58 protein-coding genes (2 of these 58 only partly in view) are annotated in these 55,494 nt (G+C 70.4%); 23 read left to right on the top strand and 35 right to left on the bottom strand.

The window, feature by feature from the left end; all coding sequences use genetic code 11:
• Together BLS25_RS09910 and BLS25_RS09905 are read left to right on the top strand one after the other, a co-directional pair.
• Positions 1–425: the 3' end of an MMPL family transporter gene (locus BLS25_RS09910; protein ID WP_074695400.1), read on the top strand. The gene continues 2,464 nt to the left of window position 1, outside the view; 425 of the gene's 2,889 nt are visible here — the last part of the coding sequence; the start codon falls outside the window, past its left edge; its stop codon occupies positions 423–425.
• Positions 422–2,464: a YhgE/Pip domain-containing protein gene (locus BLS25_RS09905; RefSeq protein ID WP_074695398.1), complete on the top strand. Its 2,043-nt coding sequence runs from the start codon at positions 422–424 to the stop codon at positions 2,462–2,464. Before BLS25_RS09910 ends, BLS25_RS09905 begins: the two co-directional genes overlap by 4 nt.
• Before the next feature lie 497 nt (positions 2,465–2,961).
• Here BLS25_RS09905 and ccsB read toward each other — a convergent pair whose 3' ends face one another.
• The 7 genes from ccsB to BLS25_RS09870 form a co-directional block, all read right to left on the bottom strand.
• Positions 2,962–3,972: a c-type cytochrome biogenesis protein CcsB gene (gene ccsB / locus BLS25_RS09900; protein WP_056223981.1), complete on the bottom strand. Its 1,011-nt coding sequence runs from the start codon at positions 3,970–3,972 to the stop codon at positions 2,962–2,964.
• A 4-nt stretch (positions 3,973–3,976) separates the two neighbouring features.
• Entirely contained in the window at positions 3,977–5,692 is a 1,716-nt protein-coding gene (gene resB / locus BLS25_RS09895; RefSeq protein WP_056223983.1) for a cytochrome c biogenesis protein ResB, read from the bottom strand.
• A complete protein-coding gene (locus BLS25_RS09890; protein WP_056223985.1) occupies positions 5,673–6,422 on the bottom strand; it encodes a cytochrome c biogenesis CcdA family protein in 750 nt (249 codons plus the stop codon). The genes resB and BLS25_RS09890 overlap by 20 nt, the downstream gene beginning before the upstream one ends.
• Positions 6,419–7,024, bottom strand: a complete 606-nt coding sequence (locus BLS25_RS09885; protein WP_056223987.1) for a TlpA family protein disulfide reductase — start codon at positions 7,022–7,024, stop codon at positions 6,419–6,421. The genes BLS25_RS09890 and BLS25_RS09885 overlap by 4 nt, the downstream gene beginning before the upstream one ends.
• Positions 7,024–7,668 (bottom strand): histidine phosphatase family protein, encoded by a 645-nt coding sequence (locus tag BLS25_RS09880; protein ID WP_056223989.1) that lies wholly within the window; start codon positions 7,666–7,668, stop codon positions 7,024–7,026. Before BLS25_RS09880 ends, BLS25_RS09885 begins: the two co-directional genes overlap by 1 nt.
• 85 nt (positions 7,669–7,753) lie before the next feature.
• On the bottom strand, positions 7,754–8,479 hold the full coding sequence (locus BLS25_RS09875; protein WP_056223991.1) for a DedA family protein: 726 nt from the start codon (positions 8,477–8,479) through the stop codon (positions 7,754–7,756).
• A gap of 100 nt (positions 8,480–8,579) precedes the next feature.
• A complete protein-coding gene (locus BLS25_RS09870) occupies positions 8,580–8,969 on the bottom strand; it encodes a DUF6264 family protein (RefSeq protein ID WP_056223993.1) in 390 nt (129 codons plus the stop codon).
• Between the two features lie 59 nt (positions 8,970–9,028).
• On the opposite strand from BLS25_RS09870, the gene aspS reads away from it, so the two are divergent.
• Positions 9,029–10,366 carry an aspartate--tRNA(Asn) ligase gene (gene aspS / locus BLS25_RS09865; protein ID WP_056224215.1) on the top strand — a complete coding sequence of 446 codons (1,338 nt, stop codon included), beginning with the start codon at positions 9,029–9,031 and terminating at the stop codon, positions 10,364–10,366.
• A gap of 75 nt (positions 10,367–10,441) precedes the next feature.
• Complete coding sequence (locus BLS25_RS09860; protein ID WP_074695396.1) at positions 10,442–11,506, top strand: ABC transporter ATP-binding protein; 1,065 nt, start codon at positions 10,442–10,444, stop codon at positions 11,504–11,506.
• A 39-nt stretch (positions 11,507–11,545) separates the two neighbouring features.
• On the opposite strand, the gene BLS25_RS09855 is transcribed toward BLS25_RS09860, so the two are convergent.
• The 8 genes from BLS25_RS09855 to BLS25_RS09820 form a co-directional block, all read right to left on the bottom strand.
• A complete protein-coding gene (locus BLS25_RS09855; protein ID WP_074695394.1) occupies positions 11,546–13,540 on the bottom strand; it encodes a hypothetical protein in 1,995 nt (664 codons plus the stop codon).
• Positions 13,537–15,309: a S53 family peptidase gene (locus tag BLS25_RS09850; protein ID WP_074695392.1), complete on the bottom strand. Its 1,773-nt coding sequence runs from the start codon at positions 15,307–15,309 to the stop codon at positions 13,537–13,539. Before BLS25_RS09850 ends, BLS25_RS09855 begins: the two co-directional genes overlap by 4 nt.
• Before the next feature lie 109 nt (positions 15,310–15,418).
• The gene (locus BLS25_RS09845; RefSeq protein ID WP_074695390.1) at positions 15,419–15,721 is read right to left on the bottom strand and encodes a Dabb family protein; all 303 of its coding nucleotides are present in this window, start codon (positions 15,719–15,721) and stop codon (positions 15,419–15,421) included.
• Entirely contained in the window at positions 15,718–15,996 is a 279-nt protein-coding gene (locus BLS25_RS09840; RefSeq protein ID WP_081349772.1) for a glutaredoxin family protein, read from the bottom strand. The genes BLS25_RS09845 and BLS25_RS09840 overlap by 4 nt, the downstream gene beginning before the upstream one ends.
• Positions 15,997–16,062: 66 nt before the next feature.
• Entirely contained in the window at positions 16,063–16,356 is a 294-nt protein-coding gene (locus BLS25_RS09835) for a rhodanese-like domain-containing protein (RefSeq protein ID WP_056224001.1), read from the bottom strand.
• A gap of 108 nt (positions 16,357–16,464) precedes the next feature.
• Entirely contained in the window at positions 16,465–16,563 is a 99-nt protein-coding gene (locus BLS25_RS09830; RefSeq protein ID WP_003792170.1) for a 30S ribosomal protein bS22, read from the bottom strand.
• A gap of 82 nt (positions 16,564–16,645) precedes the next feature.
• A complete protein-coding gene (locus BLS25_RS09825) occupies positions 16,646–16,837 on the bottom strand; it encodes a helix-turn-helix domain-containing protein (RefSeq protein WP_056224003.1) in 192 nt (63 codons plus the stop codon).
• 140 nt (positions 16,838–16,977) lie between these two features.
• A complete protein-coding gene (locus tag BLS25_RS09820) occupies positions 16,978–17,373 on the bottom strand; it encodes an ArsR/SmtB family transcription factor (protein WP_056224005.1) in 396 nt (131 codons plus the stop codon).
• Positions 17,374–17,441: 68 nt separating this feature from the next.
• Between BLS25_RS09820 and BLS25_RS09815 the strand changes: the two genes are divergently transcribed.
• Both BLS25_RS09815 and BLS25_RS09810 read left to right on the top strand, forming a co-directional pair.
• Positions 17,442–18,884: a TrkH family potassium uptake protein gene (locus BLS25_RS09815; protein ID WP_056224007.1), complete on the top strand. Its 1,443-nt coding sequence runs from the start codon at positions 17,442–17,444 to the stop codon at positions 18,882–18,884.
• Positions 18,877–19,548 carry a potassium channel family protein gene (locus tag BLS25_RS09810; protein ID WP_056224009.1) on the top strand — a complete coding sequence of 224 codons (672 nt, stop codon included), beginning with the start codon at positions 18,877–18,879 and terminating at the stop codon, positions 19,546–19,548. Before BLS25_RS09815 ends, BLS25_RS09810 begins: the two co-directional genes overlap by 8 nt.
• Positions 19,549–19,558: 10 nt before the next feature.
• Here BLS25_RS09810 and BLS25_RS09805 read toward each other — a convergent pair whose 3' ends face one another.
• A complete protein-coding gene (locus BLS25_RS09805; protein WP_074695388.1) occupies positions 19,559–19,846 on the bottom strand; it encodes a DUF1905 domain-containing protein in 288 nt (95 codons plus the stop codon).
• Between the two features lie 2 nt (positions 19,847–19,848).
• Positions 19,849–20,694, bottom strand: coding sequence for a pyrroline-5-carboxylate reductase (gene proC / locus BLS25_RS09800; protein WP_056224013.1), 846 nt, complete (start codon positions 20,692–20,694; stop codon positions 19,849–19,851).
• 123 nt (positions 20,695–20,817) lie between these two features.
• Here proC and BLS25_RS09795 point away from each other — a divergent pair, with 123 nt between their 5' ends.
• Together BLS25_RS09795 and BLS25_RS09790 are read left to right on the top strand one after the other, a co-directional pair.
• Positions 20,818–21,930 (top strand): alpha/beta hydrolase, encoded by a 1,113-nt coding sequence (locus tag BLS25_RS09795; protein ID WP_074695386.1) that lies wholly within the window; start codon positions 20,818–20,820, stop codon positions 21,928–21,930.
• 29 nt (positions 21,931–21,959) lie between these two features.
• On the top strand, positions 21,960–22,889 hold the full coding sequence (locus tag BLS25_RS09790) for an LLM class F420-dependent oxidoreductase (RefSeq protein WP_074695384.1): 930 nt from the start codon (positions 21,960–21,962) through the stop codon (positions 22,887–22,889).
• A gap of 4 nt (positions 22,890–22,893) precedes the next feature.
• On the opposite strand, the gene tadA is transcribed toward BLS25_RS09790, so the two are convergent.
• A complete protein-coding gene (tadA, locus tag BLS25_RS09785; protein ID WP_056224217.1) occupies positions 22,894–23,325 on the bottom strand; it encodes a tRNA adenosine(34) deaminase TadA in 432 nt (143 codons plus the stop codon).
• 88 nt (positions 23,326–23,413) lie between these two features.
• Here tadA and upp point away from each other — a divergent pair, with 88 nt between their 5' ends.
• Entirely contained in the window at positions 23,414–24,046 is a 633-nt protein-coding gene (upp, locus tag BLS25_RS09780) for a uracil phosphoribosyltransferase (protein WP_056224019.1), read from the top strand.
• On the opposite strand, the gene BLS25_RS09775 is transcribed toward upp, so the two are convergent.
• Complete coding sequence (locus BLS25_RS09775) at positions 24,031–27,579, bottom strand: TM0106 family RecB-like putative nuclease (RefSeq protein ID WP_074695382.1); 3,549 nt, start codon at positions 27,577–27,579, stop codon at positions 24,031–24,033. The two genes, upp and BLS25_RS09775, sit on opposite strands and share 16 nt — an antisense overlap.
• 109 nt (positions 27,580–27,688) lie before the next feature.
• Between BLS25_RS09775 and BLS25_RS09770 the strand changes: the two genes are divergently transcribed.
• Positions 27,689–29,749, top strand: coding sequence for an NAD(+) synthase (locus BLS25_RS09770; RefSeq protein WP_056224024.1), 2,061 nt, complete (start codon positions 27,689–27,691; stop codon positions 29,747–29,749).
• Positions 29,750–29,787: 38 nt separating this feature from the next.
• Here the strand turns inward: BLS25_RS09770 and BLS25_RS09765 are convergent, their stop codons facing one another.
• On the bottom strand, positions 29,788–30,285 hold the full coding sequence (locus BLS25_RS09765; RefSeq protein ID WP_074695380.1) for a DUF427 domain-containing protein: 498 nt from the start codon (positions 30,283–30,285) through the stop codon (positions 29,788–29,790).
• 100 nt (positions 30,286–30,385) lie between these two features.
• On the opposite strand from BLS25_RS09765, the gene BLS25_RS09760 reads away from it, so the two are divergent.
• From BLS25_RS09760 to BLS25_RS09750, 4 genes are all read left to right on the top strand, one after another.
• The gene (locus BLS25_RS09760; protein WP_074695378.1) at positions 30,386–30,583 is read left to right on the top strand and encodes a hypothetical protein; all 198 of its coding nucleotides are present in this window, start codon (positions 30,386–30,388) and stop codon (positions 30,581–30,583) included.
• Complete coding sequence (locus BLS25_RS16930; protein WP_156371548.1) at positions 30,580–30,723, top strand: hypothetical protein; 144 nt, start codon at positions 30,580–30,582, stop codon at positions 30,721–30,723. The genes BLS25_RS09760 and BLS25_RS16930 overlap by 4 nt, the downstream gene beginning before the upstream one ends.
• Positions 30,724–30,798: 75 nt before the next feature.
• The gene (locus BLS25_RS09755; protein WP_056224220.1) at positions 30,799–31,743 is read left to right on the top strand and encodes an aldo/keto reductase; all 945 of its coding nucleotides are present in this window, start codon (positions 30,799–30,801) and stop codon (positions 31,741–31,743) included.
• Between the two features lie 146 nt (positions 31,744–31,889).
• Positions 31,890–32,447, top strand: coding sequence for a phosphorylase family protein (locus BLS25_RS09750; RefSeq protein WP_056224028.1), 558 nt, complete (start codon positions 31,890–31,892; stop codon positions 32,445–32,447).
• Between the two features lie 24 nt (positions 32,448–32,471).
• Here BLS25_RS09750 and BLS25_RS09745 read toward each other — a convergent pair whose 3' ends face one another.
• From BLS25_RS09745 to BLS25_RS09715, 7 genes are all read right to left on the bottom strand, one after another.
• A complete protein-coding gene (locus BLS25_RS09745) occupies positions 32,472–33,971 on the bottom strand; it encodes an MFS transporter (protein WP_256335567.1) in 1,500 nt (499 codons plus the stop codon).
• Between the two features lie 81 nt (positions 33,972–34,052).
• Entirely contained in the window at positions 34,053–34,235 is a 183-nt protein-coding gene (locus tag BLS25_RS09740; RefSeq protein WP_056224029.1) for a hypothetical protein, read from the bottom strand.
• A gap of 43 nt (positions 34,236–34,278) precedes the next feature.
• Positions 34,279–37,329 carry an AAA family ATPase gene (locus BLS25_RS09735; protein ID WP_074695376.1) on the bottom strand — a complete coding sequence of 1,017 codons (3,051 nt, stop codon included), beginning with the start codon at positions 37,327–37,329 and terminating at the stop codon, positions 34,279–34,281.
• Positions 37,326–38,480 (bottom strand): exonuclease SbcCD subunit D, encoded by a 1,155-nt coding sequence (locus tag BLS25_RS09730; protein WP_074695795.1) that lies wholly within the window; start codon positions 38,478–38,480, stop codon positions 37,326–37,328. The genes BLS25_RS09735 and BLS25_RS09730 overlap by 4 nt, the downstream gene beginning before the upstream one ends.
• A gap of 118 nt (positions 38,481–38,598) precedes the next feature.
• Positions 38,599–38,916 (bottom strand): hypothetical protein, encoded by a 318-nt coding sequence (locus BLS25_RS09725; RefSeq protein WP_074695374.1) that lies wholly within the window; start codon positions 38,914–38,916, stop codon positions 38,599–38,601.
• A gap of 1 nt (position 38,917) precedes the next feature.
• Positions 38,918–39,127, bottom strand: coding sequence for a hypothetical protein (locus BLS25_RS09720; protein WP_056224037.1), 210 nt, complete (start codon positions 39,125–39,127; stop codon positions 38,918–38,920).
• Positions 39,128–39,218: 91 nt separating this feature from the next.
• Positions 39,219–39,518 (bottom strand): GNAT family N-acetyltransferase, encoded by a 300-nt coding sequence (locus tag BLS25_RS09715; RefSeq protein WP_056224039.1) that lies wholly within the window; start codon positions 39,516–39,518, stop codon positions 39,219–39,221.
• A gap of 435 nt (positions 39,519–39,953) precedes the next feature.
• Here BLS25_RS09715 and BLS25_RS09710 point away from each other — a divergent pair, with 435 nt between their 5' ends.
• The 3 genes from BLS25_RS09710 to BLS25_RS09700 all read left to right on the top strand — a co-directional run bounded on the left by BLS25_RS09710 (position 39,954) and on the right by BLS25_RS09700 (position 41,967).
• Entirely contained in the window at positions 39,954–40,676 is a 723-nt protein-coding gene (locus BLS25_RS09710) for a winged helix-turn-helix domain-containing protein (protein ID WP_056224041.1), read from the top strand.
• 63 nt (positions 40,677–40,739) lie between these two features.
• The gene (locus BLS25_RS09705; protein ID WP_235556879.1) at positions 40,740–41,729 is read left to right on the top strand and encodes a DNA-3-methyladenine glycosylase family protein; all 990 of its coding nucleotides are present in this window, start codon (positions 40,740–40,742) and stop codon (positions 41,727–41,729) included.
• 16 nt (positions 41,730–41,745) lie between these two features.
• A complete protein-coding gene (locus tag BLS25_RS09700; RefSeq protein WP_074695372.1) occupies positions 41,746–41,967 on the top strand; it encodes a hypothetical protein in 222 nt (73 codons plus the stop codon).
• Position 41,968: 1 nt separating this feature from the next.
• Here BLS25_RS09700 and BLS25_RS09695 read toward each other — a convergent pair whose 3' ends face one another.
• Positions 41,969–42,430 (bottom strand): GNAT family N-acetyltransferase, encoded by a 462-nt coding sequence (locus tag BLS25_RS09695; RefSeq protein WP_074695370.1) that lies wholly within the window; start codon positions 42,428–42,430, stop codon positions 41,969–41,971.
• Between the two features lie 81 nt (positions 42,431–42,511).
• Here BLS25_RS09695 and BLS25_RS09690 point away from each other — a divergent pair, with 81 nt between their 5' ends.
• Positions 42,512–42,802 carry a DUF4287 domain-containing protein gene (locus BLS25_RS09690; protein WP_074695368.1) on the top strand — a complete coding sequence of 97 codons (291 nt, stop codon included), beginning with the start codon at positions 42,512–42,514 and terminating at the stop codon, positions 42,800–42,802.
• Here BLS25_RS09690 and BLS25_RS09685 read toward each other — a convergent pair.
• Positions 42,799–43,410, bottom strand: a complete 612-nt coding sequence (locus tag BLS25_RS09685) for a MerR family transcriptional regulator (protein ID WP_056224049.1) — start codon at positions 43,408–43,410, stop codon at positions 42,799–42,801. The two genes, BLS25_RS09690 and BLS25_RS09685, sit on opposite strands and share 4 nt — an antisense overlap.
• A gap of 70 nt (positions 43,411–43,480) precedes the next feature.
• Between BLS25_RS09685 and BLS25_RS09680 the strand changes: the two genes are divergently transcribed.
• Together BLS25_RS09680 and BLS25_RS09675 are read left to right on the top strand one after the other, a co-directional pair.
• Positions 43,481–43,993: a DUF4188 domain-containing protein gene (locus BLS25_RS09680; RefSeq protein WP_074695366.1), complete on the top strand. Its 513-nt coding sequence runs from the start codon at positions 43,481–43,483 to the stop codon at positions 43,991–43,993.
• Positions 43,994–43,997: 4 nt separating this feature from the next.
• On the top strand, positions 43,998–44,858 hold the full coding sequence (locus BLS25_RS09675; RefSeq protein ID WP_074695364.1) for a sulfurtransferase: 861 nt from the start codon (positions 43,998–44,000) through the stop codon (positions 44,856–44,858).
• 40 nt (positions 44,859–44,898) lie between these two features.
• Here BLS25_RS09675 and BLS25_RS09670 read toward each other — a convergent pair whose 3' ends face one another.
• Both BLS25_RS09670 and BLS25_RS09665 read right to left on the bottom strand, forming a co-directional pair.
• Complete coding sequence (locus BLS25_RS09670) at positions 44,899–46,221, bottom strand: flavin monoamine oxidase family protein (protein WP_074695362.1); 1,323 nt, start codon at positions 46,219–46,221, stop codon at positions 44,899–44,901.
• 117 nt (positions 46,222–46,338) lie between these two features.
• Positions 46,339–47,793 carry an amino acid permease gene (locus BLS25_RS09665; RefSeq protein ID WP_056224057.1) on the bottom strand — a complete coding sequence of 485 codons (1,455 nt, stop codon included), beginning with the start codon at positions 47,791–47,793 and terminating at the stop codon, positions 46,339–46,341.
• A 127-nt stretch (positions 47,794–47,920) separates the two neighbouring features.
• Between BLS25_RS09665 and BLS25_RS09660 the strand changes: the two genes are divergently transcribed.
• Positions 47,921–49,123 carry a trans-sulfuration enzyme family protein gene (locus BLS25_RS09660; RefSeq protein WP_074695360.1) on the top strand — a complete coding sequence of 401 codons (1,203 nt, stop codon included), beginning with the start codon at positions 47,921–47,923 and terminating at the stop codon, positions 49,121–49,123.
• Positions 49,124–49,130: 7 nt separating this feature from the next.
• Here the strand turns inward: BLS25_RS09660 and BLS25_RS09655 are convergent, their stop codons facing one another.
• Positions 49,131–49,940 carry a Cof-type HAD-IIB family hydrolase gene (locus tag BLS25_RS09655; protein WP_256335566.1) on the bottom strand — a complete coding sequence of 270 codons (810 nt, stop codon included), beginning with the start codon at positions 49,938–49,940 and terminating at the stop codon, positions 49,131–49,133.
• An 82-nt stretch (positions 49,941–50,022) separates the two neighbouring features.
• Here BLS25_RS09655 and BLS25_RS09650 point away from each other — a divergent pair, with 82 nt between their 5' ends.
• Positions 50,023–50,508, top strand: coding sequence for a GNAT family N-acetyltransferase (locus BLS25_RS09650; protein WP_074695357.1), 486 nt, complete (start codon positions 50,023–50,025; stop codon positions 50,506–50,508).
• A gap of 30 nt (positions 50,509–50,538) precedes the next feature.
• Here the strand turns inward: BLS25_RS09650 and BLS25_RS09645 are convergent, their stop codons facing one another.
• Positions 50,539–51,927, bottom strand: coding sequence for an HNH endonuclease signature motif containing protein (locus tag BLS25_RS09645; RefSeq protein WP_074695355.1), 1,389 nt, complete (start codon positions 51,925–51,927; stop codon positions 50,539–50,541).
• Positions 51,928–52,244: 317 nt separating this feature from the next.
• Between BLS25_RS09645 and BLS25_RS09640 the strand changes: the two genes are divergently transcribed.
• Positions 52,245–52,865, top strand: coding sequence for a histidine phosphatase family protein (locus BLS25_RS09640; protein WP_081349770.1), 621 nt, complete (start codon positions 52,245–52,247; stop codon positions 52,863–52,865).
• Between the two features lie 43 nt (positions 52,866–52,908).
• Here the strand turns inward: BLS25_RS09640 and BLS25_RS09635 are convergent, their stop codons facing one another.
• Positions 52,909–53,538 (bottom strand): helix-turn-helix domain-containing protein, encoded by a 630-nt coding sequence (locus tag BLS25_RS09635; protein WP_143017900.1) that lies wholly within the window; start codon positions 53,536–53,538, stop codon positions 52,909–52,911.
• A 453-nt stretch (positions 53,539–53,991) separates the two neighbouring features.
• Positions 53,992–55,494, bottom strand: partial view of a metallophosphoesterase gene (locus BLS25_RS09630; protein WP_074695353.1) — the final stretch only. Its footprint extends 2,946 nt past the window's final position; only the last 1,503 of its 4,449 coding nucleotides appear in the window; the start codon falls outside the window, past its right edge; its stop codon occupies positions 53,992–53,994.

Below are 55,494 nucleotides of genomic sequence, written 5' to 3'. Positions count from 1 at the left end.
GCCTGTCGCAGATCGAGGGGCGCCTGCGCGTGGACGGGCTGCTCGTCCCCGAGCGCGCCGGAGCGGTGCGCGCCCGTGTCGGCGTCGCGCTCCTCGACGACCCTGCCGAGGCCGCCGCCGACGTCGCCCGCGCCGCATCGCGCGGCACCCGGGTCGTGTTCGTGTCGGACATCGACCGCCTCGACGACGACACCAGCGACGACGTGGCCCAGGTGCTCCGCCGGGCCGCCACCGAGGCGCGCGAGCGCAGCGACGATGACTCGTCGCCGTTCACCCTGATCGTGTCCGCCCGCGACGAACGCCGCGCGCTGGCCCTTCTGGCCGACGCTCAACGTCCGGACGTGTCGTCCCTCTCGCTGCCGACCCCGCGCCGGCATCGTCCCGAACCCGAAACCTTCGCCGATCTCTCCGAGGTGTTCGCATGACTCTCCCCGTCGAGCGCTCCCGCTCGCGCCGCCCCGTCACCTGGCTCACGCTCGTCGGCGTCCTCCTGCTCCCGGCGGTGATCGGCGGCATCCTGGTCGGTGCGCTCTACAAGCCCACCGATCGACTCGAGAACATCACCGCCGCGATCGTGAACGACGACAAGGCCGTGGAGCTCAACGGCCAGCTCGTCCCCCTCGGGCGACAGCTCACCGGCGGCCTCGTGAAAGGCGCCGACGACCAGCCGAGCAACATCGACTGGGTCATCTCCAACGACGAGGACGCCGCCGCCGGTCTCAAGGACGGCACCTACACCGCGGTCGTGACGATCCCCGAGAACTTCACCGCAGCCTCGCTCTCGACCCGACCGGGCGAGACTCCCGAGAAGGCGACGATCGGTGTGCAGACGGCGCCCAACGCCCGCGTCGTCGACGGCGCGATCACCGGGGCACTGGCATCCACCGCCTCCCAGGTCTACGGCAGCACCCTGTCGTCGCAGTACCTGAAGAACGTCTTCCTCGGTTTCACGACCCTGAGCGACCAGCTCGGCAGCGCCGCGAGCGGGGCTCACCAGCTCGCCGACGGGGCATCGCAGGCGTCCACCGGAGCGGCCGGGCTGCGCGACGGCCTCGGGCAGCTCTCGTCCGGAGCCACGGCCCTGGCCGACGGCGCGTCGAAGCTCGCCGCCGGCGCCGGTCCGCTCGCCAGCGGCGCCGACCAGCTTTCGAGTGGCGCGGGAGCACTCGCCGGCGGAACCCGCTCGGCGGCGGCCGGCGTCACCAAGCTCGCCGACGGCAACGCCGAACTGGCGAAGCAGATCAACGCCCTCGCCGCGCAGATCCCGCCGAACTTCGCCCAGGACGCACAACAGCTGTCCGACGCGGCACCGCAGATCAACACCGCACTGACCGACGCTGCAGCCGCCCTGCAGAAAGCGGCCGACGAGTGCACGGGCACGCCCGAGCAGTGCGCCGCTCTGCGCACGGCATCCGACAACGCCGACGCGGCCCTGCCGAAGGCGAAAGAGACCGTGACGCAGATCGGCGGCCTCTCGGCCGAGGCCACCAAGCTTCCCGCGGGGGTCAGTGCCATCGCCGAGGCGAACCAGAAGCTCGCCGACGGCGGGTACGACGCGGCGAAGGGCATCACCACCATCGCCGGCGGCATGGACGGCATCGCCGGCGGAGCCACGAAGCTCGCCGACGGCGCGCGGCAGTTCGGCACGGGCGCCTCGGCTCTCGCCTCGGGCGCCGAGCAGGTGGCATCCGGAGCTTCCGGCGCCGAGACCGGAGCCGGCCAGCTCGCGGACGGCGTCAGCCAGGTCGCGACCGGCACCACCTCCCTCGCCGATGGCCTGGACACCGCGGTGTCGAAGCTCCCCACCTACACCGATGCCCAGGCCACGAACCTCGCCGACGTCGTCGCAGACCCCGTCTCGGCGACGGGCGGCACCGACTCGCTCTTCGGCGGCGCCGCGGTCCCGCTGCTGGCCATGGCGGTGCTGTGGTTCGGCGCCCTCGCCTCGTTCGTCGTGTTCCAGGCCGTGTCGGCCCGCTCGCTGACCAGCCGCCGTCCCTCGGGCCTCGTCGCCCTGCGCGGCTTCGCGCCGGCGGCGATCGTCGGCGCCGTGCAGGGACTGCTGGTCGCGAGCGTGGTGCAGGTGGCATCCGACTACGCCTGGGGCGACTGGGCCGTGTTCGCGATGATCTGCCTTCTCGCCGGGGTCGCCTTCGCCGCCGTGAACCAGGCGCTCGTCGCGCTCCTTGGGGGCGCCGGACGATGGGTCTCCGCGATCATCGGGGCCCTCGCGCTCGCGACGAGCATCGTCTCGACGGTGCCGCCGGTCCTCGCGGCCTTCGCGTCGCTGCTTCCGACCTCGCCCGCCTATTCGGCGATGCTCGGCGCTCTGTCCGCGGCCGGCGGAGTGGGTGCGGGAGCCGCGGGCCTCGTGGTGTGGGCGGTGCTGTCGATCCTCGTGACGACGCTGGTCGTGGTGCGTCGCCGGACCGTCTCGGCCCGCGCCGCGGCGATCGCCGCCTGACTCCCGCGCCCGGGCGCGGAGCCGCGCGGCGGCCTTCGCGCCCGGGCGCTCTCGCCCGCCCGAGCCCGGTCGCGAACGTCCACGTCCCGTGTCAGGGAACGGAGGCGCGCCGGTCCGTGACGTCTCCTCGGGCCCCGAGCACGCGGCATCCCGTCGCCCTCCTCCCACCCGCGCACAACGGCGGGCGCTTTTGGCGACACGCCACGAGCACGACCGCAGCACCCGGCGTTTCGCGAAGCGCCCCGCCGTAGCGCACGTCCCACCCCGCAACGACCCCGCGCGCATGACGTATCCGCCCGCGCCCCGCGGCGTCCGCTCGCCACCGAGCACCGAAGCCCGCGCCCGACGGCGCCTCCTCGACATCGAGCACCGAAGCCCACGCCCCGCGGCGACCCCACGACGCCGGTCACCCGCCGCCCACGCCCCGGCATCCCGACCCCCCAACAGGAAAGGGCCCGCCCGGCTCACGCCGAACGGACCCTCCTCTGCGGCCTCTGTCAGGTGGTCAAGCCGCTGTAGGCGTGCAGCCCCTTGAAGAAGACGTTGACGATCGTGAAGTTGAACAGCACCGCGGTGAAGCCGATGATCGACAACCATGCCGAGCGGGTGCCGCGCCAGCCGCGGGTCGCGCGGGCGTGGATGTATCCGGCGTAGAGCACCCAGATGACGAAGGTCCAGACTTCCTTGGTGTCGAAGCCCCAGAAGCGGCCCCACGCGTCGTTCGCCCAGATGGAACCGGCGATGAGGGTGAAGGTCCAGAAGATGAACCCGACGATCGCGAAGCGGTAGGCGAGCGACTCGAGCGCGTCGGCGTTCGGCACCGTACGGAGGAAGCTCCGCGTGGTCGCGGCGTCCGCGGGAGCCTCGGCGAGCTTGCGCTCGCGGCGCGTCTGGATGAGCTGAACGACCGACAACCCGAAGGCCAGAGCGAACAAGGCCGTCGCCAGGCTCGCGACGAACACGTGCACGACCAGCCACACCGACTTCAGCGGGTCGGCGAGCGGCACGACCTCGACGTGGAAGGCGAGCGTGGCCCCGCCGAGCAGCAGCACGGCCAGGCCGGTCATCAGAGAGCCGAGGAAGCGCAGATCGAAACGCGTCAGCACGACGAGGTAGACCGCGATGATCAGCAGCAGACCGGTCAGCGCGAACTCGTACATGTTCGACCAGGGCACGCGCCCCGCGGCGACGCCGCGCAGGACCGTGGCGACCAGGTGGAACACGAAGCCCAGCGCGGTGAGCACCGTGCCGAGGCGGGCCCAGAGGTAACGCGGCTGGGCGGAAGCGGTTCCGGATGCCGACGACCCTGCGGATCCGCCGATCACTCCCCCGCCGCCCGCGGTGACGAGCTCGCGCGCGACGACCTCGTCTTTCGCCTTCAGGGCGAGGTCGGAGCGTCGCGCGAGGTCGATGGCGTAGGCGAAGAACGCCAGCACGTAGATGGCGACCGCCGTCCACACCAGGAGGAGGGAGATCTCGTCGAGGAGAAGCGGGTCGGTTCCGGGCATGGTGTCAGTCTACTTTTCCGGTGTCGGGGTGGCTCTGGGTGGGAAGGGTCGCGCTGTGCTTGTCGACGAGCTGGTCGACGGCCGCCGCGAGGGTCGGATCCTCGCCTCGGGCGAGGCCTGCGTACTCGATCTCGACGGCGCCGGTCCGCGGCGTCGCCTTGACCCACATGCGGCGACGGGGGACGAAGAGCGCGGCGAGCAGACCGAACAGGGCGAGGAGGGCGAAGCCCAGCACCCAGGGGCCGGCGAGGTCGCGGTGGATCGACAGCGAGGCGAAACGCTTGACGGACTGCTCGTAGCCGACGGCACCGGCCGGGGCCTCGTTCTCGAAGGTGATCGTCCCCAGCCCGTTCGGCAGGTTCTCGGTCTGACCGGGCATCAACTGCAGAGCCGGGGTGCCGCTGTCGCCGCCGGCGATCTGGGTCATCCCCGAGGGATCGAGCGTGTACACCGAGCGCGGGGTTCCGTCATCGATGCCGAGGTCTCCCTCGTACACGCGAAGGGTGAGCGTGGGGTACTCGAGAGCGCCGTAGGTGGAGGTGAGGGCGCCCGAGTCGAGCACGTCCATCGTCGGGTAGAAGAAGCCGAGGAGCCCGAGCTGCTGCGGCAGCCCGTCGGCGACCTTGATGACGCCGAGCGAGGTCATGTTGGCATCCTGCGGCAGGAAGGCGACCGAGTCGTGGAACACCTCGTTGCCCTGGGCATCGCGGATCGTCACGGTCGGGGCGTATCCGTTGCCGAGAAGGTAGACGCGGTCGCCCTGGACGTCGAGGGGGTGGTTCACCCGCACCTCGCCGTCCTGCGGGTCGGCGCCCGGGGCCTGGGTGGTCACGTGCGCGACGAAGTTGCCGGCCTGCCCCGAGCCGGGTTGTCCCGGCGGCACGTACGTGACGTCGAAGGTGTCGAGGGTCATCGAGTACGGCGTGAGGGTGTCGCCGCCCACGAAGCGGCCGGGGTTGAACGACGAGTAGTCGAGCAGGCTGTTGCTGAAGGCCTGTCCTTCGACGAGGACCCGCTGGCCGGTGTAGGTGAAGCCGCCACCGACGCCGACGGCGATCAGAACGCCGACGAGCGCCCCGTGGAAGAGCAGGTTGCCGGTCTCGCGGAGGTAGCCGCGCTCCGCCGAGACCGAGAAGGCGCCGCGCGAGTCGTAGCGCGCGACGCGGTAACCGCTCTTGCGCAGTTGGGCGGCGGCGCTCTCGACGGCCGCGGCGGCCACGGCATCCGCATCGCCGTCCACCTCGATGGTGCGGGTGCGGTGGTCGTCCAGCCGCGACAGTCGGGCGGGCGTGCGCGGGGGCTGCGAGCGCAGGGCCTTCCAGTGGTGCTTGGTCCGCGGGAGGACGCACCCGATGAGCGAGATGAACAGCAGGAGGTAGATGGCCGAGAACCACGGCGAGCTGTAGACGTCGAACAGGCTGAGCTTGTCGAGGACCGGCGCGAGGTCGGGGTTGTCGGTGAAGTACTGCGTGACGCCGTTGGGGTCGGCGGTGCGCTGGGGCACGAGCGAGCCGGGGACGGCGGCGATCGCGAGGAGCAGCAGGAGCACCAGCGCGGTGCGCATGCTGGTCAGCTGCCGCCAGCCCCATCGCAACCAGCCGACCACCCCGAGGCGCGGCTGCGTGATGTCGTCCGCCGTGGAGTCGGCGTGGTCGGAGGGGCGCAGCGGGTCGGTCACGGTGTTACCTCGGTCGGAACGATCAGAGCGGGAGCTGGACATTGCCGATCACCCCCTGCAGGGTCGACATCCACTGGCCCCAGAACCCGGTCACCATCAGCAGGCCGAGCACGATCAGAAGCGCTCCGCCGATGAGGTTCACGACGCGGATGTGCGTGCGCACGAACGCGACGGACTTGGTCGCCCACCCGAAGCCGAGGGCGAGGAGCAGGAACGGGATGCCGAGACCCAGCGAGTACGCCAGGCCCAGGAGCGCGGCCCGGCCCGGGTCGCCCAGGTTGTAGGACACCGAGATGATCGCGGTCAGCGTGGGGCCGATGCACGGCGTCCACCCGATGCCGAGGGCGATGCCCAGCAGCGGGGCCCCGATGAGGCCGAGGTTGCCCCGCGACTGCATCCGCACCGAACGCTGAGCGAGACCGAAGAGACCGATGAAGACCAGTCCCATGATGATGATGACGACGCCCATGACGCGGGTGATGAGGTCGGCGTACTCGATGAAGAAACGGCCGAGCGCTCCTCCGAGGACGTTGATCGCCATGAACACGAGGGTGAACCCGGCGATGAACAACAGGGTCCCGCCGAGCAGGCGGCCCTTGCCGGAGGCGGATGCCGAACCCCCGCGCGGCGCCACGGCACCGCCGATGTAGCCGAGGTACCCCGGCACGAGCGGAAGCACGCACGGCGACAGGAACGAGATGAGGCCGGCGGCCAGGGCGATGGGAACGGCGATCCACAGCGCCCCGTCGAAGACGAGGGCGCCCGGGTTCACGCGTTCTCCGCGACCAGCGTGCGCACGATCGACTCGAGGATCGACGCCTCGGGAAGCTCACCGACGATGCGAGCGGCGACGCGCCCCTGCTTGTCGAGCACGAGGGTCGTGGGGGTCGCGTTCAAGGGCGCCGCATCGGTGAACGCGAGCTTGAGCTGGGCGTCCCCGACCGCCATGGCGCTGGAGTACGACACCCCGTGGTCGCGCGCGAACGACAGGGCCGTGGCCGGCTGGTCGTACGTGTTGATGCCGAGGAAGGCCACGTCCTGCCCCTGGAAGGTCTGGTAGGCCTGCTCGAGGCGCGGGGCCTCGATGATGCACGGGCCGCACGTGGCGTACCAGAAGTTCACGACCAGCACCTTGCCCGCGAAGTCGGCGCTCGACACCGGGGAGCCGTTGTCGAGGGTGCCCGCGAAGTCGACGGGCTCCTTGCGGTTCTCGGGGGCGATCTCGTCGGTCTGGAATCCGTTGGCGGCGATGTAGCCCTTGTTGTCGCCGGCCCGGTACTGGTCGGCGAGGGGGTCGGCGGTGCAGGCCGACAGCCCGGCGACCAAGGTCGCCGCGGCGAGGATCGACCCCGCGGCGGTGAGGATTCTGCGCATCAGACGGCTCCTACATCGACGGCTCCGGCGGTGCTCGCCGGCTCGGCGTACGCCACCTCGACCCAGCGCGCCGAGCCGTCGGCGCCGTCTCGCCGTTCGAAGCTCGTCACGCTCGACAGCGCGCAACGGCGCTTGCGGGGGTCGTGGCGGGTGGGTTGCTGGGACAGGGCGAGGTGAGTCACCCAGATGGGGAGTTGGTGCGAGACGACAACCACGTCGCCCGAGGGGACGCGGTCCCAGGCATCGGTCATCGCGGCCGTCATGCGGGCGACGATCCGCTCGTAGGGCTCGCCCCAGCTGGGAACGGCCGGCCGGCTCAGGTGACGCCAGTTGAGCGGGTTCGCCAGAGCCTGCTTCATGCGCCGCCCCTCGAAGACGTTGGTCGGCTCGATGACGCGGTCGTCGATGAACGGCTCGGCGCCGAACATCTCCACGAACGGCTCCGCCGATTCGCGCGTGCGCTGCAGCGGCGAGACCACCAGGGCCGAGACCGGACGATCGAGACCCTTCACGTGCTCGGCCGCCTGACGCGCCATGCGGCGACCGTCGACGCTCAGGCCGAATCCGGGGAGCCGACCGTAGAGCACGCGACGGGGGTTGTGGACCTCTCCGTGGCGCACGAGATGAAGGCGGTCGGCGGGCACGACGCCAGTCTACGGGCGGGTTCTGTGGTCTGACTGAGTCCGGATGCCGGTTGCCTCGACGTGGAGATAACCGACCGAGCGACGCTCAGGCGTCGTGCTGAGCGGCGGGAGCGTCGTCGCGATCGCCGGCGCGCTTGGAGGCGAGCAGCGATCGGACGCGCGAGTACAGGAACCACGCGAGGCCGATCGCGACCGCGGCGATGACCACGTACTGCAGGATCGACGCGTACTCCTCGACGATGTGCCAGTTCTCGCCCAGCAGGAAGCCCGACAGCACGAAGATCGTGTTCCAGATGAGGCTTCCCGCACCGGTGAGCAGACCGAAGCGCCACATCGGCATCTTCGACACCCCCGCGGGGATCGAGATGAGACTGCGGAAGATGGGGATCATCCGCCCGAAGAACACGGCCTTGCCGCCGTGGCGCTCGAACCACGCAACCGTCCGGTCGACGTCTTCGGGGTGCAGCAGCGGCATCTTCGCGGCGAACGAGCGCAGCCGCGCCGCTCCGAGCCAGCGGCCGAGACCATAGAGCATGAAAGCGCCGACGACGGAGCCGATCGTCGTCCACAGCAGCGCCTCGAACAACGTGAAGGAGCCGCGACTGGCGGTGAGCCCGGCCATCGGCAGAACGACCTCGCTGGGAAGCGGGGGGAAGAGGTTCTCGAGGGCGATCGCGACACCGGCCCCGACGGGCCCGATGATCTCCATGAGCGAAACGGTCCAGTCCGCGAGCGACGTCAGCCAGGACTGTCCCTCCCCGGAGCCGGAGGTCGACCGCAACGGGGCGAGAGAGAGGGTGGTGTCGGTCATCGGGTGCCTTCGCGCTCGGTGATCGGCCGCCCGGTGCGGACGCCCGCTCTCAGGGTAGGTTGCGAACCCGCGCCCTACCTGGGGGTTGCCCCCGAGCGGATCAGGATGCCGAGACCCCCGCGCCGACGAGCGCGGCCGCGACGAACCACACGGCGGCGATCGTCACGACGGTCACGAGCGGAACCCAGAAGGCGAGGCGGTGACGAACGAGACGCACGATGGAGATGACGACACCGATGATCAGCACGACCCAGGGCGAGACGACCGCGGTCCAGAAGCCGATGTTCATCAGTCCCGTGTCGCAGGTGACCGACCCGCACGCGTCCGCGGCGTATACGAGGAACACCCCGGCGTAGGACGCGGCGAGCGCCAGCAGGGGGAGCAGGACCAGCAGCACGATGGTGAGGGCGACATCCCATCCGCGGGCCCTGCGCGCCGTCGGTTCCGGCCGCAGGGTCCGGAACGACTCGGGCGGCATCGAGAAGGTCACGCCCCCATCGTAGGTTCGCGCCCGGTTCGGTGCGGACCACGCACGTAGACTGGTCGATCGTGAGCGAACGCGTCCTGGTCAACCAGCTGAAGTCCCTGCCCGCCGGCCCCGTCGAGGTGTCGGGATGGGTCGAAACCGTGCGCGACCAGAAGAAGGTGCAGTTCGTCGTCCTCCGCGACGAGACCGGCGCCGTTCAGCTCGTGAACCCGGCGACCCGCCCCTCCGAAGAAACGGAGCAGGATGCCGCCGCCCTCGCCCTCACCGAGACGATCGGCGCCCTCGCGACCGGCACGTTCCTCACCGTGCGCGGCGAGCTCAAGCACGATGAGCGTGTGAAGCTCGGCGGGGTCGAGATCAAGGTCGGCGAGCTCGAGATCGCGGCCGCGGCCAACCCCGAGACCCCCATCGCCGCCGACAGCAGCCCCGACAAGCGCATGGACTGGCGCTTCATCGACCTTCGCCAGCGTCGAAACAACCTCATCTTCCGCGTGCAGACCACGCTCGAGCACGCCATGCGCACCTACTGGGTCGAGCGCGACTACATCGAGGTGCACTCCCCGAAGCTGATGGCATCCCCCTCGGAGTCCAACGCGGAGCTGTTCGAGGTGCCCTACTTCGAGGACAAGACGGCCTACCTCGCGCAGAGCCCGCAGTTCTTCAAGCAGATGGCTCAGGTCGCCGGCTTCGGCAAGATCTTCGAGATCGCCCCGGCCTTCCGCGCCGACCCCTCCTTCACCAGTCGTCACGCCACCGAGTTCACCTCGATCGACGCCGAGATCAGCTGGATCGATTCGCACGAAGACGTGGCGCGCATGCAGGAGGAGCTGCTGCACACCGCGTTCCAGGCGGTCGCCGACAAGCACGGCGACGAGATCCGCGAGCTCTTCGGCGTCGAGGTCGAGGTGCCCGCGATTCCGTTCCCGCGCATTCCGCTGGCCGAGGCCCGCGAGATCGTCGCCGCCCGCGGGTACGACATCCCCCGTACCGACGGCGACCTCGACCCCGAGGGCGAGCGTCAGATCGCCGCGCACGTGCGCGAGACCTTCGGCCACCCCTTCGTCTTCATCACGGACTACCACCCCGAGATCCGCGCTTTCTACCACATGCGCGACGAAGAGACCGGGCTCACCAAGTCGTACGACCTGCTCTTCAACGGCGTCGAGATCACCACGGGTGCGCAGCGCGAGCACCGCGTGGACGTGCTGATCGAACAGGCCAAAGAGAAGGGTCTCGACCCCGAGCACCTCGACTTCTACCTCGACTTCTTCCGCTTCGGCGCTCCGCCGCACGGCGGCTTCGGTATGGGGCTCGCGCGCATCCTGATGCTGATGCTCGGCGAGTCGTCGATCCGCGAGGTTACGTTCCTCTTCCGCGGTCCCACCCGCCTCGCCCCGTAAAAGGTTCGAGTGAGCGACGCCCGGGGTTCACCCCCCGGGCGTTCGTGCGTCATGCGTCCTTCCTACCGTGGGCGAATGGTCGCCGTCATCCCCGTGGATCCCCCACCCGCCGGGGAGCGACCGCGCGCGGGCTGGTCCATCACCCTCCACGACGTCACGCGCGAGCGCGCCGGGGTGCCGATCCTCCGCGACATCGATCTCGAGGTGGCTCCGGGCACCATCGTCGCCCTCGTCGGCCCGTCGGGCTGCGGAGCGTCGACCCTGCTGCGCGTGGTGAGCGGTTCGGAACGACCGGATGCCGGCACCGTCCTCGTCGAAGGACGCTCGGGCGCCGCGGCACCCCGCATTCCGGAGGTCCGCGACCGCACCCCTGTGGCGCGGTTCGGACGCGTCCGGGCGGCGATCGTCGCGGCCTCGCGGCACGCCGGCGACGTCGACCCCGACGGCGAGACCGATCGACTGCTGGACCTCGTGGGACTCGGCACCGCGGACAAGAGCGTGCACCGGCTGTCGCACGGCGATCGGCAACGGTGGGCTCTCGCTCGCGCGCTCGCCTCTCACCCGCGGGCTCTCGTCCTCGACGACGCCCTCGCGGCCCTTCACACGACGGCTCGCTCCGAGACGCGAGACCGACTCGTCCGGGAGCTCCGCGAGCGCGGCGTCACGACACTCTGGGCGACGCGCGACACGGCCGAGGCCGCGGCGGTCGCCGATCACCTCGTCGTCATGGACCAGGGTCGCATCGTCGCCGCGGGCTGCCCGGACGAGGTGTACTCCCGGATTGCGGACACCGCCGTCGCCGAGGTCCTCGGACCGGTGAGCGCCGTTCCCGGGATCGTCGAGGGCCTCACCGTCGAGGTGTGGGGTCAGGAACTCCCGCTCGCGGAGTCCGCGCACGACGGTCACTGCGAGGTCGTCGTGCGCCCCGAGAACGTCCTCCTCGTCGGACCCGACTCCCCCGGCGTCGACGGAGTGGTCGAGGAGTCGACCTTCCTCGGCAGCGTCCGTCGTTCGACGGTGCTCACGAGCGACGGCAGTCGCGTCGTCGTCGAGCATGCGCCCGAGCAGCGTCTCGGCGACCGTGACCCCGTGCGTCTCGCTCTCGCGATCGTGCCGGCCGCGGTTCGCCCGATTCACTGAGTGGGCAGGGGCTCCGGGACGCACCCGGAGCCCCTCCCTTCACTCGCGCCGTGTGCGACGGCGTCGGGTGAAGACGATCAGGACGGCACCGCCGACCGCCGCGAACAGACCCGCGCCGATCAGCCCGGGGAGCGCCGACACATTTGCGCCGGTTCTCGCCAGAGGACCGGACGTCGATGCTGCGCCCCCGCCGGCGACGCGCACGTCGTCCCTGCCGATCGGACCGGGGGAGAACTGTTCCGAAGACGAGCCCCCCGACGGCTGCGGCTGCGGGGCGGGCGACGTGCCGCCTCCCGGATCCGGCGACTGCTGCGGAGCGTCGGCCGTGACGACGCCGACCCGCACGAACGCGCCGAGGCCGCGACGGTCATCCACCTCGAGGGCGACGGCGGTCTGCGCCTGCCCGTCGACCGATTGCGTGTTCAACGTGATCACCGCCGCGCGCCCCGCGACGGCGAAGCGGGTTCCGGCCGCCACCGCCCCCGCCGGAACCGCCTGCCCGGCCACTGTTCCACCCCCGGTGGTCAGCGTCGTCCCGACCGACGTGACCTTGAGGCGCACGTTTCGCAGCGACACCTCCATCGCCGTTCCGGGATAGAGGACGAGGTCGTCCACTCCGACCGAGGCCGCCGCATCGGAGCTGGCGGTCGCGACGCCGCGGACGGAGATCTGCCCGGCGTACCCGTCGGTCACCGTCTGCTCGTCGGCGCCGCCGGATGCGACGTGCGCGATCTTCGTCTCCCCGGGCGCCGCGACGAAAGCCGGGGCGATCGCCGAGGGACCGGTGGCGTCGACCGCGAAGGCGTACCGCGCGGGCAGCGGCGGCGCGGTGGTCTTCGTCGGCTCGGGCGTAGGGGTGGATCCACCCGCCGAGGCAGACCACCGCACGACCCCGAGGCTGACCGCGGGGTATGCCCCGGTGAGGTCTTCGTAGCGCAGCGCGGTGATCACCACGCTGCCGTCGCTCTGCGCGACGCGCTCGTTCAGGTGCACGCGCACGCGCGGTGCGCCCGTGGCATCCACGCCCGTGTAGAGGTCGGTTCCCGTGTTGATCCAGATGCCGTTGACAAAGACCGCGGATCCGGTGTCGGCGAAGGTCACGCGTGATGAGCCGTCGGCGTCCACGGTGAGACGCAGGCCGTAGACACGCAGGGCCGACCACATGTACTCGCCCACCGACGAGGTGTCCGGCACCTGACGGAACGATCCCACCGAGACCGCGCTCGATCCGTCCGCCGCATGCGCGACGGACACATCCGAGCCCGTCGACGCGGGAGCGGTTCCGCTCACCGTCTGCGTGGAGACCGACCCCTCGGCATCCAGGTGCGGGGCTCCCGGGATGAGGGCAGCACCGCTCGGCGACGTGACGGTGACCCCCGAGACCAGGGCGGGCGACGCCGGAACCGTCGGAGCACAGGCGACGACGCCGAGACGTACACGCCAGATCTCGGACCAGCCCGCTTCCGCCTCGATCCGCAGGGCCGTCACCTGGGCGCGACCGCGGTCGACGGCGCGCTCCCCCACGATGAGTCGCGTCGACCCCCACGTGTCTGAGGTGGGTAAAGCGACGGTGTACCCCGCCGAGAGCTTCGCCGCGTTCAGGACGTTCTTGCCGTCGACGGTCAGGGTGTCGAACGTCACCGACGTGCTTCCATCCGTCCCGCAGCTGGCGCGGAGCCCGGTGAAGGCGATCGGGACGCGATCACGCAGCTGAAACAGTCCGCTCTCGATCGTCGCCTGCGCGCCGTCGGAAGCTGCTCGGGCGGTCAGACCCGTTGAACGGGTGGTGTTGAGCTTGAGCACATCGCCGGTCTGAGCGAGAGAGTCCTCGACCGTGGCTCCCCTTGTCCATTCGCTCAGCGGGGCGGGCTGCTGGAGCTCGCCGCCGTCGGCATCGAGCATCTGGATGCCGGAGGCCGAGGTCGAGGGGATCGTCGCCGCAGCGCTCGCGGGGACGGCCCCGGCGACGACGGCGGCCGTCACGACCGCGCCGGCGAGGAGGGCGACGAATCGGGTAAGCGGACGCGAGATCACTGGTCTGCTCCGAATCGGTCGAGGAAGTCTGCGCCGTTCGGGATGCCGACGCCGGTCACCGGGTCCCACCCGGTGGCCGATTGGAGGGACTGCGGACGCGTATCCCACAGGTAGAGGGTCTCGAGCCAGAGCTGACCGGTGCCCTTGTCGCGGCGGTACCAGGTACCGGCGGACGCGGGCACGATGTCACGGATCGCGCTCGAGCCGGACAGCCGGTAGAGGAAGGGCGCGGCGAGGCCGACTCTCACCCCCGTGCGCGCCTTCGCGATGGCCACCATGCTCGCGACCATCGGCGTGGCCAGGCTCGTCCCCCCGTGAGCTTCGTACGACACCGCCCCGTCGCGCGGAACGGCCACGGTGAAGCCCGTGTTGGGGTCGGCCAGCGACGCGACGTCGGGGACGAGACGCCCCGATCCGGAGTGGGCGATGCGGTCGCTCTGCCAGCTGGGGCGCGGGTAGAAGGCCGACTCTCCGCCCCCGGCCCCGTAGAGGAAGCCCGGCGGGATGATGCCCCCGTTCTGCGCGAAGCGGGTCTGCACCTCCCATCCGGACTCGACGGCGATGCCGTTGTCGGCGTCGAGGCCGATGCTGGCTCCGCCCACCGCGGTGACGTACGGGCTCGAGGCCGGGGTCGCCACGTCGGTCTCGTCGTGGTGGTCGCCGGCGAGGGAGTAATCGCCGTCGTTGCCGCTCGAGGCGAATACCGACACTCCCCGGGACGCGGCTTCGACGAGGACGCGATTCAGGAGAGTGCGGTCGGCGTCGGTGTCGAGCTCCTCCGGGCCGCCGAACGACAGTGACACCACACTCGGGGTGGTGGGGGCTTCGACCGCGTCGAGGACGCGCAGATAGAGCGTCGCTGCGAGGCAGTCATCGGCACCCCAGTAGACGATGTCGGCGTCCGGCGCCATCGCGCGCACCGCCTGCACGTCGAGGTGTTGCTCGACGGTCCATGCCGACGGACCCCCGCACCGGGTGACGTTCGGATTCGCGGGCGCATGGTGGGTGTACTGGCCGTCGCGCAGCGTCGACAGGCCTTCCCGGGCGAAATACGTGTCGGTGTTGGCGGCGACCGTATCGTCGTCGAAGACTCCGACGATCGCCACCGTCGCGCCTGCGCCGCGTGCGTCGGCGGGGAGTCGGTGAACGGCTCGGAGCTGCGTGGGCCCGTACCCGCACAGCGCGTTGGAGCGATGCTCGACCTGAACCGACGAGGGCCATGACGACGAGAGCGTCTGCCCCCAGTACGCGGCGCAGTCGTCGCTTCGCACGGGCGCGGGGTCCACGCTGGGGTTCATGGCATCGGTGTCGACGAGGCCGGCGACGGACTCGATGGCGCTTCCCTCGCGGGGGACGGACAGATCACGGGTGGGCGCGACGGCCGCGCGCCCGTCCACGGTCGTCTGACCGAACGCGGTGTCGAACGCCGACGCGAACGCCGATGCCGACCCGGTCACCGAGAGCGCGCGGATGCTCTCGCGGTCGCGGACGACATCGATCCCGACGGCCTGGAGCCACGAGCGCGCCGCGCTCACCTCCGCGGGGGTTGCCGAGTCGGCGAGGAGGACGGTGGCCGACAGACGTGCATCGAGGGCGACCTCGGGGGCGGCTGATGCCCATCCGGGAGCAGTGGCGGCGAGGGTTCGTCGCCCGTCGGTGGGGCCGGCCGGCGCTGCGGGCGGGGCGCTGCAGGCGGTGGAGAGGGTTGCCGCCGCGATCAACAGGGCGGCCAGGGAAGTCGTCTGTCGACGACGGAGGCGTGCGGGCATGGACAGCTTTCTCGGTCGGGGGCTCAGGTGAACCGATCGAGAGCTTATCGATAATGAGAATCGTTATCACAAACGGGCGACGAAAAACTGCTCGGGGAGCTCAGCCGACTCAGAACGGGTAGTCGACCGAAGAGCGCTCCGCCACGACGGAGCGGACGAACGCCGCAGCCTCCTGGTGAGCGGGGTGCACCTGGTAACGCTCGAGCGCATCGACGTCGGCGAACTCGCTGACCAGAGCGACGTCCCAGTTCGACTGCGGGTTGACGATGTTGCGCCCCACCTCGATGTGCTGGATGTCGTCGATCACGGGAGCGAGGGCGAGCAGGCGCTCGGCGATCTGCTCGGCGTGCAGGGCACGCGTGTCGGCGTCGTCAGCAGACAGCTTCCACAGGACGATGTGACGGATGCTCACGCGGAGGCTCCTTGGGTGTCTGCCGCGAGGAGAGCGGCGCGAAGTCGGTCGGCGGACACGCGCCAGTGGGCGTGCAATTCGCCGTCGATGAGGACGACCGGGATCTTCTCCCACCACTTCTCGTAGAGGGCGGCGTCGTCGGCGATCGAGGCCTGTTCGATGGTGACGCGGTCAGCGGCACCCTCGGGGAGCTCGGCGACGACGGTCTCCACGATCTGCTCCGCCACGTCGCAGAGGTGGCAGTCGGGCTTACCGATCAGCGTGAGGGTCGTCACCCTCCCCATCCTAGGAGGCGGGGGAACGACGGGCCGCGGCGTGCGCCGCGTGTGTCCGCGGACCGATCAGGACTCGACGTCGTATCCCGCGGCGATCCAGTCGCCCGTGCCGCCCTCGACGTTCGTGGCGTCGTGGCCGCGCGCCGACAGTGCCTCGACGACCCTCGCCGAGCGGCCGCCGGCCTGGCAGATGACGTCGAAGGGCTCGCCCGGAAGCTCGTCGAGGTGCTCGCCGATCGTGGACATCGGCAGGTTCACCGCGCCGGGAACGTGTCCCGCGGCGAACTCGTGCTCCTCGCGCACGTCGATCAGGGGACGCTGGCGCCCCGCGTGCAGATCGTGGACCGAGATGGACTGCATGCTTTCCTCCGAGGAAGACGGTCGAGACGGTTCGGCGGCGCGAGATCGTCGCGCCGGATACACGAAGCGCCCGTCACGAATCGGACAGGCGCTCGGTGTGGTGGCCGCTTACTTCTTGTTGCGGCGCTGGTGACGAGTCTTGCGAAGCAGCTTGCGGTGCTTCTTCTTCGCCATGCGCTTACGGCGCTTCTTGATGACAGAACCCACGGAAAACCTCACTAAGTCGGGGTCTGGGTGCCGATTTCGGCCCCCGGGAACAGCAGGCGTTGGAAAAAAGCCTCGGATCAGTCTAGCCGACGTCGGACACCGGTCGTTGCACGGCTTCGGCGACCGCCGATTCCGGCACCCGGTAGCTGCGTCCGAAGCGCACCGCCGGCAGTTCTCCCGCGTGCACGAGACGGTAGACCGTCATCTTCGACACGCGCATGAGCTCTGCGACCTCGGCGACCGTCAGAAACCGCACGTCCGGCAGCTCGGCCATCGCTCACCCCTCGTTCCGGGTGAACTCACCCTCCTGATGCTGTGCACACTCTAGGGTCTGGCCGGGACGGCTGTAAACCTATGGGCCCACTGTGACGAATGTGATTCATGGATGCCGGAAATCCGCGGCATCCATCGTCGTCATCGCCCCGGGAGCTTGCGGAACGCGGTCGAGAAGGAGTGCTTCACCGATGCGGCGGCGCGCCCCACCACCTCGGCGGCGTGCATCGCGGATTCGGGGAGCGCGGGTTCGTTGTCGTCGTCGATCGAGAAGAAGGGCACGAGCCAATCGTCGACCTCGTCGAGGGGCGCGACCGCGAGGCTGTAGTAGCGGTGCTGGCCCTCTTCGCGGACCGAGACGAGCTCGGCCTCGCGCAGCACCTTGAGGTGCTTGGACACGGTGGGTTGACTCACCCCGAGTGCCGCGACGATCTGCGACACGCTCGTTCCGCGTTCGCCACCGGTCGCCCGGTCGAGGAGCAGCTGAAGGATGTCGCGACGCGTTCCGTCAGCGATCACGTCGAAGATGTCCGCCATGGCATCAGATTAGCGGCGCCCCGGCCCGAGTACCATGATTCGGGTTCGGGCACCGAAGGGAGCGGCGCATGGCGGCGACGCCGAACGAGGCTCGACTGGCCGTGCGACTGCGTCGCATCGCCTACGAGGCATGGGATCGTCTGCGCAACCTGACGACCGCCTCACCCGCGCGATTCGCGGTGCTCGTGTTCGTCACGCTCATCGCGCTGTTCACCGCGCTCTTCTCGCTGCCCGCGGCGTCTGCGACGGGCGAACGGATCGCCTTCGCCGACGCTCTGTTCACCGCGGTGTCCACGATCTGCGTGACGGGCCTGTCGACGCTGAACATGTACTCCGACTTCTCGCCCCTGGGGCGCGTCATCACCTACATCGGCGTCAACGTCGGCGCCCTGGGTGTCCTGACCCTCGCCTCGATCCTCGGCCTGGTCATCTCGAAACGCCTCGGGCTGCGCGCCAAGCTGATCGCCGCGGGCGACAGCAACCCCCTGCGGGTCCACGGCGGGCCGGTGAACGAGGGCCAGACCGTCCGGCTCGGCGAGGTCGGCCAGCTGCTGCGGACGGTGGCCCTGTCCACCCTGGTCATCGAGGCGGGCTTGACCGTCCTCATCTACCCCTCGCTCATCATCGGCGGGATCAATCCGCTCGTGGCCCTGTGGGAGGCGCCGTACTACGCGGCGATGGCGTTCACGAACACCGGCTTCGTCCCCAACGCCGACGGCCTCACGCCCTTCGCGCAGGACTACTACCTGCTCACCGTGCTGATGGCCGGGGTCTTCCTCGGCTCGATCGGATTCCCGGTCATCTTCACGCTGTGGCGCCACTATTGGCGGTTCCGCCTGTGGTCGCTGCACGCGAAGCTCACGATCATCACCACGGTCGTGCTGTTCTTCGCCGGTGCCGGCGTCATTCTGCTGTTGGAATACGACAACCCCCTCACATTCGGCAGCATGGATGCGTGGGACACCACGTTCCAGGCCTTCTTCCTCTCGGCGATGACACGGTCGGGCGGATTCAGCGTCATCAATATCGGCGATCTGAACGGCGCCACCCTCATCGTCGGTTCGATGCTCATGTTCGTCGGCGGCGGTTCGGCCTCCACCGCGGGCGGTATCAAGGTCACGACGCTGGCGGTCCTCGCCCTCGCCGTGTTCTCGGAGGCGAAGGGGCGCCCGTCGGTGCAGGCGTTCGGCCGCCGCATCCCGAGCGACGTGCAGCGCGTCGCGCTCTCCGTCGTCGCGTGGGGGGCCACGATCGTCGCGATCTCGACCGTGACCATCAGCCGGATCACCGACGCTCCGATCGAACACGTGCTCTTCGACGTCGTCTCGGCCTTCGCCACGGTGGGCCTGTCGACGGGGCTCACCGCCGAGCTTCCCGAGGCCGCCAAGTACGTCATGGCCGCCACGATGTTCATGGGGCGCATTGGTACAGTGACACTCGCTGCGGCAGTGGCTGCGTCCTCCCGGTCGCAGCTGTACGCGCTCCCCGTGGAAAGGCCCATCGTTGGTTGAACGCATCCGCAGTGACGCCCCCGTCCTGGTGATCGGCCTCGGGCGCTTCGGCGCCGCGTGCGCGGGTGAACTGGACCGCCTCGACCGCGAGGTGCTCGCCGTCGACGGCAACCTCGAGCTCGTCCAGAAGTGGTCGGAGCGCGTCACGCACGCCGTGCAGGCCGACGCCCGTAACATCGACGCCCTGCGCCAGATCGGCGCCCAGGACTTCCAGGTCGCCGTCGTCGCGGTCGGCTCGCTCATCGAGGCGTCGGTGCTCATCACGGCCAACCTCGTCGACCTCAAGGTGCCGCAGATCTGGGCGAAGGCCGTGTCGCAGTCGCACGGCAAGATCCTCGCCCGCGTCGGTGCGAACCACGTGATCTACCCCGAAGCCGAAGCCGGAGAACGCGTCGCCCACCTCGTGAGCGGCCGCATGCTCGACTTCATCCGCTTCGACGACGACTTCGTCCTGGCCAAGATGTACCCGCCCAAGCTCGTCCGCGGGGTGGGGCTGAACGAGTCGGGCGTCCGCTCGAAGTACAACGTCACGGTGGTCGGGGTGAAGAGCCCGGGCCGTCCGTTCCGCTACGCCGAGGCGAACACCGTCGTCACCAACCACGACCTCATCATCGTGTCGGGCACGAACTCCGACATCGAGCGCTTCGCCTCGCTCGACCGCTGAGTCGACGCGCTCAGGCGTCGATGTCCAGGGTCAGCTCGACCTCGTCGTCGACGCCGAGGCCCTCGGCATCCTGCAGTGCTTTCTTCACCGGCACCACGTACCCGCCGTCCTTCGGCCAGAGCGAGGTGGTCACGGTGGTGCGGCCGATCGTGACGGATGCGGGGATCATCCCCCACCCGTAGGTGACGACCGGGGCGACCTCGGCGATCATCGCCGCCTCCGCCGGGGGCACCGAGACGAAATGGAACGGCGCGGGGCCGCGCCAGTACCAGATCGTCCCGGTGAACCGCAGGCGCATGATCAGTTGCCCGCGGCCAGTTCTTTCGCCCGGGCGAGGGCCGCTTCGGCGGCGGTGGTGAAGGTGTCGTCGAGACGAGCGTCCTGCAAGACGGTGACGGCGCGCTCGGTGGTGCCCTTCGGGCTGGTCACGCGGCGGCGGAGCTCGGCGGGATCCACCTCTGCGGATGCCATGAGCGCGGTCGCTCCGATGAAGGTCTGCTCCGCGAGCAGACGCGCCTGATCGTCGTCGAACCCCATCCGCACGGCGGCCTTGGTGAACTCCTCGACGAGCAGGAAGACATAGGCGGGACCGGAGCCCGAGATGGTCGAGAGGGCGTCGATCTGCGACTCGGGGACTTCGAGCACCGAACCCACGGTCTCGAAGAGGGCTCGGACCACCGCGACGTCGTCGGCGGACGCCGCGGACCCGGCGGCGAGCCCCGTCACGCCCTGGCCGACGAGGGAGGGGGTGTTCGGCATCGAGCGCAGGGTGGAGACGCCCTCGCCGAGGTGAGCGGCGAACGTGTCGAGGGTGACTCCCGCCGCCAGACTCACCACGATCGCGCCGGGTCGCAGGTGCGGGGCGATCTCGTCGAGCAGGTCGGGCACCATCGCGGGCTTCACGCCCACCAGCACGATGTCGGCGGCGGACGCGGCGTCGGTGTTGCCCGCGGGATTGACCTCGAGCGCGACACTGGTCACCCCGTCGAGCTCGGCGAGCTCGGCCGCTTTGGCGACGGAGCGGTTGGTGGCCGTCACCCCGCCCTCGGTCAGGCCCGCGGCGACGAGGCCGCGGAGGATCGCTCCTCCCATGGAACCGGCTCCGAGGATCGCGATCGGGGGCAGCGAGGTCGTGGCATCCGTCATACGGCACAGTTTACGAATCCGTCGCCGATGGCGGGGGCAAGCCTGAGTGCGACCGATAGGGGCGCGCGTTAGAGTCGGAAAACGGTGTGCCGGAGCACCGGCGAGCGACACGGAGGACTAGCGATGACTCTCTTCGACGGCATCACCGCGCGCCTGGTCGAGACCGACCGGCTGGGTGTGAACGTGCTCGAGCGCGTCGGTGACGACCCCTCCACCTCCCCCGAGCACACGGTGGTCTTCGTGCACGGCAACGTCGCCTCCTCGCTGTTCTGGCAGGAGATCATGCAGGACCTGCCGAGCGAGCTGCGGGTGATCGCGGTCGACCTGCGCGGCTTCGGTCGTACCGAGCACAGCCCGATCGATGCCACGCGCGGCGTCCGCGATTTCAGCGACGACCTGCACGCGACGCTCGAGGCTCTCGGCATCTCCACCGCCCACCTCGTCGGCTGGTCGATGGGCGGAGCCGTCGTGCTGCAGTACGCGCTCGATCACCCCGTCCTGTCACTGACCCTGCAGTCGCCGATCTCGCCGTACGGGTTCGGCGGCACACGTCGCGACGGCTCCCGTCTGAGCGACGAAGACGCGGGCGCGGGCGCGGGCGCGGCGAACCCCGACTTCATTCAACGCCTCATCGACCACGACACCACCGACGGGGCCCCCACCTCTCCCCGCTCCGTGTTCCGCAGCAGCTACGTCGCCGACGGCTACCGGAGCGAGCACGAGGACGTCTGGGTCGAAGCGATGCTGTCGACGTCCACGGCCACCGGCAACTACCCGGGCGACTCGGTCACCACCTCGACCTGGCCGGGCTTCGCCCCCGGGACGACGGGAGTGCTGAACGCCCTCGCGCCGAAGTACTTCGACGTTTCGGGCATCGTGGACCTCGCCGCGAAGCCGCCGATCCTGTGGATCTACGGCACCGCCGATGCGATCGTCTCGGACACCTCGTTCTCGGACGTCAACCACCTCGGCGCGCTCGGCGTGGTCCCCGACTGGCCCGGCGTCGATGTCGCGCCCGCGCAGCCGATGGTCTCGCAGACGCGCGATGTGCTCTCGACCTATGCGGAGAAGGGCGGCGAGGTCGCCGAGGTGCCCGTCGAGGGCGCCGGACACTCCGTGCACCTCGAACGCCCCGCGGTGTTCCGTCAGGCTCTGCTGACCCACATCGGCTACGTCGGTCGCCCCGCCGACCCGGCACCCCCGACCGAGGCGATCATCCTGCGCTCGGCCGACTGACCCATCCCCGACCCGCCCCGGAGGTCCCCGTGGAGTACTGCCTGTTCACCGAGCCCCAGCAGGGCTTCTCCTACGATGACCAGCTCGCTTTCGCGCGCTCCGCCGAAGAGCACGGTCTCGACGGGTTCTTCCGGTCGGACCACTACCTGCGCATGGGCGAGGGAGATGCGCGCCCCGGCCCCACCGACGCGTGGACGACGCTCGCCGGCCTCGCCCGCGAGACCTCGCGGATCCGCCTGGGCACCCTCGTGTCGTCCGTGACCTACCGGGTCCCGGCGATCCTCGCGATCCAGGTCGCCCAGGTCGACGCGATGTCGGGTGGCCGCGTCGAGCTGGGGCTCGGAACGGGGTGGTTCGAGCGCGAGCACCGCGCCTACGGCATCCCGTTCCCGCCCAAGCGCTTCGATCTGCTCGAAGAGCAGCTCCAGGTCGTGACGGGTCTCTGGTCGACCCCGGATGCCGACACCTTCACGTTCCACGGCGAGCACTACGACCTCGACGAGGCGCCGGCGCTCCCGAAACCGGTGCAATCCCCGGTTCCGGTGATCGTGGGCGGGGGCGGCCCGAAGCGCACCCCCGCACTGGCCGCGAGGTACGCCACCGAGTTCAACATCGGGTTCGTCTCGGAGGACGTCGTGGCCGAGAAGTTCGCCGTCGTGCGCGCCGCGTGCGAAGCGATCGGGCGGGACCCGGGCACGCTGAAGCTCTCGGTGGCGCTTCCGACCGTCGTCGGGGCGGACGACGCCGAGATCGACCGCCGCCTCGACGCGATCGGCCGCACCCGCGACCAGTTCGACGACGGGGCGAACATCGTCGGCACTCCCTCACAGGTCGCCGAGAAGGTCGAGCGGCTTCGCGGGCTGGGCGCCGAACGGGTCTACTTCCAGCTGATGGACCTCCGCGACCTCGATCACGCCGACCAGATCGGCACGGATGTGCTTCCGCTCCTCCCCCGCTGAGTCGTCAGCGGCGGCCCTCGAAGAACGCGCGCAGCCGGTCCGAGGCCCCTTCCTCCTCGACCCCGCCGACGACCTCGACGCGATGCGGAAGCCGCCGGTCGCGCAGAACGTCGTACAGGGAGCCGGCGGCTCCGGCCTTGGCATCCCACGATCCGAAGACGACCCGCTCGATGCGCGCCTGGAGGATCGCACCGGCGCACATGACGCACGGCTCGAGGGTGACGACCAGGGTGCAGTCGGCCAAGTGCCACGTGCCCAGGCGGCGGGCGGCTTCGCGCAGGGCGACGACCTCGGCGTGAGCCGTCGGGTCCCCCGTGACCTCGCGCAAGTTGCGGCCTTCGCCGATGACCTCGCCCGCGGCATCCACGACCACGGCGCCCACCGGGACGTCGCCGTCGGCCGCCGCGGCATCGGCGAGGGCGAGGGCGCGCCGCATCGCGGTGAGGTCGCGGGCGGTGGGCGTCACGGGGTCTCCGGTGAAAGACGGGCGGTGGTCTGCGGGTGGAGCGGTTAGCCTTGAGCCTATGCGTGTCCACGTCGCCGACCACCCGCTCATCACCCACAAGCTCACGGTGCTGCGTGACGTGCAGACGTCGTCGCCGGTGTTCCGCCAGCTCACCGAGGAGCTCGTGACGCTCCTCGCCTACGAGGCGACCCGCAACGTGCGCGTCGACCCGATCGAGATCCAGACTCCGGTCACCACGACCATGGGCGTCAAGATCAGCGAGCCCCGTCCGATCGTCGTCCCGATTCTTCGCGCCGGGCTCGGCATGCTCGAGGGCATGGTGAAGCTTCTCCCCACCGCCGAGGTCGGCTTCCTCGGCATGGTGCGCGACGAAGAGACCTTCGAGCCGACGACCTACGCCGAGCGCCTTCCCGACGACCTCAGCGACCGCCAGTGCTTCGTGCTCGACCCGATGCTCGCCACCGGCGGCTCGCTCGGCGCGGCCATCAACTTCCTCTTCGCGCGCGGCGCGCAGGACGTCACCGCGATTTGCCTGCTCGGCGCCCCCGAGGGTGTCGCGGCGATCGAGAAGCAGGTCGAGGGGCACGACGTGACCCTCGTGCTCGGCGCCGTCGACGAGCGCCTCAACGAGAAGGGCTACATCGTGCCCGGCCTCGGCGACGCGGGCGACCGCCTTTACGGCACGGCCTGAGCGCCCACCAACCGTGCGAAGCCGCTGAGCCGCGCGACCCCCTCGGGGGTCCGCGGAAGGTCGTCGAGCAAAGCGGGTGAGTACACCACGTAGGCGGCCTGCATCGCTCGCGAGATCGCGACGTTGATGCGGTTGCGCAGCAGGAGGAACTCGAGCCCGCGGGGGGCCTCCCGCCCCGATGAGGCGGCGAGCGTCAGGATCGCCACGACCGCCTCCTTCCCCTGGAACCGATCGACCGTGCCGACCGGGACGTCGGCGAAGCCGGCCGCGGCCAGCGCCTCCTCGACGGCGACCTGCTGGGCGTTGTACGGGGTGATGACGATGATGTCGTCGGACCGGAGCGCACGAGGTTCGTGCACGGTGGCGGAATCGCCCGCCCCTCCCTCGGCTCCGGTCCATTCACGTCCGACGAGCTCGGCGACCAATCGGGCGACCTCGGCGGCCTCTTCGCTCGAGAACGTCGCATTTCCGCTGTGGCGCACCGGGACCACGTGCACCCCCGGTTCGACGCCGTCGAGGCGGCGCAGAGCGGTGGAGGGGTGCGCGGCGAGGCGACCCTCGTACGACAGGCGTGACACCGGCTCGGCGACGGCGGGGTGCATGCGGCGCGTGCGGGCGAGGAAGTAGCCGAACTCCTCGGGCACCACCTCGGCTCCGTCGATGATCCACCCGAGCGCCGAGGTGTCGACGGGCTCGGGGTGCGTGCCCTGACTGACCTGCGGCAGCTGCTGGGGGTCGCCCAGCAGAAGAAGGCGCCGCGCCGCGAGCGACACCGCGATCGTGGACGCGAGCGAGAACTGCCCCGCTTCGTCGATCACCAGCAGATCGAGACTTCCGCGGGGGATCCGGGTCTCGTGGCTGAAGTCCCACGCGGTCCCGCCGACGACGAAACCGGTCGCTGCGTTCTCGCCGGTGAACGCCGCGATCCCGTTCTTCGGCAGAACGGTGAAGGAGTGCGAGACGCCCGGGTCCTTCGGCGCTTTCCCGACTCGGGATGCCGGCACCCCCGCCGCGATGACCTGGTCGAGCATGTGCTCGACGGTCGCGTGCGACTGCGCCACGACCCCGACGCGGTACCCGCGATCGGCGACGAGGCGGGCGATGACGTGGGAGCCGACGTAGGTCTTGCCCGTGCCGGGAGGGCCCTGCACGGCCAGGTAGCTGTGGTCCAGGTCGGCCACGCTCCGAGCGATCGCCGCCACGTCGTCGTCGCCGCCTCGGCCGTCGATGCTGGTGACCGGGGCGAGAGCGCCCGAGAGCGTCCGCGGTGGGACCCGGCGGAGGATGTCGGCCGCGGCTCCCTGCGGGATCGCCGGGGCCGCCGCGAGGACGGCGTCGGCCCACGCGTCGATCGCCTTCTGCTGATTGCCGGCGCGGGGCGGCGCGGGTGGGGTGAGGGCGAGTGGCAGGTCGTCCCAGGTCACTCCGTCGGCGGCGATCTCCTCGACGATCGCCCCGTCGTCGAGGACCTCGCGAACGGTCGTACGGCGCGCACCGTGGATCCACCGCGGCCGTGTCTCGAGCGGGAACGGAGCGGGCAGATCGTAGACCGCGAAAGGTTCGGCGTCCGCGCTCAGGCGCGTCCCGGGGGCGACCTCACCGCGAAGCTCGACGAGTCGGCGCTGCGAGCCCCGGCCCGACTCGGGGACATGCCAGTCGGCGACCACCCGCGAACGTGCCGCATCGATCACCACGACGTCACGCGTGTCCTCCCACACCGACAGCGGCTCGCGCAGGCGCAGGAAGTGCGTGGCCCAATAGGTCTTCTCTTCGCGCGGGTAGTAGTCGATGGCGGCAGCGGCGAGACGGAGCGCCGTCGCATCGGGCTCGGCGGCGTCGGCCGCCCACCTCTGCAGGGCTGTGGCGCGCGGCGAAGGCTCATACGCCTGTTCGTCGGGCTCGGCGCCTCGCGCCGGGACGGCGCCCGACTCGCGGGCACGCTCGACCAGCCAATCGCGTAGTCGCCGGGTCGACACGCAGTCGTAGCGGTTGTAGTCGGCGAGATCGTCGAGCACGCGTTGCGCGGCGGTCGTGTCGCCGTCGGCGGCGAGCGCGCGGGCCTCGACGTACTTCACGATGGAGTCGTCTCCGCGCTGGACGTCGCTGGTGCGCACCTCATCGCCCATGTAGAGGGGCTCGAGCTTCTTGATCGAATACGAGCGCGAGCCGACCCGCAGGGCTCGCCGGACGACCGGGTACAGGTCGACGAAGACGCCGTCGCGCAGGAGCCGATCGACGTCCGCCTCTCGAACTCCGTAGCGAGCCGCCATCGTGAGCAGATGGGTCGGTTCGTAGGGGGCGTAGTGGTAGATGTGCATGCCCGGGTACTGCTGACGGCGTAGCGCCACCATGTCGAGGAAGCGCTCGAGGGCCGCTCGCTCCTCGTCGAAGGTGTGCGCCCACAGGGCCCCGTAGGTTTCGCGAGAGTCGACCCAGCCGAAGAGGTAGTCGATGCCCCAGTGCTCACCGACCCCCTCGGTGTAGAGCGGGTCGCCCTCGAAGTCGAAGAACAGGTCGCCGTGGTCGGGCCGGGGAAGCACCCCGAGCGACTTCGGCGCGACGACCTCGAACGTCGGCACGGCGGAGGCGGGGGCATCGCCGCCCGGGACCCCCGCCGGACTCTCGAGCTGCAGACGCGCCTGCGTGCGGAGTGACGCGAAGGTGTCGGCACTCATCGCGGCGGGAGCGGTCGGAGCAGACGCCAGCTGGTCGATGGTCTCGATGCCGCCGGCACGGAGCCGATCGCGCTGGACGGGGCGCATGCCGGCGACCAGAAGCAGGTCGCGGTGCGCGACGACCTCGAGCTCGCACGTCGCGCACCGGCCGCATGCGATGACCCCGAGATCGCCCCGCGCATCGCCCCAGGCGATCGCCGGCCCGGCGACGCCGAGCTCGACCCTCCGGTCGGCGATCAGCGCGCGCAGGCGCTCCCGGCGCAGACCGAAGACCGGGAGGAGGTCGTCGACGCGGTGCGTGCTCGTCGAGCCGTCGCCGAGCAGCAACTGCACCTCGTCCGCGCGCGGGACGCCGAGACGATCGAGCTGATCCACGTAGGCGGCGAGCTGCATGAGTGCGGTCACCCGGGCCCGACGCGCGAGCTTCGTGTCCTGCACGATCCACCGACGCGTTCCCTCGGGCGACGCGTCGGACTCGCGGACGAGGAAGTCGGCGAACCCCACGAACTCATCGGTGGCGAAAGCGGCCTGGTACACCACCTCGACGGACGGGTCGGCCAGAGCCTCGTCGGTGAGGCGCACGGCTTCGGCGAGGGCCTGGGCGTCGGACGATCGGGCCGCCGGGATCTCGCGCACCGCCGCGCCGAAGCGGGCGCGGTCATCGTCGAGCACCCGCAGCTCGTGCGCCGTGCCCAGGCGGGCCGCGCGTTCGAGGGTGGCGTCCTCGGGGTCGTCGACGGGCGCGACGCGACCGATCTTCGCGTCGATGGCGCGCAGCCACGCGAACTCGCACTCCGCCGCCGCCTTGAGGTCGCTGGCGCTCCAGACGATCCGCGCCTCCTGCTCGATGTACCGCATGGTCCTCAACGCTAATCGGGGCCACCGACATCGGGTTCCGCCATCCACAGGCCGGCCTCCTCTCGCAATCCGACCGCCCGGTGTCGGACCGTGCTGACAGACTGAGGGGGTGATCACCGACCTGCCGTTCGAGAACGTGTACCGGCACGGGTTCGCGCGCGTCGCGGCGTGCACGATTCCCGTCGCGGTCGCCGACCCCGCCGCCAATGCCGACGCCGTGCTCGACTCCGCGCGCGCGTGCGACGCTGAGGGCGTCGCCGTCGCCGTCTTCCCCGAGCTGTGCCTCACCGGCTACGCGATCGACGACCTCGTCATGCAGGATCCCCTCCTCGATGCCGTTGAAACCGCTCTCGAGCGCCTGGTGCTGGCATCCGCCGATCTTCTTCCGGTGCTCCTCGTCGGCGCGCCGCTGCGCCACGGCAACCGCCTGTTCAACTGCGCGGTCGTGATCCACCGCGGTCGGGTGCTCGGCGTGGCTCCCAAGGCGTACCTGCCCACCTATCGCGAGTTCTACGAGCACCGCTGGTACGCGCGCGGAGACGACCAGGTCGGTCAGCACATCCGCGTCGCCGGCGAGACGGTGCCGTTCGGACCCGACCTGCTGTTCGAGGCGGCCGACGTACCCGGTCTCACCCTGCACGCCGAGGTGTGCGAAGACGTCTGGGTGCCGATCCCGCCGTCCTCGGGGGCGGCGCTCGCAGGGGCGACGGTGCTCGCCAACCTATCGGGCAGTCCCATCACGATCGGGCGTGCCGACGATCGGAACCTGCTGTCGCAGTCGCAGTCCATGCGGTGCCTCGCGGCCTACGTCTACGCGGCCGCGGGTCAGGGCGAATCGACCAACGACGTCTCATGGGACGGCCAGACCATGATCTACGAGGGCGGGCACCTGCTCGCCACGACCGAGCGCTTCCCCGACGGACCACGGCGCAGCGTCGCCGACGTCGACCTGGACCGTCTGCGACAGGATCGCCTGCGGCAGGGCACATTCGACGACAACCGCCGCACGACCGGCCCCGCGTTCCGGACGGTGTCGTTCGAGCTCGCCCCGCCCGCGACCGACCTCGGTCTGCGCCGCGCGGTCGATCGCTTCCCCTTCGTCCCCGACGATCCGGCTCGCCTCGCACAGGACTGCTACGAGGCGTTCAACATCCAGGTGTCGGGCCTCGTGCAGCGGCTCCGGGCCATCGGCGACCCGCGTCCGGTTCTCGGTGTGAGCGGCGGACTCGACTCCACGCACGCGCTGCTCGTGATCGCCCGCGCCATGGACCGGATGGGGCGTCCGCGCAGCGACATCCTCACCTATACGCTGCCCGGGTTCGCCACGAGCGAGAAGACCAAGCGCAACGCGATCGCCCTCGCCGAAGCCGTCGGCGCCTCGATCGAAGAGATCGACATCCGCCCGGCGGCGACCGAGATGCTCTCGCGCATGGGACACCCCTTCGCGGCGGGGCAGCCCGTCCACGACGTCACGTTCGAGAACGTCCAGGCGGGGCTCCGCACCGACTACCTGTTCCGTCTGGCGAACCAGAACAACGGGATCGTCGTCGGCACCGGCGACCTGTCCGAGATCGCCCTCGGGTGGTCCACGTACGGCGTGGGCGACCAGATGAGCCACTACTCGGTGAACCCCGGCGTCCCCAAGACGCTCATCCAGCACCTCATCCGCTGGGTGATCTCCTCAGGCGAGCTCAGCGATGAGACCGTCGACGTGCTCCAGTCCGTGCTCGACACCGAGATCAGTCCCGAGCTGGTGCCCGCCGGCCAGGACGGCCGGATGCAGTCCACCGAGGACCGTATCGGCCCGTACAACCTGCACGATTTCACGCTTTACCACGTGCTGCGCTTCGGCTTCCGACCGTCCAAGATCGCCTTCCTCGCGGCTCACGCCTGGAGCGATCGGGATGCCGGCGCCTGGCCCCCCGGCTACCCCGAGGCAGGGCGACCGGTGTACGACCTCGTCACCGTGGCGAAGTGGCTCGAGGTGTTCCTGAAGCGGTTCTTCGGCTTCGCGCAGTTCAAGCGCACCGCGATTCCGAACGGACCCAAGGTGTCGCCCGCGGGCTCGCTGTCGCCGCGCGGCGACTGGCGTGCACCCTCCGACGGCAACGCCCGCGTGTGGCTGGCCGACCTGCACGCGGCCGTGCCGGAGGCGTTCCGGAGCGAGTGAGCCCGCGGTCCGCGCGCGACCCCACCCGCTGACGGGCCCTACCAGCCCATCGACCCCGGAACGCCCTTGAACGGGCCCGCGAGGTCGCTCGTCACCCACCCGCCGTAGAAGCCGCCCGGCTGCGGTTCGACCGTCTCGCCGCCCAGCACGACGCGATCCATCGGGCCCGCGTACACGGCGACCCGGTCTTCGAGGATCTCGTACCCGGGCATGGGGTGCGGATAGTTCCAGGCGGCGCGAGCGGCGACCGCTCCCCCACCCCCGTGGACATCGAAGTACCGGGCTCCCCCCTTGAACTCGCAGAACGACGCGCCCTCACCGAGGGTCAGCGCATCGCCGAACGCCACGATGGGCACGTAGTACACCGGCGGATGGCTGGTCTCGACCACACGGACGACGTCATCGGTATCGGCGATCCGCACGCCGCCGAAGTCGATCTGCACGCGCTTGCGGACGCGCTCCACGCGCGGTGGGCGGGGGTAGTCCCACACGGATTCCTGGCCGGGACGAACGGGGTCGGGTACGGGACGCGCCATGCGCCCACGGTACGCCGCGATCCGCATACTCGGGCGATTCCCCGCATACCGGCTCAGGAGGCGCACAGCTTTTCGGTAGCCTGGTGACCGAGGGGGCACCGTGAGCGAACAGAAGACCACGCACGACGGCCGGCGATATCGCGTCTACCAGATCGTCGGCATCGTGCTGGCCGTGCTCTTCCTCGCCCTGGGTGTCGCCGCCTACCTGACCGGCGGAGGACCCATCATCGCCGCCATCGCCGTCATCGGAGGACTCGCCGTGCTCATCGTCTCGATCGTCATGATGGTGCGCTCGTGAGCGCCCCCGAGACCCCCGGCGGCTCCGACGGGAAGAAGAAGTACCCGGCGGGCACCGTCGTCATCTGGATCGCCGGCGCGGGCATCGGCCTGTGGCTGCTCATCAGCGGCCTGATCGGCATCCTGTCCGGAGGCAGCTGAACCGGCGCGTCGCGGGAATGCCCTCCGACGGTGATCGTTGACCTCCACGTCACCGATTTCGACAGGAAGGGCATCATGACGCGTATCGGACGCAGCGACCTCGACATCCTCCCCCTCTCCCTGGGCGGCAACGTCTTCGGCTGGACCGCGGACCGCGACACCTCGTTCGCCGTTCTCGACGCGTTCCACTCCGGTGGGGGCGACTTCATCGACACCGCCGACGCCTACAGCGCCTGGGTGCCCGGCAACTCGGGCGGTGAGAGCGAGACCCTCATCGGCGAGTGGCTCGCCTCGCGCAAGCCCGAGAACGTCGTCGTGGCGACGAAGGTCAGCCAGCACCCTCAGTTCCGCGGGCTGAGCGCGAAGAACATCCGTGCCGCTGCGGAGGCGTCGCTGGCGCGTCTCGGCGTCGACACGATCGACCTGTACTACGCGCACTTCGACGACGCCGACACCCCGCTCGAAGAGACCGTGGCCGGTTTCGCCGATCTCGTGACGGACGGGCTCGTGCGCTACGTCGCGGTGTCGAACTACACCGCGGCCCGTATCCGCGAGTGGATCTCGCTCGCCGAGGCCGCCGGCGCCGACCTGCCGGTCGCGATCCAGCCGCACTACAACCTCGTGCACCGCACCGAGGTCGAGAGCGACATCGTGCCCGTCGCCGAGCAGTACGGCATGTCGCTCGTGCCGTACTACGCCCTCGCCAGCGGGTTCCTCACCGGCAAGTACCGCTCGGCGGATGCCACGGGCGATTCGCCTCGCGCGGAGGGTGCGGCGAAACTCGCCACTCCCGCAGGGCTCAAGCTGATCGACGCCCTTGAAGAGGTCGGTGACGCGCACGGTTCCTCCATCGCGGCGACGGCGCTGGCCTGGCTGCGCCTGCAGCCCACCGTGGCCGCCCCCATCGCGAGCGCCTCCAAGGTGGAGCAGGTCGCCGACCTGCTCGCCAGCGCATCGCTCGAGTTGACGAGCGACGAGCTCGCGCACCTGTCGGCCGCATCCGAGCCCGCACAGGGCTGAGTGACGACTCTCTCCCTCGACTGAACGCCCGCCGCACGCGGAGCGCACCCACGGTGCGTGTTCCGGTGCGGCGGGCGTTTCGTCGCGCGGGCAGGTCGCGCAGGCAGGCGGCGCGAACGCGCGGCGGCGTCGGCGACAATGGTGGGGTGAAGCTCCTCGTCGCCGCCCATGCGTCCGAACTCATCGCCTTCGAGGCGGAGATCACCGGGTTCGAGCGCCTGCTCACCGGAGTGGGCAAGATCCCGGCCGCCTACGCATTGACGCGGGCCCTGTGCGCGGGCGATTACGACGAGATCGTCGTCGTCGGAACCGCCGGAGCGATCGACGACGACGTCCAGGGCGGCATCTACGACATCGCCGCGGCGATCCAGCACGACGTGAAGGGCCTCGACGGCGCCTTCGGCGAGCACGTTTCGCTCCCCGCTCGCGTCGAGACCGGTCACGAGGGCATGGTCATCGCCACAGGAGACCATTTCGTCGACGATGCCGAGACCGTGCGACTCATCCGTGGCCTCGGCGGGAGTCTCGTCGACATGGAGTCCTACGCGCTCATCTGGGTAGCGCAGCAGTTCGGTGTGCCCATTCGCATCCTCCGTGCCGTGTCGGACCGCGCACAGGACGGCGCGACCGAACTCTGGGACGATGTCGTGGAACGGTGCAGTCACGAGCTCCGCGCTGAGATCCGCACCCGCTACGGCGTCTGAGCGCGACCGCGACGCCGCCTGCGCTCAGGGCGTCTGCGAGCCCGAACGCGCTCGACCCGCGAGGTCGGTGACCCCTACGACGAGCGCGAGCGCCAGGAAGACGCCGACCGTGATCATGCCCGACGCGTAGGCGTCGTGGTACAGCACGGCCATGTCGTCTATGCTGCCCTGCTCGCGATAGACCGTCGCGTAGAACAGGGCGAGGGCGATGGCCGTGCCCACGGCCGTGCCGATGCGCTGCCCCAGCTGGCCGACGGATCCGGCGACGCCGCCGCTCTTGACCGGGATGTCGGCGAGGGTGAGCGTCTGGTTCGGCGAGATGACGAGTCCACCGGCGAAACCGCCGAACGTCATGACCGCCGCCATCGCCCAGGGGGTCCACCCGGGGTCGGTGAAGAGGGCGACCAGGACGAGCCCACCGGCGGTGGCGACCATGCCCAGGATCCCCCAGACGACAAGGGGGCGCCCCAGTCGAGTGACGAGGTTGCCGCCGATCCACGAGCTCCCCGCGGATGCCACGGCGAAGCCGATCGTGACCATTCCCGCGAACACGGGTTCGAGGCCGAGTCCTCCCTGGAGGAACAGGGTGCCGAGAAGGAACATCGCGGGAACGGCCGAGAAGTAGGCGGTCGAGATGAGCACGCCGTTGCGGTAGGACGAGAGGGAGAAGATCGAGAACGGCATGAGCGGCATCCGGCCGCGCTCCGCATATCGCCGTTCCCAGAAGACGAAACCCGCGGCGAACACGACAGACGCCACGAGGAACCACCAGCGGTGCGGGTTGTCGTCGGGGCTGCCCGTCGTGAACAGGAACGGCCACATCAACGACAGGATCGTCAACGCGAACAGTACGACGCCGACCGGGTCGAGATCGAGCTTGCGGTGCGATTTGGTGCGCGTGTCGGGAAGCAGCCACGCCGCCAGGGCGATGACGATCGCGACGAGCGGGACGTTGATCCAGAAGATGAGCCGCCAGCCGTCGGTGTCGCCGCCGATGGCGATGAGCAGACCGCCCAGGGTCGGACCGAAGGCGGTCGCGATGCCGATCGTGGCACCGAAGAGCCCGAACGCGCGGCCTCGCTCTTTGCCCTGGAACAACTGCTGGACGAGCCCGAGCACCTGGGGCATCTGGATGCCGGCCGCGACGCCCTGCAGAAGGCGAGCGGCCAGAAGCACGGTGGTGTTCGGCGCGAGCGCGCAGGCCAGGCTCGTCACGAGGAACAGTGACAGGCCGACGAGGAAGAGCATCCGCCGAGAGCGGAGGTCGCCCAGGCGTCCGGCCGGCACGAGTACGAGGCCGAAGGTCAGGATGTAGCCCGAGACCACGAGCTGCAACTCGGTCGGGCCGGCGTTCAGTGCCGCCTCGATCGAGGGGAGTGCGACGTTGACCTTCGTGAGGTCGAGGATCGTCAGCGCCGCGACCGCGACCGCGACCCAGTAGGCACGCCACCGATGCCGCGGCGACAGCACGATGTCACGCGTGGGGGGATGGGCGGAATCCGTGGGCGCAGAGGGAGGAGTCATCGACGCCGACGGTACTCCGGGGGTCGGACACCGGACCCGGGCTTGCGCGCGGGGGCATCTCGTCCTCTGCGGACGCGGGGGTCAGTCGACGTCGCGGCGGGCGAAGACCGCGCGCAACACGAAGAACACGATCACGGCGACGACCGCGACGGCGAGGAGGCGGAAGGCGAAGGCGATGAGCGAGAACAGGATGTTCACGAGCACCCACGCGATGATCACGGCGACGACGACGCCGAGGATGGTCCAGAGGGTGCTTTTGCGCATGCGTCCAGCCTAGAACCGGGGACCGGGGCTGCCGGCCGTGCTCTCAGCCGACAGTCGCACCCACCCCCTGTCGGATCACACTCGGGCCTCGGGTCGTCGCGGTGACGTGCAGCTGAGCGGGCAGCTGGTCCTTCATGGCCGCGACATGACTGATGACTCCGACTGTTCGGCCTCCCTGCCGCAGTTCGTCGAGCGTTCTCATGGCGAGGTCGAGGGTGTCGTCGTCGAGCGATCCGAATCCCTCGTCGATGAAGAGCGTGTCGAGCCGGATGCCGCCCGCTCTCGCCGTGACCACCTCGGCCAAGCCGAGAGCCAGCGCGAGCGACGTGAGGAACGTCTCGCCGCCCGACAGCGACTGCGGGGGGCGACTCTGCCCGGTGAAGGCGTCGACCACCTCGAGGCCCAACCCGCTCGCGGCACCTCGGGCGGCCAGGGCGTCGCTGTGCTGCAAGCGGTACCGGCCGGACGACATGTGGTCGAGCCGCAGATTGGCCGCGGCCACGATCTCTTCGAGCTCGGCCGCGAGCACGAAGGTCTCGAGCGTCATCCGACGCGTGTTCGGAGCGCGCCCGGCCACGGTGTCGGCGAGGCGGGCGATCACGGCGTGCTCGTCGGAGAGCGCCGCCACCGCCGTGTGCCCGGCGTCGGCGCGCTGCGAGAGGCCCCTCAGACGGTCGGCCAGCGCGCGAGCCGAGGCGTGCGCCGCGGACGAACGCTGGACGGCCTCACGCGCCTCGGCGACGGCGAGCGCGAACGGAGCCAGGTCGACGGGCTCGTCGGGGGCGTCGACGAGGAGCAACTCGAGATCCAGCAATCGCTGGCGGACGGAGGCGACCGCCGCGTCGTGCTCCGCGATCGCCGTGTCGAGGCGGTGCCGCTCCGACGCCGGCCGGAGAGCCCGGGTCACGGCCTCGACGTCTGCGAACGGGCTGTCGGCCACGAGGCCCGCGACGATCGCTGCGGTCTCGCTCTCATGCGCGATCGCGGTCTCGAGCAGATCCTGCGCGGCGACGAGCTCGCGCACCACTTCTCGTCGGGAGCGAAGGTCGCGCTGCCGCTCGGCCACGCTGTCGGAATCTCCGCGCGCCGCGGCGACCTCGACGCGCAGGATCTCGATCCGCTGCTCGGTGAGCGCGAGGGACTGGCGGGTGTTCGCGAGCTTCTCCGAGAGGCCGTCGATACGCTCGGCGATCGACGCATCGAGTTCTGCCACCCGCGCCCGTTCCTCCTGCACGCGCTCGTGCTCGTCGACCTCGGCCTCAGCCGAGGTGAGGGCCTCTTCCGTCTGGGCCAGACGCTCCTCGAGGACCTCGACGCTCTCTCCGCCCGCGAGAGCTGCGGCCAGCGTGTGCGCGTCACGCGCGACGCGCGCGGCGTCGGAGGCGAGTCGGTCCTGCTCGACGGCGACGTTCTTGCGATCTTCGGCGGCGTTGATCTCGTCGTCGGACACGGGAGCATCGTCACCGCGCGCGGGGTGCGGATGCTCGCGCGCTCCGCACACGGCGCACGGTTCGCCGTCGACCAGATCGTGGGCCAGCTCGACGGCGGCACCCGCGAGACGACGGCGGAGAAGGGCGGTCCAGGCGTCGACGGCACGCTGCACCTCGTCGGCACGGACGAGAGCCGCCAGATCCGCCCGTTCGCGTTCCTCGAGCAGGGCCGCGGCGCGGCGCGCGGCCTCGAGCCGGCGAATCACGTCGTCTCGCGCGGTCGCCGCGGTCGACTTCCGGGTCTCCGCTCCGGCCAGTCGCATGAGTCGCTCATCGAGGCCGCGCAGAAGCTCCGGAACCTCGAGTCGCCCGTCGATCAACGCGTCCCGATCCGCGGTGGTGCGGGCGAGGAGCGCGGTGAACCGGTCGGCTTCGGCGACGAGCTCGTCAAGTTCGACCTCGGCGGCGAGTGCCGACTCGCCCCGGGCGAGCAGGGCGGTGATCTCGTCGTCGCGGGCGACGAGCTCTGCCCGGTCGACGCCGACCTCGAGGGACGACGCGGAGCCGACCGGCTCGCCGAGCCGACGGGCCTTCTCGATCGCGGCGCGGGAGCGGTCCCGGGCGGAGGCGAGCCCCCTGCGCGCCGACTCGGCCGCCTCGATCGCGCCGCGGAGGGTCTCGGCCTCGGCCGCGGCGGAAGACTCATCGCGCGCGTCGGACATCCGGGCGTCGTCCGCCTCGAGGGCCGTCAGGCGAGCGCGAAGACGTGCGCGATCGTGTTGCCGCTCGGTGAGGGCGGTCGCTTCGCGCTCGGCGATCAACGCCCGATCGAGACGCGCGTTGCTGTCGTCGCGTTCGCGCGCAGCCGACTCGACGCGGTAGTCGGCGCGTTCCACCGCTCGCACGACGCGGGCGACACGTTCGCCGACTCCGAGCGCTGCACCCGCGTCCGATTCACCTTCGACCGCGCCGACCGTCGAGGCCTCGGCGTCGAGCTCGAGGGCGAGACGCTCGGCTTCGTCGAGGAGGGTCGCGACCTCGACGCCCTCGGTGGCGAGACGCTCGGACGCGCGCTTGCGGCGTTCGTCGAGATCGGTCGCGTACTGCTCGAAGGACCGGGTACCGAACAACGTTCGAAGCAGGCTCAGTCGTTCGTCGTTCTTGGCGAGGAGGAAGCGCGCGAAGCGGTTCTGCGCCAACAGGATGACCTGGAGGAACTGCTGCTGGGTCAGACCGAGGATCTCGTCGAGACGAGCGGCGACATCGACCGGACGCGCGGCCACGCCCGTCCACCCTTCGGGAGCGAGGACCTCGAGCAGCGCCCGATGAGGCTCTTTCGTCGTCCCTCCCCCGCGTCGCTTCGGCCGCTCGAACTCCGGAGACCGAGTGATGCGCCAGCGCTCGCCCTCGGCGCTGAACTCCAGTGTCACGCGGGTCGGGTCGTCGGGCTCGCAATGGTCGCTGCGCAGGCGGCGCTCCGCACCGTCGTACCGCGGAACGCCCCCGTACAGGGCGTAGCAGACCCCGTCGAGCACGCTCGACTTACCGGCTCCGGTGCGTCCCGTGATGAGGAAGATGCCGTCAGCGGTGAACACGTCGAAGTCGACGGTCTGCGCCTCGAGGAACGGCCCGAACCCCTCGAGGACGAGGCTGTGGAGCTTCACGCCGTGGCCTCCGCGACGGACCGGCCGTCGAGCACCTCGCGGATGAGGGCGCGCTCGGCCTCGGAGGCCCCTTCTCCCTCGCGGACGTGGGCGAGGAAGGTGTCGATGACCTCGCCGTCGTCGCGCGCGGACCGCACCCGTCGGGCGTACCCCGACCCGTCGTCGGGCAGGGTCTGAGCGGGGAGGTGGACGACCGTGGCGCACCACGGGAAGCGCGCCTGCAGCCGGCGCATGGGATCGGGCTGTGGAGTGGAGTCGGTGTACTCGGCGCGCACCCAGTGCTCGTGGAAGTCGGCGAAGCGATCGTCGGTCAGGAGGTCGTCGAGGGGGGCACGGAGGGTGACGAGCGGGCGGAGAACGGGCAGGTCGAGCCAGGTCACGTTCGCGAGCCCGTCGGCGTCGAGATCCACCAACCAGGATCCGCGCGGTTTGCCCGCCTCACCGAAGCTGTAGTGCACCGGCGCTCCGGCGTATCGGACGCGGGTGGAGATCTGCTGGCGGCCGTGGATGTGTCCGAGGGCGACGTAATCGGGCCCGTCGAAGGCGGAAAGCGGAACCACGTCGAGACCCCCCTGGCGGATCTCGCGCTCCACCCCCGGCGTCGCGTCGACGCCTGCGGCGAAGCAATGAGCCGCCACCACCGAACGCCCACCGCGCTCGGCGAGGTCGGCGCGGACGAGGTCGAGGGCGTGCTGCATGGTCTGTGCCTGGCTGCGCAGTTCGACGCCCTCCCAGAGGTGGCGCACGATGGCGGGCTCGAGGTACGGGATGCCGTAGAAGTGCACGGAGCCGTGCTCGTCGTCGATGGTCACCGGGGTACCCACGGCGTGGGGGGCGGTGACGACCGTGATCTCGTCGCGCAACAGAGCGGACTGGAAGCCGAGACGGGCAGCCGAGTCGTGGTTGCCGCTCGTGACGATGACACGCGCTCCGGCGGCCGCCAGCGACGCCAGGGTCGACGTCAAGACCGGATAACAGGCCGCCGAGGGGGCCGCGGAATCGAAGACGTCGCCCGCGACGATCACCACGTCGACGGAGTTCTCGCGCACCTGCGCGACGAGGGCGTCGAGGACGCCGCTCAGCGCATCGAGGGTCGAGTGCCCGTGGAAGGAGCGCCCGATGTGCCAGTCGGAGGTGTGCAGGATCCGCATGCAGACACGGTACGTCGCACCTCCGACATCGGCTCGCAGCAAACGCCCGACCCGACGGGTTCGTCCCACGGAAAAGCCCCGCCGCCGGGTCTTTCCGGGGCGGGGCGTTCTCGAGGGATCAGGAGCCCGAGACCTCCGCGGCCAGGGCGCGGATGCGGTCGTCGCCCAGGTCGAGGCCGATGTCGCGGAAACGCTGACGCAGCACGTCGGCGATGCGCTCCTCGCTCTTGTCGCCGACGTCGGCGCGCGTCTGCACGACGACGCCGGCGATGCGGGCCTCGTCGTCGGTCGGGTGGGTGTCCATGGCCGGTTCGGACTGCTCGTCGGGTCGCGAGATCTTGCGATCGCGGTGCACAGCGCCGCCGACCGAGTCCGCGGCGTCTGCTCCCCCGTCGGGACCGCTGGTGGGCTGGGGCGCCCGAGTCTCATCCGTCATGTCAGTCCTCCGTGCTCAGGTCGGGGTCGATGCCCTGGCTGGCGGCATCCCCCTCGATGGGGTCCGAGGGCTCCGCGTCGTTGAGGCGCGGCGAGCCCTTCGCGTGCTCGTTCTGCTCTGCGGTCTCACCGTCGGCGACGGCGCCGCTCTCCCACCCACCGGGAGGGTCGGCGTTGATGACACCCTCGGGCAGGTCGCGGTCGTCTGTCATGACTTCCCCTTTCGACCCGACCAGCTTCGTCGGGCGGGCGGAGGACCCGGCAGGGGTTGACGGCCGGACGCGGTCTGCGTAGGCGCTCGGTTCAGGAGGCGGGTCGCTGGTGCAGGATGGCCGCCCGCTCGGGGTGGGCTTCGAACCACTCCCCCACGTACCAGCACACGGGCAGGATCTCGCGGTCGCCCGCCGCCTCGATCGCGTCCACCGCGCGCTCGGTGATCACGGCGGCGTAGCCGTGTCCGCGGAAGGTGGGGATGGTGAAGGCGCGAGTCAGGGCGACCGTGCGCCCGTCGTCGCGATAATCGAGGACCGAGACGAGGTCGTCTCCATCGTGCAACGTGTAGCGGGACGCGGTCTTGTCGTCGGCGAAAAGCAGGTCAGCCATGACGGAGAGGCTACGCCGCCCTCGATGGACGGGCTCCGTCGCGGCAGAGTGCACGGTGCGACGGCCCGGGAGGCCGCGAAACTGAGCATGATGCGCGCCCCTGACGGCATCCATGCCGATTTGACGAGGTCGGACACGCTGCGTCATAATCCCCCCATGACTCTCAACGCGCGTTCTCTGTCCGCCCGGGAGGCGAACAGGACTGCCGGCATGATGATGCCCGGCCGCGTTGCGCTGTGTTGTCGAATGTGCCGCTAACAGCGACCCTCGCTCGGACCACCTCGGTTTCTGAACACCGACGTCGTCCCTCGGCCGCCTGACGTCCGCGTCGATCACGCGTACCCCGGCACCGCACTCCGGCCCTCCGGCCTCTCCCTCCCGTCGAACCCCGCTCTCGTTGACGCCCGGGTTCACACACCCAAGGATTCTCTCCTCATGTCGATCTCCGCCGTTCTCGACCGCCCCTCCACCGCCGCCGCCCGTCCCGCCGCCCGCGACGCCGCTCCCCACGCGACCGCAGCGTCGGCCCCTGCGGCTCGCCCCGCCGCCCCCGCCACCACCGCCCCGCGGGGCTTCGCTCTCTACGTCGGCATCGACGAGGCGAAGGCCGCCGCCGCCGGCGTCAGCCTCGGTACTCTCGTCGAAGCCCTCCGCCGTACGCTCGGCGAGCTGGCCCCCGCCGCCGAGACCTACGCGACGGTCGCCCTCGCCCCGGTCGGGTCCGGTGGCCGCGACGTGGACGTGGTGCGTCTCGCCCTGCACGAGCCGTCGGCGATCGCACGCACCAAGGACGAGCCCGCCGAAGAGGACCGCGCGCCGGGAGGCGTCGTGGTCGACATCTCGCGCAAGCGCGTGCTCATCGACGGCGAGTCCGCTGCGTTCACGTTCAAGGAGTTCGAGCTGCTGCAGTACCTCGTTCTGCGCGAAGGCCGCACGATCGAGCGCACCGAGCTGGTGGCATCCCTCTGGGAGGGCTCGACCGACGATGACGCCCCGGGCGAGCGCACCATCGACGTGCACGTGCGGCGCCTGCGCGCGAAGCTCGGCGTGTACGAGGACATCGTGCGCACCGTGCGCGGCGTCGGGTACCGCTTCGACCGCCACGCCGACGTGTCGATCCGCTACGGACACGGCACCCCCTCGCCCGACCGGTTCTGACGCCTCTTCCCGCTCTGCGGGAGCGGATGCCGCGATGTCGGCGCTCGGACGTAGGGTGTCGGCATGAGGTCGATCGGAGTCCGCGCGCATCACGCGCCGCGTGAATCGGCCGCTCCCGCGGGCGACCCGATCGAGTCGGAGTACCGCCCCGCCCGTCCGGTCGACATCGGCCGTGCCGTCGCGGCACAGCGTCACGGTGCGAACGACCCCACGTACTTCGCCTCGCAGCCGCTCCCGGCCGGGGGCGTCGTCTGGCGGGTGAGTCGCACCCCTCTCGGGGTCGCCACCCTCGCCTTGCGCATGCGCGTCGGCGGTGCGGTCAAGGCCGCGGCGTGGGGGCCGGGAGCCGAGTGGGCTCTCGACCAACTGCCCGCGCTGTGCGGTCGCGACGACGATCCCGACGGTTTCGACGCGTCGCGGCATCCGTCCGTCGCCGAGTGGCATCGCCGGCACCCCGACCTCCGTATCGGCCGCACCGACCTCGTCTTCGATGCGCTGGTCAGCGCCATCATGGAGCAGAAGGTCACGAGCATGCAGGCCTTCTCCGCCTGGCGGAGCATCGTCACCTGGTACGGCGAGCGCGCTCCCGGTCCGACCCCTCGGCCGATGTTCGCTCCTCCCGACGTCGACGGATGGCGCCTCGTCCCCTCGTGGGCGTGGCATCGCGCGGGTCTCGAGCCGCCGCAGTCGCGCACCATCGTCGAGACGTCGCGCCGGGGGGCCTCCATCGTCCGTGCCGCCGAGGCGGCCGTCGACGGCGAGGCCCGCGATCGCGTCTTCATCAGCCTCCGCGGGGTGGGCATCTGGACGAGCGCCGAGACGCGGATCCGTGCTTTCGGCGATCCGGATGCCGTGAGCGTCGGCGACTACCATCTCTCCCATCAGGTGGGTTTCGCCCTCACCGGGCATCGCACCGACGACGACGGCATGCTCGAGCTGCTCGAGCCGTTCGCCGGGCACCGTCAGCGCGTCATCCGTCTGATCTATGCCGGCTCTGCGCTCGAACCGCGCCGCGGCCCGCGCCTGCACCCCGAGGATCACCGCGATCGGTGACCCCTAGGCTGAGCCCATGACGCAGACGGGAACGGGCTGGCCACGCGGACGGACGTACTGGGTTCTCGGGAGCGTGCTCCTGCTCGGCCTGGGGGTGCTGTTCGGCCTCGTGTGGCAGAACGTGTGGCTCGGCATCGTCATCGCCGCCGCCGTGTCGGTCGGGTGGCTCCTCGCTTACGAGTCGAGCCGCGGACGCAACGTCGGGGTGAACGACGAGGACAACGGCATCCAGCTCTAGGTCAGCGCTCGCCGGCGAGGTGGGTGCGCCGCATCGGCACGTGGGGAATGCCGTCCTCGGCGAAAGGGGCCCCCGACACGACGAAGCCGAACCGTCCGTACCAGGAGGCGAGGTGCGCCTGAGCGTCGAGCAGGATCGGGATGCCGGGAGCCTCGGCATCCAGAAGATCGATCGCCGCCCGCATGAGGTCGGCGGCGATGCCGCGCCCTCGAGCCGCGGGAGCGGTGGCGACCCGGCCGATGCGCGTGTTCCCCGCCTCCCGGAGAACGCGGAGCGTCGCGCGGATCTCGTCGCCATCGGCGGCCCAGAACAGTTCGGCGCCGGGCTCGATGTCGCGGCCGTCGATCTCGGGGTAAGCGGCCTCCTGCTCGACCACGAACACGGCCACTCGCATCCAGAGGATGCGGTACAGCGTGAGCGGGGCGATGTCGGCGACAGCGGAACGATGCACGGTGACGGCCATCCCTCGACCGTACAACGGCCGGCGAGGCCGATCCGCGCTCTCGCCTGGACCCCTGTCGGAGGTGCGCGGTAGCCTGCGGCCATGTCTTTCCAGGCGTATCTCGACAACATCGAGACCAAGACGGGTCTCACCCCGCGGCAGTTCGTCGCCCTCGCCGCCGAGCGCGGTTTCGGTCCGGGCACGAAGGCGACCCCGATTCTCGAATGGTTGAAGGACGACTACGACCTCGGGCGCGGCCACGGCATGGCCCTCGTGCACGTGATCACGAAGGGCCCGCAGATCGGCGACACGCACGTCGGCCGCAGCGGGCCGCACGGCGACAAGAGCGACACCCTCTGGCTCGACGGCGCGGCGTCGAATCCGAACCCCTAGCCTTCCGCCGAGAAGCGTCTCGACGCCGCGATCTGCTCGCCGACCCGCCGCAGGGCCAGAATGAGCGGCTCGACGAGTGCGGTGCCGAGCACGACGTAGCGCACAGCGTCGTCCATCGACGTCTCGGGTGTCGCGGCGAGCTCCGCCTCGCCGATCGCGGCGAGATGCGTGACGTAGCTGTCCATCACCGACGGCGGCACGGTGAACCCGGCGCGATCGAGTGTCGCGAGGGCCTGGGCGACGGCACGGAGCTGGTCGGGAAAACAGTCGACGGGCGATCCGCCCATGCGCTCGAGCAGCGCGGTCGCCGCGGTCACGTCGAGGTCGCCGTCGACCACCGGGGTCACGGCGGCATTGGCGGCGCCGAGCAGGTCGTAGGGGTTCTCGGGCGGCTCTTCGAGCACGCCGATCACCTTGCGCACCCCCGCGATCCCGACGCCCGCGTCGACGAGCGCGCGGATGACGCCGAGGCGCTGGACGTGCGAGGCTGCGTAGCTCGCCTGCGTCGGCGAGGTGCGCTCGCCCTCGGGCAGCAGTCGCTCGCGCAGGTAGTACTTGATGGTGGCGACGGGTACTCCGCTGGTCGCCGACAGTTCCGAGATCCGCACCGCTCGCCCCTTGACTCGATAGCAAGACTATCCAACACTGGATAGTGACACTATCGAGTGAGGACGAGCCATGGCATCCATCAATCCGGGACGAACGACCCACCGCTACGACGGCGAGCTCGTCGTCTTCCACATCGGCATGACGGTCAACAAGTGGTGGCGACCCGACCAGTGGATGCCGCTGATGGGCGACATGCCCAGGATGCTGCGCGAGCTGAGCACCGACCCCGACTCCGGGCTCCTCGGTTTCACGATGCTGCTCGGCTCCCGGGGTCCCTACCTCGTGCAGTACTGGTCGTCGCTCGACAAGCTCTACGCCTACGCCTCGGCGCCGACCCAGGAGCACCGGCCCGCCTGGACGCGTTTCAACCAGCGGGCGCGGAAGACCCCCGGCGCGGTCGGCATCTGGCACGAGACGCACGTGGTCGAGCGCGCCGAGACCATTTACGTCGCAACCCCGCCGATGGGTCTGCCGCGGGCGACCGAGATCGTGCCCGTCGCCTCGCGACACGACCGGGCACGGGCACGCGTGGCCGACGGTCGCACGGGTGGTGCCGCCGCGCCCGCCGGAGCGACAGACTGAGGGCATGGCCTCGATCCTCACCACCGCCGAAGAACTGCACGACGCCCTGTCCGCGGGCCGCTACGCCGACGGCGGTCCCGTCCGGGTGCTCGACGTGCGCTGGCGACTGGACCGCCCCGACGGGCGGCCCGACTACCGCGCCGGACACATCCCGGGCGCGCAGTACGTCGACCTCGACCACGACCTGGCCACTCACGGCGCACCGACCGAGGGCCGGCATCCGCTCCCCTCCCTCGAGTCGTTCGAGCAGACCGCCCGTCGGTGGGGTATCGACGAGGGCGACACCGTCGTCGTCTACGACGACCTGAAGAACATGTCGAGCGCCCGCGCCTGGTGGCTGCTGCGCGCGGCCGGGGTCGCCGACGTGCGCCTGCTAGACGGGGCGCTGACGGCGTGGACCGAGGCCGGCTTCGCGCTCGAGGAGGGGGATGCCGCGGCTCCCGCCCCCGGCTCGATCTCGCTGGCCTACGGCGCGATGCCCACCCTCGCACTCGACGAGGTGGCCGCGTTCGCCGACGAGGGTCTGCTGCTCGACGCGCGGGCAGGCGAGCGCTATCGCGGCGAGGTGGAACCCATCGACCCGCGCGCGGGACACGTGCCCGGGGCGGTGAGCGCCCCGACCACCGAGAACGTCGGCGGCGACGGCCGCTTCCGCTCCCCCGACGACCTGCGTTCGCGATTCCGGATGCTGGGGGCCGAAGACGGCATGAGCGTCGGCGTCTACTGCGGGTCGGGCGTGACGGCGGCGCACCAGGCGGTCGCCCTGACGCTCGCGGGCTTCGAGCCGCGGGTCTTCGCCGGGTCGTGGAGCCAGTGGTCGAACCACCCCGAGCTGCCCGTGGCGACGGGGCCGGAGCCGCGCTGAGGCCCGGTCCCCTCCAGAGATCCAGGGACCGTCCGCGGAGTCACGCCCAGAGGTCGCTGACGGGGATCTCGCGAGCGAGAACGTTCTGCGCCGCCCGGTGCCCCGAGAGCAGTGCACCGGGGACGGTGGCGGGGTCGTCACCCCACGTCGCTTCTCCGGCGAGATGCAGCACCCCGTCGACCGGGGTGGCGAGTTCGTCGTGGTCGGCGCCGACCGAACCGGGGAGCATGTACGCGTACGACCCCCGTGAGAACGGGTCGTCCTGCCAACGCGTGACGATCGCGCTCGTCGGATCGGGCACACCGTCGCCGTAGAGGCGGCGCAGCTGGACCATGGTCGACGCGATGATCCGCTCGTCGCTCCACTCGCGCGTCGCCACCGCAGCGGGACCCGCGGCGAACGTGAGCAGGGCGGGCTCGTCGTGAAGCCGACCGAGGTCGTACCAGGAGTGCCACCACTCCCCCTCGTCGCCGAGCTGACGGATGCCGTAGACCCCGGCATCCCAGAATCGCTCAGCGAAGCGCAGCACCACCTTCTCGAAGGCGTTCATCCGGAGCAGCCCGAGCGCCCGGCGATGCGGCTGCGGGAGAGGGGGCTCGATCACCAGGCCTCCGGCGTGCAAGACGCCGACGGGGACCGTGACCACGGCCTCCCTCGCCACGAACGTCCCGCGGTCCGTGTCGACCACGACGCCGGCGGCCGAACGCTCGACGCGCGAGACGACGTGACCGAGACGGACGTCGAGACCCACCGCGAGGTTCGTCGCGAGCTCGTCGTAGCCCCGGGGGAAGACGACCTCGTCGCCGTCGACGGTGTCATCGTCGAGACCGTGGGCACCGAGCTCGGCCATGCCGATGCCGTACTGCTCCTGAGCGCGGCGGTCGTTGTACTCCCGCACACGCTCCCTACGCTCGGCATCCCAGTCCTGTAGAGCGAGAGCACGCTCGACGACGTCCGCGTAGGTCGCGTCCGGCTCGGCGTCGCCGATGACGCGCGTGAGCGTCGCGTTGAGCGCGCGGATGTCTGCGGCGTATCCCGCCACCGCGTCGACGTCGAGGCGCCGACCCCGGGCGTCGAAGTACGCCAACGGGCGGGAGTCGGGCTGATACCCGCCGACGGTGAACTCCACCATCGGCATGCCGAAGGCTCGCGCCGCGTCCGCGACGGGGCTGTCGGTGATGCCGTGGATCCACGATGCGCCGCGATCGGTGACGTGGCCGCCGGAGCGATCGGTGAACACGCGCCCACCCACCCGGTCCCGCGCCTCGAGCACGACGACCCGGTGCCCGCCCCGCACGAGGAGACGAGCGGCGGCGAGCCCCGAGATCCCCGCCCCGACGACCAGAGTGTCGACGGTTTCCATGGGCCCTCCCGCGTGCTCGATGTTCCGGCGACGCTACTGCGGGCGGCGAGCTCTCGGCATCCGCCACTGTGGCGTGCGAGCGGCGGCGGGCTGGACGCGGTGTACACACCGCACGGTTCAGGCGACCGGCGCCTCTTCATCGCGGCGCTCGGGAACCGTACCCTTACGGCCGTAGCGCAGCCAGAAGAACAGGTAGCAGAGCCCCACGAACGGGATGCCGAAGTACAGGGCGGCGACCTGGTTCGGGTCGAACGCGATCGCCACGATCGACGCGGTCAACAGCACGAAGGCGAGGATCGGCACGAGCGGGTACATCGGCGTGCGGTAGGCGAGGGTCGAGAGGTCTCCTCCCTCGCGCAAGAACTGGCGCCGGTGGAAGAACTGCGCAGCGACGATCGCCATCCACACCGCCACCGCCGCGAAGCCGGCGATCGACACGAGCACGATGTACACCGTCTCGGCGGCGACGACGCTGGTGATCAGTGAGACGAGGCCGATCGCGAGGCTCACCAGCAACGCCACCATCGGGATGCCGCGGCGCGTGAGCTTCGTGAAAGCGCGCGGCGCGTACCCCTCTTCAGCGAGGGAGAAGAGCATGCGCGCGCAGGAGTACAGCCCGCTGTTGCCCACCGAGAGCAGGGCCGTGATGACGACGAAGTTCATGATGTCGGCGGCGTAGGGCACCCCGACGATGTCGAAGACCTCGACGAAGGGGCTCTCGCTGACGCCGGCCTTGTCGTACGGCAGGAGCGCCGCGATCACGACGATCGAGCCGACGAAGAGCACGAGCAGGCGCAGCACCGTCGAGCGCAGCGCGCGGGGGATGTTGCGGGCCGGGTCCTTGGTCTCGCCCGCGGCGACCCCGACGATCTCCGCCCCACTGAAGGCGTAGAACACGGCGAGCGAGGTGATGAGCACTCCGCCGAGACCCGCGGGCAGAAGCCCCTCGGGCGTGACGAAGTTGCTCAGCAGCACCGCCTCGTGCGGCTCGGACGAGAGCGGGGTGAAGCCGAAGATCGCCATGCCGCCCAGCACGATCAGGGCGACGATCGCGAGCACCTTGATGAGGGCGAACCAGAACTCGGTCTCACCGAACACGCGCGCCGAGATGGCGTTGAGGGTGAACAGCACCGCGGCGAAGACCACGCACCACACCCACACGTCGACGTTCGGGAACCACCTTTGCATGAGGATCCCGGATGCCGTGAACTCCGACCCCAGCGCGACGACCCAGCACAGCCAGTACAGCCACGCCGTGGCGAAGCCCGTCGCCGGCCCCATGGTGCGCGCGGCGTAGATGTGGATCGAGCCCGAGACGGGGTAGGTCACCGCGAGCTCGCCGAGGCACACCATCACGAGCCACACGACGAAAGCGCCGAGCAGGTACGCGAGCACGGCTCCGAGCGGACCCGCCTGGGCGATCGTGTAGCCCGAGCTCAGGAAGAGACCCGACCCGATGACGCCGCCGAGGGCGATCATCACGAGGTGGCGCGCGTCCATCGCGCGGCGGAGCTGCCTCTTCGGCTCGCCCGACTCGGCGCGGTCGACGGCGGGACCCGAGGGTCGGTTCATGAGGGTTCTCGCATTCGTCCTCGAGGGCCGCGCGTTCGGGCGACCGCACGTCAGAGTAGTTGATGACCGCTGGCTACGCTGAATGGAGCGCACCGAGTCCAGTCGGTGCCGGAGGAAGGACGGCGAGATGGCAGAGCGCCCCGACCGCACCGACAGCGACACGCTCGCCGAGGCGAGTCTCGCCGTCCACGGCGGCAAGCAGCTCGACAGCACTCGCGCTCTGCGCACGCCGCTGGTCATGTCGAACTCCTACGAGCTCCCCGAAGACCCGAGCGAGATCAGCTGGTCGGCCACCGCGCCCGGGCTCTACACCCGCAACACCGGCGTCAACCAGCTCGCCCTCGAGCGCAAGCTCGCCGCCCTCGAGGGCGGAGAAGAGGCCGTCGCCCTCGCCTCCGGGGTCGCCGCCCTCCACGCGGTGTTCTTCACGCACGTGCGCGCGGGCGACCACGTCGTGGTGAGCGACGTCGTCTACGAGGCCACCTGGCGGCTGTGGAGCGAGCTGCTCCCCCGCCGCTACGGCATCCATGCCACCTTCGTCGACATCTCGGATCCGGATGCCGTCCGCGCGGCGATGCGGCCCGAGACGAAGCTCGTGTGCGTCGAGGCGATCGCGAACCCGACCACCAAGGTCACGGACGTCGCCGCGATCGCGGACATCGCGCACGCGGCCGGCGCGCTGCTGATGGTGGACTCCACCTTCACCCCGCCTCCGTTCTACCGACCGCTCGCCGACGGTGCCGATCTGGTCGTGCACTCGCTGACGAAGTACATCAACGGTCACGGCGATGCGATGGGCGGGGCGGTGATCGGGCGGTCGGAGCTGATCGAGCCGATCAAGGCCGACGCGATGGTCGACGTCGGCGGCGTCATCTCGCCCTTCAACGCCTGGATGATCGAACGTGGATCCGTGACGCTGCCCCTGCGCCTGCGCCAGCACCTGTCATCGGCGGAGCGGATCGCCGCGTTCCTCGAGGCCGACCCCCGGGTGGCGTTCGTCGCCTACCCGGGCCTGCCCTCGCACCCGGGCCATGAGACCGCGCGGCGCCAATTCGGCGGGCGCGGATACGGCGGCATGATGGCGTTCGCCGTCGACGGCGGACCCGACGCGCAGAACCGCATGGTCGGTCAGCTCCGCCTCGTCACCTCGGGGTTCTCTCTCGGTCACGACGACAGCCTCATCGTGCACACCGCCGCGGACGGACCGCGGACGGTGACGTATCCGGAAGAGTTCCGACGCTACGGGCACCTGCGGTTGTCGGTGGGTCTGGAGGATCCCGACGACCTGGTCGCCGATCTCGCGGCGGCGCTGGACGCGTCGGGCGTCTGAGCTCGCCCTACGACTCGGGGAACAGTTCGCGGATCGTCGTGACGACGCCGTGGTCGAGATTCGAGGGGGCGCGGTAGCGCGCGCGAGCGACGACCTCGGGGTGGGCCTCGCGCATCGCGTACGACCAGTCGGCGGCATCCAGCATCTCGAGGTCGTTGAGGTAGTCGCCGAAGGCTGCCGTCTGCGCGGGCACGACGTCGAGCGCCTCTTGCAGCCGCGCGAGGGCCGCGCCCTTGTCGACGTGAAGGTTCATGATGTCGACCCAGTGACGCCCCGACACCACGACACGGTGTGTTTCGGCGATCTCGTCGAGCGCGCGACCGACGCTGTGCTCGGCGACGGCGAAGTCGTAGATCGCGATCTTCAGGACGTCGTCGTCGACCTCGAGGATGTCGTCGACCGCCTCGAGCGCCGCGTAGTACGTGTCGGCCTCGGCGCGGAAGGCGTCGTCGGTGCGCTCGATGTAGGCCGAACGCTTTCCGCACAGCACGACCCCCAGGTCGTATCCCCGCTCACCGAGATCGCGGAGGTGACGGACGACCCGCTCGACGACCTCGCGATCGATCGCGTCGGACGAGACCTCGACGCCCGCGCGGACGACGTACGCGCCGTTCTCGGCGATGAAGGTCATCTCGCCCGCGGCTTCGCCGAACGATCGCTGCAGCGTGGCGAGCTGCCGACCCGAGGCGGGGACGAAGGCCACTCCGCGCTCCGCCAGCCGGGGCAGAAGGCTCCAGAGCGGGTCGGGGATGTTGCCCTCGCCGTCGAGGAGGGTGCCGTCCATGTCGACGGCGATGAGGCGGATGTCGTGGGGCACGACTCCATCCTCCCAGGCGGGCGGCGGCTCGCGAATCGGTGGGCCAGCGGGGAACCGCTGAAATGACTGGTTGACTCGGCACATGGACCTCGAACCCTGTCGTCCCCGCGATATCGGAGCGCTGACGGCGTTCCTCGAGGCGGTCGATCTCACCCTGAGCGGCCTCGACGCCCCGGAAGTGCGGTTGTGGGTCGAACGCGATCAGGCGGGAGCGGTGATCGGCAGCACCGGGTACGAGCTGAGCGGCGACGGGCGACACGCTCTCATCCGCAGCGTGGCCGTCCGTCCCGAGACGCGCTCGCGGGGCCTCGGCGGCGCTCTGGCTCGCTTCGCTCTTGCGCGCGCAGCCGACGAAGGCGCTTCGCGCGCGTGGTTGTTCAGCCGCCGCTCTGGTCCGTTCTGGCAGGGCCTGGGGTTCGCCCCCGCCGATCGGGACGAGCTGGCCGCTGCCCTCCCGGACACGTACCAGGTGCAGTTGTTCCGACGAACGGGACAGCTCTCCCGCGAAATTGCGTGGACGCGCGCGCTGACCCGGGAGGACACGGGCGAGCGCACAGCCCCAATGTGACTCAGGCGTGAGGCCCGGGTTCGCAGACACTCAGAACGGGGCCGCCTCGTCGTCGGGTGGCGACGGATCATCAGGCAGGAAGCGCACGGCGGGAGCGTAGGGCAGCGGCTCGTCCGCGTAGACACGACCGGACGGAGACGTCCATTCCAGGATGCCGCCGGCTCTCTGCCTCACCTTCCACCGGGTGAACTGCTTCTGCGAGTGGTGCCGCTGGCACAGGTGGGCGAGATTGTCGACGCGAGTCGTTCCACCCAAGGCCCAGTCGACCGTGTGATCGACCTCGCACCGGACGGCGGGGACAGCGCACCCGGGCCACCGGCAACGCCGGTCGCGGGCGCGGAGGTGCCGGTCGATGGCGGAGGACCGCTGATACGTGTCGGTGAACAGCACGGCCCCCGTGACGGGATGGGTGACCACGCGATCCCAGGGGATGGTCGTGGATTCCGCGATGCCACGAGCGGTCTCGGCGTCGATGGGACCGTGCCCGACGAGTTCCGCAGGGTCGAGGTTCTCGTCGCCGGGCCGCAGCATCGTCAGTGCGGGCACGACGACCTGCACGCGAGCACGGATCTCCCCGAGCACGCCGGGACCGTCCCCGGAGCGGGTCGGATCGGCGACGGGAGCCGCCGCCAGAAGAAGGTCGGCCAGGATGTCGGCGCGCAACTGGTCGGTCGTGCGTTCGTCGACGGCGGATGCCGTCGCTCCCTGGCCCTGAACAGGTTCGGCGGTCGTGCGGTCCACCTGCGGGTCCGGGCCGCCGACCGTCCGCGCGTCGATCACCGCGCGGCTCTGCAGCGTCAGCCGGTCGTAGATGCCCACCGCGAGCACGGTGGGAAGAGTCGCGATGAGGTCGGACATGCCGTCCACGCCCGGCACGACCCGGACGCACCGCGTCTCGCGGCCCCGCTGGTGCCTCTCGGTCAGCGTCGTCGGGTTCAGCTTCTCGGCGAGCGCGGCCAACCGCGAACGCAGCCGCCCCGGGCTGAGCTGGGCGGCCAGCCCCACGGCGAGGGTGTCGAACTCCGGACGCCGTTCCTCGGGCAGGGCGGCCCCGGCATCCAGCACGATCCGCACGTGGGCTCGAGTGAGAGCGCCCGCCTCCCAGGCGTCGACGACAGCGGGGTAGTCGTCGACGAGTTGCAGCGCCCGACCGATGTGCGTCTGCACGGTGCGGTCGGAGAGGCGCGCCACCGCGGCCACCTCGGACGCGATCTCTCGCATCGCCATATCGGACGCGCGCACGGACGACCTGTGCTCGGTGGCGCGCGTCAGGCCGTACTGGCCGAGAGCGGCGTAGGCCCGCGTGCGCCGGGCCTCGGCCGCGGCGAGCGCGGCATCGGCGGCGAGGGCCTCGGCCACCAGCGCCTCGCGCACGCTCGACCCCGCGGAGTCAGCGGCAGAGGGCGTCGGCGAGGACATGTGTGCATGCTAGCGACGACCTCCGACATTCACGGGTCGTCGGGCGGGCCACGGGGGAGGGATCGTGAAACCCAGAGAGTGGAGAGAAGCCCCCTTCGCCACTCGGAACCTATGAAAGAGAAAAGAACGCCCCGACCCCTCTTCCACTCCGTTATCTCGCCGTTATAGAGTGCAAGCACGGTAGTTGTTTTGCTGTGGCAGCTACCGACATGTGATTGCAGGACACTCTGGTGCAGGAAAGGGCCGGTCGGGATTTCCCGACCGGCCCTTCGTCCGTTTCGGAATGCGAAACTACGGCGACGCGGGAGGATGAGACGGTGAAAGACGAAGTGTTGACCGAACCCGACGGGCGCATCGTGCTCGTGAGGCACGGCGAGACCGAATGGAGTCGGACCGGCAAGCACACCGGGCTCACCGACATCCCCCTGACCGAGACCGGTGCGTACAAGGCCGAGCTCGCCGGGACTCTTCTCGCCACGCGTCGATACGACCTCGTGCTCACCAGCCCCCTCCAGCGGGCGATCGAAACCGCCGAGCGCGCGGGCTACGGCGACGCGCAGCACGAGCCGCGCCTGGTCGAGTGGGACTACGGCGCCTACGAGGGCCTGACGACCCCCGAGATCATCGAGCAACTCGGCCGCCCGTGGACGATCTGGCAGGCTGGAGCCCCCGCGGGGGCCACCCCCGGAGAGACCGTCGAGCAGGTCACCGAGCGCGCACAGTCCCTGCTCGCCGAGCTCCGGCCCCGCGTGCGCGCCGGTCAGCAGGTTCTGCTCTTCTCGCACTCCCACTTCCTCCGCGCTCTCGCGGGCACCTGGCTCGGTCTCACGGCGGCGGGCGGGCGATACTTCGTCCTGGGCACTTCGGCCGTCAGCGAGCTCGGCTTCGAGCACGGCTCCGAAGTCATCACGCAGTGGAATCACGTGCGCGGACGCTGAGCCGCCCCATCCCTCGCTCATCGCGCGACGACGTGATGCGGAATCAGTGCGGAAGAGGCACGAACTCCTGCGCGGCGGCTCGTTGCACCTCGTCCTCGGCGTCGAGGAATCCGAACGAGCGCAGCAGGGGCACCCAGAGCGATGTAAGACGCGACGCCAGCGCGGCGTCGTCGACGTCCCCGGTCTCGTAGACGCCGAAGGTCGCCCCCAGGAGCAGCTCGGGGGCGAACGAGGGGACCTCGGCGACCCCGTGCGCGCGGGCGGCGGCGTCGAGTTCGGCGGCGATGATGCCGTACCAATCGAAGCCGTCGGGCACCTCGACCCCCTGTTTGCGCAGTTCATGGAGGAGCCGCGTGGCGCCGGCCGCGACCGGGCACGAACGGGCGTCCAACGACGCCGCCAACAGCAGCCCAGCGAGACGCTCGAGCCCGTGGGGCTGCGGCAATCGCCCCTCGATCTCGCGCCACCGCACCTGCTGCGACTCGATCACCGCGACGGCCAGCGCCGTCTTGGAGGCGAACTGGTGGTACCCGATGGCGGACTTGGGGCGGCCCATCGCCTCGGCCACGCGCGCGAACGACGCGCCCTCGTAGCCGCGGATCGCGAACTGCTCGCCGGCCGCCTCGATGATCGCGCGCCGCGCCTCGGCCATGCCCTGCTGACGTCGGTTCACCTGCCCCACCCCTCATTCGCACCAGCGAGGCGGCGAGGTCGCCACCCGCGGTGTGTCCACCAGACGATCGTAGGGCGATGCCGCGCCTCCGAGTGAGGGGAACGGCCCTCCGGAGGGGGATCCGCGCAGCCCCAGATCACGCTGAGGTGACGCGGAGACCCCCCGGAAAATCGATCACGAAAATATAACGGCGAGCTCTTCCCCTCCGTTACCTCACCGTTATAGAGTGCTCGCACGGTAGTTGTTTTGCTGTGGCAGCTACCGACATGTGATTGCAGGACACTCTTGGTGCAGGGACAAGGGCCGGTCGGAAGCCTCTCCGACCGGCCCTTACTCTCGCCCTCGATCGGGCCCCTTCTCCCTCGAACGGATGCCGGCACCCGACGCCCGCGCGCATCCGCCGCCACCATCGACGACGGCGCCCACCCCGAGGGGCAGGCGCCGTCGTGGTGGTCAGCTCCGGCGCGGTCGTCGTCGGATAGCGAGCAGGGTCGCGCCGACCGCGAGCAGCAGCGCCGCTCCCACCGCCCACGGCACCAGCACGCCGACGTCCGCCCCCGTCACCGCGAGAGGCGCGCGCCCCGGTCGATTCCCTCCCTCTGCGCCGTCCGCGGTCGAACCGTCACCGGTTCCCGCACCCGGGCGGTCCGGCGAACCCGCACCCGGCTGTCCGGGCGAACCCGGCCCCGGGGCACCCGGCGCACCCGGATCCCCCGGCCCGACGGAGACCGCGCGCACGGTGAAGAGCGCGACGCGCGAGGAGTCCACGGCGCCGAACGGATCCGTCGATCGCACGTACCATCCCCGCTCCCCCTCCTCGGTCAGCGTCCAGGTCGCCGACAGCACGCTTCCGCTGTCGACGTCCGAGAACGAGGCGATCTCGTTCGTGCCGAGCACCTCGGCCGAGAACGCGTCCGTGCCGAGCGTGCGCTCACGCGGCTCGATACCGAGCTGGTCGTACGTCAGCTCGAACTCCTGCTGCGCGTACGGGTCGTCGGCCGGACCGAGCAGGCTCGGCTCGTCGGAGTTGTACTGGTCGAGCGACGGCGAATAAGTGCGCACCATCCTGCGCTCGCCCTGGTTGTCGAAGTGCATCAGGCGCAAGAACCCGAGGCCTCCCTCGGGCAGGCCCTGGTAGTCGAACAGCATCGAATACACGGTGCGGTCGTCGACGCCGTCTCCATCGTCGTCGAAGGCATCCGTCCGGAGGAAGGCGTCGTGATAATGCCCCGACATCACCATCCGCACATTCGGATTGGGAGCCACCACCTCGTCGAGCACCCGCTGCGGGATGGCCCCCAGCCCTCCCGTGGTGAGGATGAACTCGTGCTGAGCCACGATCGCCACGCGATCGGGGTAGCGCTTCAAGACGTCGTTCATCCACGCGATCGACGCATCGTCCGGTAGCCACCCGGTGTACAGCATGAGGAAGTCGATGCCGCCCGCCGACACGAGGTCGTAGTGGCCGCGATTGTTCTCGTAACTGCCGCCGTACCAGGGGCTGGCGGCGAAACGGTCCTCTCCGAAGTACCGGCCGTAGTTCGTGTAGTCGCCCACGTCATGGCCGACGTCGTGATTGCCGGCGAGCACCCCGTACGGCAGACCCGCCGCGTCGAGGCGGTCGTACTGCACCGCCGCCCGGTCCCACTGCGGGATGACGTCGTAGTCGTCCACGATGTCGCCGGTGTGGAACACGTACTGCAGGTTCAGTTCTTCTCGACGGTCGAGGAAGTAGGAGTGGATGGCCTCCTGGTGCCTGTAGGGGTTCCCCGCCATCTCGTTCTCGTTGTAGTACTGCGTGTCAGACTCCCACCCGAGGGTGAAGTCGTAGTCCGAACGCGGCACGTCGGAGGCATTGTGCGGGGTCACCGCGGTGTCGCGCGTGCTCTGATCGGGTGCCGCGAAACCCTCGGAGTGCTGGACGAGCATGCGCACGACACCGTCGACCGCGTACTC

Origin of the sequence: Microbacterium testaceum StLB037 (assembly GCF_900104345.1) — a bacterium.
In the GTDB taxonomy this organism is placed as follows: domain Bacteria; phylum Actinomycetota; class Actinomycetes; order Actinomycetales; family Microbacteriaceae; genus Microbacterium; species Microbacterium testaceum_A.
The sequence above is the reverse complement of the archived record's forward strand: the minus strand, read 5'-3'. Positions and strand labels throughout refer to the sequence as shown.

What these genes read in the sequence shown, in the direction of transcription:
- BLS25_RS09705 (WP_235556879.1), top strand. Translation starts at nt 40,740, where the DNA reads ATGAGGTCGATCGGAGTCCGCGCGCATCACGCGCCGCGTGAATCGGCC.
- BLS25_RS09695 (WP_074695370.1), bottom strand. Translation starts at nt 42,430, where the DNA reads ATGGCCGTCACCGTGCATCGTTCCGCTGTCGCCGACATCGCCCCGCTC.
- BLS25_RS09885 (WP_056223987.1), bottom strand. Translation starts at nt 7,024, where the DNA reads ATGCGCAGAATCCTCACCGCCGCGGGGTCGATCCTCGCCGCGGCGACC.
- BLS25_RS09875 (WP_056223991.1), bottom strand. Translation starts at nt 8,479, where the DNA reads ATGACCGACACCACCCTCTCTCTCGCCCCGTTGCGGTCGACCTCCGGC.
- BLS25_RS09725 (WP_074695374.1), bottom strand. Translation starts at nt 38,916, where the DNA reads ATGACGGATGAGACTCGGGCGCCCCAGCCCACCAGCGGTCCCGACGGG.
- BLS25_RS09825 (WP_056224003.1), bottom strand. Translation starts at nt 16,837, where the DNA reads ATGGCCGAGCTGCCGGACGTGCGGTTTCTGACGGTCGCCGAGGTCGCA.
- ccsB (WP_056223981.1), bottom strand. Translation starts at nt 3,972, where the DNA reads ATGCCCGGAACCGACCCGCTTCTCCTCGACGAGATCTCCCTCCTCCTG.
- resB (WP_056223983.1), bottom strand. Translation starts at nt 5,692, where the DNA reads ATGTCCAGCTCCCGCTCTGATCGTTCCGACCGAGGTAACACCGTGACC.
- BLS25_RS09710 (WP_056224041.1), top strand. Translation starts at nt 39,954, where the DNA reads ATGTCGATCTCCGCCGTTCTCGACCGCCCCTCCACCGCCGCCGCCCGT.
- BLS25_RS09745 (WP_256335567.1), bottom strand. Translation starts at nt 33,971, where the DNA reads ATGACTCCTCCCTCTGCGCCCACGGATTCCGCCCATCCCCCCACGCGT.
- BLS25_RS09795 (WP_074695386.1), top strand. Translation starts at nt 20,818, where the DNA reads ATGACTCTCTTCGACGGCATCACCGCGCGCCTGGTCGAGACCGACCGG.
- tadA (WP_056224217.1), bottom strand. Translation starts at nt 23,325, where the DNA reads ATGCGGCGCGCCCTCGCCCTCGCCGATGCCGCGGCGGCCGACGGCGAC.
- BLS25_RS09835 (WP_056224001.1), bottom strand. Translation starts at nt 16,356, where the DNA reads ATGCAGTCCATCTCGGTCCACGATCTGCACGCGGGGCGCCAGCGTCCC.
- BLS25_RS09815 (WP_056224007.1), top strand. Translation starts at nt 17,442, where the DNA reads ATGGCGGCGACGCCGAACGAGGCTCGACTGGCCGTGCGACTGCGTCGC.
- BLS25_RS09670 (WP_074695362.1), bottom strand. Translation starts at nt 46,221, where the DNA reads ATGGAAACCGTCGACACTCTGGTCGTCGGGGCGGGGATCTCGGGGCTC.
- BLS25_RS09700 (WP_074695372.1), top strand. Translation starts at nt 41,746, where the DNA reads ATGACGCAGACGGGAACGGGCTGGCCACGCGGACGGACGTACTGGGTT.
- BLS25_RS09680 (WP_074695366.1), top strand. Translation starts at nt 43,481, where the DNA reads ATGGCATCCATCAATCCGGGACGAACGACCCACCGCTACGACGGCGAG.
- BLS25_RS09675 (WP_074695364.1), top strand. Translation starts at nt 43,998, where the DNA reads ATGGCCTCGATCCTCACCACCGCCGAAGAACTGCACGACGCCCTGTCC.
- upp (WP_056224019.1), top strand. Translation starts at nt 23,414, where the DNA reads ATGCGTGTCCACGTCGCCGACCACCCGCTCATCACCCACAAGCTCACG.
- BLS25_RS09860 (WP_074695396.1), top strand. Translation starts at nt 10,442, where the DNA reads ATGGTCGCCGTCATCCCCGTGGATCCCCCACCCGCCGGGGAGCGACCG.
- BLS25_RS09650 (WP_074695357.1), top strand. Translation starts at nt 50,023, where the DNA reads ATGGACCTCGAACCCTGTCGTCCCCGCGATATCGGAGCGCTGACGGCG.
- BLS25_RS09805 (WP_074695388.1), bottom strand. Translation starts at nt 19,846, where the DNA reads ATGCGCCTGCGGTTCACCGGGACGATCTGGTACTGGCGCGGCCCCGCG.
- BLS25_RS09755 (WP_056224220.1), top strand. Translation starts at nt 30,799, where the DNA reads ATGACGCGTATCGGACGCAGCGACCTCGACATCCTCCCCCTCTCCCTG.
- BLS25_RS09740 (WP_056224029.1), bottom strand. Translation starts at nt 34,235, where the DNA reads ATGCGCAAAAGCACCCTCTGGACCATCCTCGGCGTCGTCGTCGCCGTG.
- BLS25_RS09765 (WP_074695380.1), bottom strand. Translation starts at nt 30,285, where the DNA reads ATGGCGCGTCCCGTACCCGACCCCGTTCGTCCCGGCCAGGAATCCGTG.
- proC (WP_056224013.1), bottom strand. Translation starts at nt 20,694, where the DNA reads ATGACGGATGCCACGACCTCGCTGCCCCCGATCGCGATCCTCGGAGCC.
- BLS25_RS09820 (WP_056224005.1), bottom strand. Translation starts at nt 17,373, where the DNA reads ATGGCGGACATCTTCGACGTGATCGCTGACGGAACGCGTCGCGACATC.
- BLS25_RS09775 (WP_074695382.1), bottom strand. Translation starts at nt 27,579, where the DNA reads ATGCGGTACATCGAGCAGGAGGCGCGGATCGTCTGGAGCGCCAGCGAC.
- BLS25_RS09850 (WP_074695392.1), bottom strand. Translation starts at nt 15,309, where the DNA reads ATGCCCGCACGCCTCCGTCGTCGACAGACGACTTCCCTGGCCGCCCTG.
- BLS25_RS09905 (WP_074695398.1), top strand. Translation starts at nt 422, where the DNA reads ATGACTCTCCCCGTCGAGCGCTCCCGCTCGCGCCGCCCCGTCACCTGG.
- BLS25_RS09720 (WP_056224037.1), bottom strand. Translation starts at nt 39,127, where the DNA reads ATGACAGACGACCGCGACCTGCCCGAGGGTGTCATCAACGCCGACCCT.
- BLS25_RS09690 (WP_074695368.1), top strand. Translation starts at nt 42,512, where the DNA reads ATGTCTTTCCAGGCGTATCTCGACAACATCGAGACCAAGACGGGTCTC.
- BLS25_RS09715 (WP_056224039.1), bottom strand. Translation starts at nt 39,518, where the DNA reads ATGGCTGACCTGCTTTTCGCCGACGACAAGACCGCGTCCCGCTACACG.
- BLS25_RS09645 (WP_074695355.1), bottom strand. Translation starts at nt 51,927, where the DNA reads ATGTCCTCGCCGACGCCCTCTGCCGCTGACTCCGCGGGGTCGAGCGTG.
- BLS25_RS09665 (WP_056224057.1), bottom strand. Translation starts at nt 47,793, where the DNA reads ATGAACCGACCCTCGGGTCCCGCCGTCGACCGCGCCGAGTCGGGCGAG.
- BLS25_RS09730 (WP_074695795.1), bottom strand. Translation starts at nt 38,480, where the DNA reads ATGCGGATCCTGCACACCTCCGACTGGCACATCGGGCGCTCCTTCCAC.
- BLS25_RS09660 (WP_074695360.1), top strand. Translation starts at nt 47,921, where the DNA reads ATGGCAGAGCGCCCCGACCGCACCGACAGCGACACGCTCGCCGAGGCG.